This is a genomic window from Desulfofustis glycolicus DSM 9705 (assembly GCF_900130015.1).
Classification (GTDB): domain Bacteria; phylum Desulfobacterota; class Desulfobulbia; order Desulfobulbales; family Desulfocapsaceae; genus Desulfofustis; species Desulfofustis glycolicus.
Genome location: NZ_FQXS01000001.1, coordinates 57,672 through 114,424 on the forward strand (window position 1 = coordinate 57,672; position 56,753 = coordinate 114,424).

Consider the following 56,753-nt stretch of genomic DNA (forward strand, 5'->3'; position numbering starts at 1 on the left):
CACCAAAACCGCTGCGGTAGCCTGCTCACACGCGGTGCGCCAGCGACGGTAGACGAAAACGGACTCGATGAAATTTTCACGCAGCACCAGATCGTGCAATCTTCCCTCCTCCTCGACCGGCAACCAGTTGAAATGATCGATAAAGGCCCGGGCGAACAGGCCGACGCCGGCCGAGCGGGGCACGCCATTGGCGTCATAGACCTTGACTCGTTCCATGCCCGACGACGGCGACTTACTCTTGAAGATAAAGCCGCAGAGTTCTTCATTGGCCAGTTCCCGCACCCGTTCAGCTGCCCAACGAGTCATCCGGTCGGTCATGTCGGCGCCACTCCTGACGGTTACCAGCCGTGGCGCCGTCGGGTCGCCGACCAGACGCATCGCTTCCCGCGGCACCGGCAGACCGCACTCCACCTCCGGACAGACCGGCACGAAGGTAAAGAACCGGCCGAGGATATCGGTAATATAGCGATCACGCTTATGCCCGCCGTCGTAGCGGACCTCGTTACCGACCAGGCAGGAACTGACGCCGATCCTGATCGTTTCATCCGTTTCGCTCTCCATGGCTCCTTCTCCTCTGTCGCTGATGGGTGATGTGAAATTTTGTCGTAGTGATTATCATAGCACCGATATGAGATTTCGTCGCAAAAAACCATGCACGATACCGGTAGCACAGGTCCAGTGTTCCTCGGATTCAACCGAATAATTACGGAGATGCGCCGGTGAACCGCAAAAGCAGAGACATCGAACGGCGCAGTCGCCTGCTCGTCGACGGCCGTCGTGGCGCCGGGCCGGTGGTCTACTGGCTGTCACGTGACCAGCGGGTACACGACAATTGGGCCCTGCTCTGCGCCCAGCAGGAGGCCTTGATTCGGGGCCGGGGGCTGGTTGTGGTCTTCTGCCTGGTCACCGATTATCCGGGCGGTGAGCAACGCAGCTATCACTTCCTGCTGGCCGGCCTAGCCGAACTGGCCCGGCAACTGGCGGAGCTCGGCATCGGTTTCGTCCTACTGCGCGGAGATCCGGCCCTGGCCCTACCACCCTGGCTCCACCGGATCGATGCCTGCACGCTGATCGGCGATTTTGACCCTCTGCGCCTCAAACGACAGTGGCAGCGCCGATTGCTCGCCGAAATCGGAATACCATTTATCGAGGTCGACGCCCATAATGTCATACCGGCCTGGATCGCCTCGAACAAGAGGGAATACAGCGCGGCCACGTTTCGGCCGAAGTATCGGCGGCTGATTGACGATTACCTGACCGATATACCGGCGGTGATCCGTCATCCGCATCCCGGCCCGGCCGCTTCTCCGCCGCTGGAGACGGACCGGTTGCTCGGTGAGGTTACCGGCCGCCGAGCCGGCCCGGTTAATTGGCTGGTACCGGGCGAAACCGCCGGCAAGGCGGCTGTCGAAACGGCACTAAACGACCGGCTGCCGGGCTACGCGAGCCGGCGCAACGACCCGTGCGGAAACGGGCAATCGAACCTGTCGCCCTACCTCCATTTCGGCCAGATCTCCGCCCAGCGATTGGCCTGGCGCGTTTCCGGGGCACCGCTGGCAGAGGAGGATCGACAGGCCTTTCTCGAGGAATTACTCGTCCGCCGCGAGCTGGCCGACAATTTCTGCCTCCATGAATCCGACTACGACCGCTTTGCCGGCTTTCCCGCCTGGGCCCGGCAGAGCCTGGACGAACATCGCGGCGACCGTCGGCCGTATTGCTACAGCCTTGCCGAACTGGAAAACGGTGGCAGCCACGAAGCACTATGGAATGCCTGCCAGCGCGATCTGGTTGCGACCGGCAAACTGCACGGCTACCTGCGCATGTACTGGGCCAAAAAGATCCTAGAATGGACGAGTGAGCCGGAAGAAGCACTGCACATCGCCATCACCCTGAACGACCGCTATTCCCTGGACGGCCGGGATGCAAACGGCTACACCGGCATCGCCTGGTCAATCGGCGGGGTGCACGACCGGGCCTGGCCGCGTCGACTGATCTTCGGCAAAGTCCGCTTCATGAACGAAAAAGGCTGCCGGAGAAAGTTCGCGGTGGATGACTATATCACCGCAGTCAATCTCAACCATCGACGGGACAGGTTTTAACCTGTCCTCCGCTAACTAATTAAGCACAACCGGCGCCGAGCAACCACCTCCAGCGCAGTGGCCGGCTGGTCCGGCAGGTCCTCCCTCCCGGCTGAAATAGGGCGTACAGCCCCCTCGCTCCTTGTCAATTCGTCACTACTCTATAACCAATAGTAGACAAAACTATCATTTTACACTCATTTACTCCCTATTGTTTTCCAATCAATCGCTCCCTACCTTTGTTCTAACAACGCAGCAGTTCACCTGCACGATTCACGCTCTACGAGGTTATGCAATGATAAAACAATCGTCCCGGCTCCACCGGCTTATCATTACCGTCTTTCTGCTCGGCTCGCTTGCCCTTGCCGGCGGATGTAGTAAAATGGATGTGCATCACTATGACGGCCGGACCCCGCGCTTCGATATCATCGACTTTTTCAGTGGCCAGACGCGCGGCTGGGGCATCGTCCAAGACCGGTTCGGCAACCTGAAACGGCAATTCGTTGTGGATATTGCCGGCCACCTCGATGGTGACGGCAACCTGGTACTTGAGGAAGATTTTTCTTGGGACGACGGGGAACTCAGTCGCCGCGTCTGGACCATTTCCCGAATCGAAGAGGGCGCTCTGCGAGGCCGCGCGGACGATGTCGTCGGCGAGGCGTCGGGTGAGACTGCGGGCAACGTGCTGAACTGGCAATACAAACTGGAACTGGTGATCGACGGATCTACCTGGGTCGTTGCTCTTGACGACTGGATGTTCCTGCAGCCGGACAACATTCTGCTTAACCGGGCCGAGATGAGTAAATTCGGCATCCGGGTCGGTGATGTCACCATCGCCTTCCAGAAACAACCCAACCCTGGAGGAAACTGATCATGGCTCGCTTGCCGTTCTTTCTCTTAACTCTCGGTCTGATCCTGGCCCTCCAATCACCGGCCCATGCGGCAACGGAGCTGGCCCCGATCGGTTCCGGCAGCGTGCGCTATCTTGGCCTGATCAAGGTCTACGATGCGACTCTTTACGCCCCGCTGCAATCCAGCGAAACGGCCATCCTCGGAGCCGAGCAATCCATCTGTCTGCAACTCGACTACGCGGTCGACGTACCGTCCTCGGCCTTTATCGAAGCAGCAGAGACCATCCTGGCCCGGCAACACGAACCGGATGTACTGACCCGGGTACGACCGCAGATAGACGTGATCCACGGCAGTTATCGCGATGTCGGCGACGGCGACAGTTACCGGCTCTGTTACGACGACACCAGCGGACGGAGCAGGCTGGCGCTCAACGACGAGATCCTGGCAACCGTCGACTCCGCCGAATTCGCCGCCATCTATTTCGGTATCTGGCTCAGTCCCGACCAACCGCTGGACGAATCTTTGCGAGACGATCTCTTTGCCGGCCTGAAGCAGGAGATAAACAAATGAACAGACTGGACGATTTCCTGGCTGTCTACCAACAGCTCACGGCCGACAATCTCGACCTGCTCGACACAGTCTACAGCAGAGATATCGAGTTTTGCGACCCGGCCCATGTAATCCACGGTCTGGACGCACTGCGAAGCTATTTTGGTGAACTTTACCGGAACGCCGACTCGGTCGGTTTTTCCTTCATTCGCCGGCACCTCGTCGATGATGAGGCTTATCTGAGCTGGCGCATGAGTTTTCGCCACCCGAAACTGGCCCGCGGCCGAACCATCGAGGTCGACGGCATGAGCTACCTGCAGTTCGATGAAGCCGACAAAGTCCGCTATCACCGGGACTATTTCGATCTTGGCGCAATGCTCTACGAGCACCTGCCGCTGCTCGGCTCGCTCGTCAAAACTATCAAACGGAGGCTCGGCACATGAATATCCTGATCACCGGCGCCACCTCGGGTATCGGCAGGCAACTGGCCGTTGACTATCTCGCCGCCGGCCACCGGGTCTGGGCGATCGGCCGCAACGAACAGCAACTCGAGGAACTCGCCGGTCTCGGCGCAGAGACCGGAGCCGTCGATCTGCTCGACCGCGAGGCGACCCTGGCCTGGTTCGGCAGACTGGACCGCATCGATTGTGCCATCCTCTCGGCCGGCTCCTGTGAATACATCGACCTGCCCGATTTCGACAGCGCGCTGCTTGCCCGGGTCATGCGTATCAATGTGGAGACCATGGGGCACAGCATCGAAGGCGTCCTGCCTGCCCTGCGACGCAGCGAAGCGCCGCAGCTGGTCGGCATCGGTTCCGCCGCCGCCTATCTGCCGCTGCCCCGTGCCGAGGCCTATGGTGCCTCGAAAGCAGCCGTCGCCTACCTGATCGAGACCTTGCGCATTACGCTGGCCGCCGAGGGTATCGCGGTCAGCCTGGTCTGCCCCGGCTTCGTCAAGACGCCGCTGACCGACCGCAACGACTTTCCAATGCCGTTTATGGTCACCACCGAGCAGGCCAGCGCTGCAATCCGTGCCGGCATCGCCAAACGCGAGGCCGAGATCCATTTCCCGAAACGTTTCACGCTACTGATGAAAGCGGCATCGCTGCTGCCGCGCGGACTCTGGCTGCGGCTGGCACAACGGATGAAAAAATCATGAAATCGATCGCCGTCATCGGCACCGGCATCGCCGGCCTGACCAGCGCCTATTACCTGTCCCGGCAACATCGGGTAACCGTATTCGAGGCAAACGACTATATCGGCGGCCATACCCACACTGTCGATATCGACTATGACGGCGAACGGAGCGCCATCGATACCGGCTTTATCGTCTTTAACGATCGCACCTATCCGAACTTCATCCGGCTGCTCAATGAACTCGGCGTTGCCTACCAGCCGACCGAGATGAGTTTTTCGGTGCGCAACGACGCGATCGGCTTGGAATACAACGGCCACAACCTGAGCAGCCTGTTCGCCCAACGTAAAAACCTGGTCAACCCGGCTTTTCTGCGGATGCTTGCCGACGTCGTCCGCTTCAACCGCAGCGTCCGGACCGAGGCCTCGCACGAGCGACTGTACACCATCGGCGACTACCTGGACGAGCACCGTTTCGGCTCGCTCTTCGCCGACAATTATCTGCTGCCGATGATCGCCGCCATCTGGTCGATGGGGCTCGATGATGCCCGGGCCTTTCCGTTGCATTTTTTCGCCCGGTTTTTCGAGAACCATGGGCTGCTCAACCTGGTGGACCGACCGCAGTGGTATACCATTATCGGCGGCTCGCGCAGCTATATCGAGCCGCTAACCGCGCCGTTTGCAAACTCGATCCGGCTCAGCAGCCCGGTCGAGCGAATCGTCCGCAGCGCTGATTCGGTGCAGGTGACGAGCAGCGGGACAACTGAGACCTTTGACGAGGTAGTACTCGCCTGTCACGGCGACGAAGCCCTGGCCCTGATCGGCGATCCGAGCGGGCGGGAACGGGCGGTCCTGGAGAAGATCCGCTTTACCGACAACGAGGTGCTGCTGCACACCGACGAGAGCATCCTGCCGCGGCAGCGTCGGGCCTGGGCAAGCTGGAACTATCGACTCGACCCGGCCCGCAGCGGGCAGACGACGCTGACCTACAACATGAACATCCTGCAGCGCCTGAACAAAAAGCATACCTATCTGGTGACGCTCAACGAGTCGATCGACGAAACCAAGGTGCTGGCCCGTTTCAACTATCACCACCCGGCCTACGATATGCGCCTTCTCGAGGCCCAGGAAGACTGGTCGAGCATATCCGGCAGCAACCGGCTCCATTTCTGCGGTGCATATTGGTTCAACGGCTTCCATGAAGACGGGGTGCACAGTGCGCTGCGGGTCTGCGCGTCGCTGGGGGTGCCGGTATGAACCATGCACTCTACGTCGGCCGTGTCAGCCACCAGCGCTTTCTGCCCCGCGCCCATCGCTTCAGCTACCCGTTTTTCATGTGGCATCTCAACCTCGACCGGCTGGACCAATTGCCGCAACTGAAGCCGTGGTTTGCCGAGAAGGGATTCGCCCTGAGCCGCCTGCGCCGCAGCGACTATCTCGGCCCGGCCGACGAGCCGCTGGCGACCAGCGTCAAACGAAAGATGGCCGAGTTGACCGAACAGACGGTGGCCGGCGAGGTGACCGGGCTACTCAACCTGCGCACGCTCGGCCTTTATTTCAGCCCGGTCAATTTCTATTTCGGCCATGATCAAGACGGTCGCTGCAGCCACCTGCTCGCCGAGGTATCGAACACCCCGTGGAACGAGCGCCACTACTACGGCTTTCACCTGGCGCACGGCGAGCAGCAGCCGACCCATCCGAAGGCCTTCAAGGTCTCGCCCTTCAACCCGGTCGATCAACAGTATCGCTGGCAGATCGAGGCACCCGGCGAAACGGCCCGCATCGTCATCGAGGTCAGCGACTCGCGCGGTCGAGTCTTTTCCGCCCAGCTGAACCTGGAACGGAGACCGCTCGATCGGTCCATCCTGCGCCGGCAGCTGCTGCGCCGTCCGGTGATGACCGCCGCGGTAATCAGTGCCATCTATTGGCAGGCCTTGAAATTGTACATCAAAGGAGTCCCTTACATACCGTATCGCAAGGAGATGACATGACCACCATCGCTCCCTCTCGCTCGTTTACCGCCCCCCTGACGGTCCCGACCTTTCTGCAGAACCGGGCCAGAGCACTGCTGCACAGGGTCCTGAAAACGCTGCGCCACGGCCAGATCACGCTGGTCGACGACACCGGCCGCCACAGCTTCGGCAACGATCCATCTCTGCACTGCACGATCACCATCAAGGATCCCCGGGCCTACGTCAGCATCCTTACCGGAGGTACGGTGGGCGCCGGTGAGTCGTATATCGACAGTTCCTGGGAAACCGACCGGCTCACCGACCTGGTGCGCATCATCGCCCGCAATCAGGCAGTGCTGCAGAACATGGAACGGCAGTCTTCCACCCTGGTCAGGCTGCTGCGGCGGGTTGGCCACCTCTGGCGGCGCAACAACCGAAGCGGGGCAAAAAACAACATCATCGCCCACTACGATCTGGGCAACGAGCTCTACTCCTCCTTCCTTGACCAGACGATGATGTATTCGTCGGCCATTTACCCGGCCCCGGACAGCACGTTGGAGGAGGCTGCCCGCTATAAATTGGACCACATCTGCCGGCGACTCCAACTCGGCCCGCAGGACCACGTGCTGGAGATCGGCTCCGGCTGGGGCGGCTTCGCCATTCACGCAGCCACTCACTACGGCTGCCGGGTTACCACCACCACCATCTCCGAGGCCCAGTACCGGGAGGCTTCCAAGCGCATCGAAGAGGCGGGCCTTGGCGAGCGGATCACCTTGCTGCGGCAGGATTATCGCGACCTGGAAGGCACCTACGATAAACTGGTCAGCATCGAAATGATCGAGGCGGTCGGTGATCGCTATCTGCCGGAATTTTTCAAAAAGTGCATGTCGCTGCTGCGACCGGACGGCGTCATGATAATACAGGCGATCACCATCAGGGACGAGAAGTACGAAGAGTATCTCGGCGATGTCGACTTCATCCAGAAACACATCTTCCCCGGTGGTTGTCTGGCCGCCAACAGCCGCCTGCTGGACGTGCTGAGCCGTTCCACCGACCTGGTGGTACGCGGTATCGAGGATTTCGGGTTCGACTATGCCCGCACCCTGCAGGACTGGCGGGCTCGTTTTCTCGCGGCCTTCAGCGGCCTTAGGGAATACGGCTACGACGAACGCTTCCGGCGACTCTGGGAATTCTATCTCTGCTATTGCGAAGGGGGCTTTCTCGAACGGACCATCAGTGTCGTACAACTGGTCGCCGACCGTCCCGGCAACCGGCTGCCGGCAAGGCGGGCGCCATGAACTGGTTGGTCAACCTGGCTATCTACAACGTGGTCTGGCTGATCTGCGTGCTGGGCGGCAACTCGCTGGCCTGGCTCGGCCTGGTCCTGGTGGCCGGTCATTTCCTGATCAGTCCCAACCGGCGGAGGGATGCGCTGTTGGCGACGGCGGTACTGACCGTTGGCGTGATGACCGACGGCATCCTCCACACCATCGGTTTCTTCACCTTCATCCCGGACCAGTTTCCGATCCCGTTCTGGCTGGCCGTCATCTGGCTCGCCCTGGCCACCCTCCCCAACCACAGCCTCAGCTGGATGAAGCGGCGTCCCGTGCTGTCGGCCCTGTTCGGCGCACTCGGCGGACCGCTCGCCTACTGGGGCGGCGCCCGCCTCGGCGCGGCGACCCTGAACTGGCCGCTGCTCGAATCACTGCTGCTGCTGGCCGTTGTCTGGGGCCTGCTCTGGCCACTGATCATGCTGCTCAGCAGTCTGAACGACAAAAAGAAAATTAGAGTTTTCCCCGCTGCCTAGAAACGGAGTCTGTCCCAAAACGGGAACATCCCTTTTTCTTTCGGTCAATTCGTTCGGGAGACGTAACGGCCATGACCGGCAGCTCCGGTAATCGCACCTCCCTCGGCAACACTCACCCCACGTACCATGGTCATGATCGGCCAGCCGCGGAAGGTTTTACCAAGATAGGGGGAATATGGGCATTTGGTCTGCAGATCCTGAAGATCCAGGGTTTTCACCAGACTCGGATCGACCACCACGAGATCGGCATCGGCGCCGGGGCTCAAATGGCCCTTGCGCGGATAAAGCCCATAGATCTTGGCCGGGTTCAAGCTGGTAACTTCGACCAACCGCTCCATCGACAATTGCCCTCTTGATACCCCGTCCAGGAGAACCGGGAGCAAGACCTCAAGGCCGGGCACACCGTTTGGCGCATCCCAGATGTTGGTCAATCCCGGAGTCTTTTCCTCGGGGGCATATGGGCAATGATCCGAGCCGATGGTTTGGACAGCGCCCCCGGCCAGCAATTCCCAGAGCCTCCGCAGGTTCGGCTCATCACGCATGACCGGTGAAAACTTCAGGTACGGGCCGTGCTCAACAATATCTTCATCTATAAAGGTAAAAAAATGGGGGCACGATTCGGCGAACACCGATACCCCCCTGCCTCGCGCCTCACCGATCATTTCCAGCGAATCGGCACACGACACATGGGCTAAGATCACCCGGCATCCGGTCTGTTCAGCCAGGATAAGAGCCCGCCTGACGGCCTCGGTTTCAACCCAGGATGGCCGTGAAGCGAGATAGGAAAGCGGATCGGTTCGTCCCTCGGCACGCAGCTGCTTTTCAAGCGTCTCGACAATCGCCTGATTCTCCGCATGAATGTAGGCCAAGCCGTCGTGTTTCTGCAATATCTGCATTATCCGGTACAATTGCCCGTCGTCTACCATCCCGTAACTTTTCGGGGAATAGCACATCATCATTTTCAGGGCCGGGGCACCGGTTTCGGTCCACAACAACTCGATTTGGTCGAGATTGCCCGACGAGGCGCCGCCATGCAGTCCGTAATCGACATAGGAACGTCCTTCATAGCCGGCAAGCGTTTCCCGGTACGTGGCAACATCAAAGACCGGCGGGTTATTGACCGGTTGCGAGATCGCCGTGGTAATGCCGCCGACCGCGCAGGCCCGGGTGCCGTGTTCCAGGTCCTCGCGCTCGGGAGAGCCGGGATCCTGGAAATGGACATGGGCGTCAATCGCCCCCGGGATAATGTACTTCCCGGAAACATCTATTACCTGCTGCGCGTCGACACCGGCCGCGCTATCGAGCAAGCAGGCGACCCGGCCATCCCTGATGCCAAGCGCACCGACAAACCGATCTTGAGCGGTTACGATCATGCCGCCGGTCAGTAACGTATCAACTTTCATTGTGCACCTCCTTGCCCCAGCCCCTTGGTCGATCCGGCTGGCATGCTAGAAGCCAAGCATCCGATCAGGCAGCCAGAGCACCAGTTCGGGAACGTAGATCATCACGCCGACCATCAGGAGCATGGTCAGCAGAAACGGTAAAACGCCGATAATGACGTCCTTGAGCGGACCGTTATCGGTCCTGATTCCCTGGACGACATAGAGATTCATGCCGATCGGCGGCGTGATCAGCGATGCCTCGCAGAGGATCATCAAAAACACGCCGAACCAGACCGGATCGTAGCCGACGGCGACAACAAGCGGTACCACCAGCGGAATAGTGGTCACCATCATGGCAATCGTTTCGATAAAGGTGCCGAGCACGATGTAGAAAACAACGATCAGCCACATGGTCAATTGCGGCGACAGGTTGAACTGAACAAACCACTGCGACAAGGCCTGCGGAATACCAAGCATCGAAATAATGAAATTCATGTAGAAGGCACAGGCCATGATCAGCAGGATCATCGCCGTCGTCTTAATCGTCGAGGCAAACGACTCGTGCAGCATGGCGATCGACAAGCGCCCCTGAACCAGCGCGATCACCACTACCGCCAGTACGCCGAGTGCAGCCGCCTCGGTCGGCGTCGCCCAACCGAGATAGATACTGCCCATAACCGCGAAAATGATAATCAGCGAGGGTAGAAACGACCCGAGCGTCTTGATCTTGTAGACAAAAGATCGCGGCTCTTCCGGTTCCCCGGTCACCGATGGTCTGATGACCGCTATAATCATGATGGTGGTCATAAAGGCCAAGGCCAACATAATTCCGGGTACCAAACCGCCAATAAACAACCTGCCGATCGAGGCGTCGGCGATCGATCCGTAGATGATCATGTTAATGCTCGGTGGAATCAGGATACCGAGCGTTCCGCCAGCCGCCAGCGAACCGAGTACGATCCGGTCGTTATAACCTCTCGTTTTGAAAGTTGGAATGGCCACGGTGCCGATCGTCGCGGCCGTCGCCACGCTTGACCCGCTGGTCGCGGCAAGCAGAGCACTGGCCCCGATATTGGTGTGGAGCAGGCCGCCGGGCAGGCGGGCCAGCCACAACGACATCGACTGATACACTTTATCGGTAATACCGCTACGCAGCAAAAGTTCGCCGAGCAGCACGAACAAGGGAATCGCCGTCATGACAAAGCTGTTCAGTACCGACCAGACCTGGTTGCCAAAATCCAACAGTACGGCACTACCGAGGGTCATCCAGGCGCCGCCGGCGCCGATAACGAACAATACCGAGGCGACATGAACGCCGATGGCAAGGAGCAGGAAAAGGATGCCGAAACCGACCAGAATCTGCATGACTTACCTCATATCTTTTTCGTTGACGTCACTCTGCTCGACGCCGTAGGTCTTGTTCAGCTCATCGCTCTGTCCTTTGGCGGCCAACGATACTGCATGGAAGAAACACACCGCGACGTGAAGGAAAAACCAGAGCAACCCGAGAACATATAACCCTTGCGGGATCCATAAGGGGGTTTCGAGCGGGGTCGGAGCCACCGCCTTGAAGGAAAAACTCTCGAGCAGCATCGCCGAGCTGCGCCAGAGCATCATAAAGGCCAGCAACAGAAGAAGTGTGTAAGCCAGTACATTGGCGGCCGCCTGGATACCCGAAGGAAACGCCGAGAGCAGCGCGTTGAGTCTGATATGACTTCGATGAGAGAGCGTATAGGAAAAACCGGCGGCACAAACAATTGCCAGAACATAGCCGCCGATTTCATCGGAACCCTGAAGAGACAGGGCAAATAGTTTTCGACCGATCACGTCAATACCGACATAGAGCGACAGGCCAAGAAGTGCCCAGCCGCCGAGAATAGCCAGAGTTCTGCTATACCGATCGAAACGGCCAACTGTACTTTTCAGTGCCATGATCAACCTCCATTAGCCGGCCGGGGGAAACCCCGGAATCCCCCGGCCGGAATGGCTCTGGAAGAAAAACTATGTTGATGAGCGACCCTACTTGCCAGAGATCGTCACCCCTGCCGCTGCACCAGCCGTCTCGTTCCAGATCGCGGCAGCCTTTTCATCCGTTTTCGTAGCGCTTTCCACCCACTCGGGCAGGACCGCCTGCTCGACAGCCTCTTTCATCCGCTGTCGATCTTCCTGACTGACAGAGATCAGGGTCATGTTGCCCGGCTTTCCGTATTTACAGTCGCCGACGCCGGTGTTGCAGTTGATACCGTCCTGCGTTGCCTCGGCGCCGATCTGCCACAATTTATCTTCCATGGCCTGAAATTCAGCGGTCAGCAGATCACGTGTCTGCTGGTCGAGTTTGTTCCAGAAATCCAGGTTGGCGACATGGACCTGAATCGAGAAACCAACCGGCATCGGGTAGAGATAGTTGGCAACCTCGTACCAGGAAGCGGTATTACCGGCCAGGGCACCGGTCACGGCACCGTCAATGACGCCGCGCTGCAGTGATGTGTAGACTTCGGGAAAAGCCATACTGACACCGGTTGCTCCGAAATGCTTGACGAATTCTGCCATTGGCCGGCTGAACACCCTGATCTTCTTGCCCTGGAAGTCATCCAGTCCGTTGATTTTTTCCTTGAACCAGAACACCTGATCACCGTACGGCCAGATTGCCAGCAGTTTGCCATTAAATTTCTTCTGCAATCTGCTGTCGAATTCCTCACGATAGGCATCGGCCACCTTGCGCGCCGTTTCGACATCGGGCGCTACACCGACCAGGTCAACTCCCTGGAAAAAAGCATCTTCGCCGCTGATATAGCCAAGCTGCATTTCCATAATATCGAATACGCCGGCCTTGAGCTGCCGCAGGGCCTGAAATCCTTTCTGGCCCAGTTCGTCCATTGTGCGGAACTGGACATCAAGCCGATCACTATGCTTGGTGGCCAATTCTTCGAAAAATGGTTGCTCAACCAGGGTGCTCTGGATCTGCTTGGTAAAGCCGCCCAGCGCGCGGATCGAAACCTTGTCGGCAGCCTGAACCGGAAGAGACAGCAGGAAAGCACACATCGGGACCATTACAACCTGCGCGAGTGTTTTTCTTTTCATTGTGTTCATCTCCTTGTTTGTTCGTTGTATGAAAACCATTGGTTCACAAGTGACTCAAGGCAATCAAAAGCCGAGGATTCTCGGCAGAAATAACGATAGCTGAGGAAAGAAAATACACAGCATCAAGACAACGTACTGCACCACTACAAACGGCCAGACATTGCGGATCATTTCCGTCATCGATATCCGGGTAATACCGCACATCACAAACAGCAAAACGCCGACCGGCGGAGTCATCATGCCGATGACCAGATTGAGCACGAAGAGAAAACCGAAATAGACCGGGTCGATGCCGTATGTCATAGCCACCGGCGCCAGCAGCGGAACGAGCATGATATAGGCGGCATTGGATTCGATGAACATGCCGACGACAAGCAGGGTAGCCATCACCAGGGCGATAAAGACCTGGGGATTTTGGGTGAGTTGCTGAAGGTAGGCAGATAACCTCATCGGTACCAGGTCGATGGTGAAGACGAAGGTGACCGTCGCGGCAAAAGCGATCAGCGCGGCAACAACCGAAGAACCAATCGCGGCGCGAAACAGGGCCGCCGGGATATCGGCAAATTTCAACTCGCCGGTGACAAAGAAACCGATAACCAGCGCGTAAGCAACCGCAATGGCAGCGCCTTCAGTCGGCGTAAAAATACCGCCGACGATACCGCCGATAACCACTACCGGCATCATCAGGATGACGGCGGCCCGGCGCCCCTGCAGCAGAACCCGGCGCAACTGGAACCGCTCACCTGTCAACGCGAATCCTTTTTTATAAGAGAGATAACTGGCGGTGGCCATCAGCGACAAGGTCATGATAATGCCCGGAATGACACCGGCCATGAAAAGAGCGCCAACCGACACACTCGAGCCGGCCATCAGCGCATAGACGATCATCGCGTTACTCGGCGGAATGATCGGACCGAGGTTTGCGGCCGAAGCGATGATGGCACTGGAATAGCCATCATCGTAATGCTTGCGTAGCGATGGTACGATAATGCTGCCAAGCGCACTGGCGCTGGCTACCGCCGCCCCACTGACGGCGGCCAGGATACCGCCGCTGATGATGGTGACATGGGCCAGACCGCCGTGTACCCGACCGATCAGACTGTTGGCAAAATCAATCAGACGATTCATGATTCCGGCCAACACCATCAGTTCTCCGGCAATCATGAACAGTGGAATCGCCATCAAAGGAAAGGAGTCAATGGCGTGCATCATGCGCTGCGGCATAATGTAAAAATCGACCCCGCTTATCGCGATTCCGGCAAATGAAGCAAATCCGAGCGCAAAGGCCAGCGGCATACCAAGTAAGGCGAGAACGGCGAACACGATAATGACGACAGCGGTCATGACGATTCCTCCAAACGCCACAAATCCGGTCCGGCACAGCTGAGCAGCAGCAGGTGGAAAAAGCTGTGCAGCATTGCGAACAGAACCGGGATATAATAAACAGAGGCGGTGATATCGACCGTCGGCATCAATTCTTCCCACTTCTGGATAACGACGATCAGCGCATAGTAGAAGACTACCAGCGACAACACCGCGCTGAGGCCGAGCATGGCCCGGGCGATCAGGTTTCTCGAACGCTCCCCGAGAAACTGGACGAGTACGTCGATACCGACGTGGACTCCGGCCCGAACGCCGTGTGGTATCGCCAGAAACATCGACCAGACGAACATCAACCGTGAGATCTCATCGGCCCAGTCGATGGAACTGGACAACACATAACGAAAAAATACCTGGGCACACACCAGTACCGCCATGATCCCCATGGCGGCAACCAGTACTTTGGCGGTGGCCCGGTCAACGTGTTCCATGGCCGTTTTGCCGCGCTGAATCCAGCGCGGCAAAACCGTTGACGATGAGGCAGGTGCCGGTTTCATTGCTTGATCTCGCTGAGTACGGCATCGACTAAGTCGGCACCGACTTTTTTGGAAACATCGTCAACGATGTGAGCGGTAGCCTGCTGAAGCTCAGCGCGCACTTCCGGACTGATCGAATCGAACTGCATGCCGCGCTTGATCAATTCGTCCCTGCTGGCCAGATCCGCCTCAATCGCTTTGGCTCGCTGCCAGGCAATGGCTTTGTCCATTGCCGAGGTCAAGATGCTCTGCTGCTCGGGCGACATCGCCTCGAAGCTGCTCTTGTTGGCTACCACGACGATGAAGTCGAAGAAGTGTCCAGTATCGGATAGATACTGCTGTACTTCATTGAAGTTGTTGGTCTTGCTCACTGCATAGGGGTTTTCCTGGCCGTCCAGCACTTTTTGTTGCAAGGCCTGATACACCTCTTTGATATCCATCGAAACCGGATTAGCCCCGAGAGCCCGGAACGTGTTGAGATGTGTTTCATTGGGCTGCAGACGGATCTTGAGCCCTTCGAAGTCGGCCAGAGACTTCAAGGGTCGCTTGCTGTTGGTCACATGCCGGGCACCGAGCTCCATATAACCAAGAGCGATGAAGCCTTTGCGCTTGAGTTTCTCATTCAGCAGATCGCCGACTTTGCCATCGATTACCCGGAAGGCCTGCTCGCGATCGGAAAATAGAAACGGCAGGCTGACAGCCTCCAGTTCCGGCACCGTCCGCGACAGGTAGGCGATACTCAACCAGGTCATCAGCAGAGCACCGGAGCGTACCTGGTCGACATTTTCGGCGGCTCCGCCAAGCTGCATCGCCGGAAAGACATCAACCGTCATATCGCCGCCGGATTGCTCCTCCAGCTCTTTTTTAAAGACCTCCATGGCCAGACTGCTCGAATGCTCCACCGGAAAATTTCCGGCAATACGCAGCTTGGTCGCGGCCTGCAGCGAGCCGGCCGACGAAATCGCCAAAAGCATTGCAGCTACGATAGCGAGTGAAAAAAGGTTCGTTTTCATGTGGTCGTCCTCCACGATACGTGTTTAGCCGAAATAAAAATCAAACTTCACCAAAGAGCCGCCCCCAGCCTTTGATCCGAGCCGGATCAGCTCCGGCGACCTTCATTCCTTTCCAGACAGCCGTGGCCACGGTGTCGTAAATCGGAATACCTGTCTCCTGTTCCATCCGCTCGACGATACCGGCACCTCGAAGGTTGGTGCAGAAGATGGTGATCGCATCGGGTTTCGGTTCAGCGGCGCGACGCACCATATCCATCAATGTCTCCTCGGTAACCTCGGAAAAGGAGAAATTGCCGCGATCCCTGAGATTCTGAGAAGCGACGCATTGATAACCGGCAGATTGATAATTGGCGATAATGCGCTCCTGAATCTCATCGAGATACGGTGTCACCAGGCCGAAACGTTTCACTTCGGTCATCTCGAAAATCTCGTTGAGCGCGAGTACCGATGTCGATGCCTCGATGTTGGTCGCTGCCTTGATCTCGTCACAGAGTTTTTCATCTGCGTCAAATCCGAGCCAGCCGGAAGATGTCCCGCTCCAGATGATCGTGCCGACACGAGCATCGGCAAGCAGACGCGCGGCTTCAAGAATCGGCTCGTTGTTGAATTGACCGAGCGCTTGGTCCCGCATTGATATTTCGGTTACTCGAAACCGACCGAAATGGGCGGTCACATCCTTGAGATCTGCAACCATCGCCTGGGTCAGCGGTTCAAGAACCGTGTTGGAAGAGGGGGTCAGCACCCCGAGCAATGTTCGTTTTTTCATCGATTTCTCCTTTTAACGACAATTCCGGAAGGAAAAGACGGGTACATGGCAGGACACAGCCAGCTTTCCAACTCCCTGCCAAATGTAGCAAGCTCAAATATCGGATCCGCGTATCCACGTGTTAATGTATCCATGTATTCATGGGTACACCTTGCGTGTCACAATGTCAAACCGTTTTTTTGTTATACTTCAATTTTCGATATGACTTATCAAATCAACATGTTAAACGGTAAGCACAAGCCAGGAAAACTCTTTGTACCGCCAAAAATGCACCTGTACGATAAAGACAACCACCCGAAAACAGAGAAATCTCTTGACGGTTTTACGACCACAGTGTTTTTATGCATCCACGAATACAAAGTACACGCGTTGCCAATTAACAGATGGTGCGGGAATAACGAGTCGGCAGGGACACGCTGGTGGCAGGACAGTGCTGCCAGCGTCAAAACGACTCTCGGCAAAATAGTTGGTACGGAAGATGATCCACAATTCACATCAGGTCAAAGGAAGACGACAATGAAAAACAAGGGATGGGACAATGGCCTCCTGCAGGTGCCCAAGACCATGTCGGAGCAGGTTTACGACCTGCTCCGTACTAAAATCCTTCACCAGGAAATTAATCCCGGAGAGGTTCTGCTCGAAGTGGCCGTCAGCGAAGCCCTCGGGGTCAGTCGTACCCCCGTTCGCGAAGCCTTCCGTCTGCTGCAGCACGACGCTCTGGTCATCAAGAATCCACGGGGCGGCGTCAAGGTAACCGAACTGACCCTGGAAGAGTTGGTCGAGGTGTCTAATCTGCGACTGGTTTTTGAAACCTATTCGATTCAGTTGACCTGCGATCGAATCAGCACCAAAGAGATCGGCATTCTCGAGGATTTGATTCGGGAGGTCGACCAGATTTTCTCTGAGAGCGGATCCGGCCGGGAACTGGATCTAATTAGGTTGGCCGAATTGAACACAAAGTTCCACGATATCCTCTATGAAGCGGCCGGCAGCCATTACCTTAAACGAATACTGGAGATCATCAGACTGCCGATTATGCGTTATCGACCGTTCTCGCTCGAGACCCCGAAGCAAAGAGAGCGTTCCTGGACGGAACACAAACAGATGATCAAACTCCTCAAAGAGAAAGACAAGAACGGTCTGAAGAAGCTGATGAGAAAGCACGTCAAAGATGCCAGCGATGCCATAGCGAAAAAGCTTGAGCATGGCTCAGATACTTGAGAGACAGGAGGTATCGACGATGGACACGGTTCGGATAACGGTCGCCGGCACTCACACCTTCGTCGCCCGCCTGGAACGGGATCGGGCGCCACAGACATGTGCGCACTTCATGGAGATGTTGCCTTATCGCCAACAACTCATTCATGTTCGCTGGAGCGGAGAAGCCTGCTGGATTCCCTTGGGCGACTTCCTTCTACCGGTAGGGGTGGAAAATGCCACCTGCTATCCGGCCCCCGGTGAAATTCTTTTTTATCCCGGAGGCTTCAGCGAAACCGAAATCCTGCTCCCTTACGGGCCAACCTGTTTTGCCAGCAAGATGGGACAACTGGCCGGAAATCACTTCCTCACCATCATTGAAGGCGCTGAAGGGCTTCAGGACCTTGGCTCCCTGGTTCTCTGGCATGGTGCACAGGAGATTGTTTTCACCGAACACAATCAATAGAAAACGGACCCGTCCCCATTTTATCGACCGGGTTTTCGTACCTCGATGAAATCGAGATAGGAGGTCGCCGCCTCACCGGTATTGTCGGAGTCGTTCATAATGGCCAGGGAGGCCATCGGAGGCGGAGATTCACCGAAGACATTCAGGTAATCTTCGTAGACATTGACGGTTTCTTCCTGCCAGGAGCCGACATTTTCCGGGCCATGCTGCAACGGGATCATCATGGCCCGGTCGGTAAAGGGGTTGGCGACGGTTTCCCATTCTTCTTCCCGGTTGGCCCAGATGTAGTTGATACTGGTGTGCGGCGGATATTCCCCGTGCAGGGTCTTGGCCATCTCGTACTATATCGAAAAATGGGGACAGTCCCCTTTTTTTAATCTGCTTTGGCCTTGTAATTCACCGCTAAACGATCCGCCTTTTTGATGGCATGAAGCACCGTTTCCTCGTTTATGGCGACGGGCATGTTGTAGATATATGATCCTGGAACACAAATCTTCTTGACGGCAACAACCAGCGAATCATCAACGTTACCTGACAGTCCAAGCTCAGCCAGGGTCATTGGCAGGTCTAGGGCACGGTAGAACCACAACAGTTCCTGCAGCTCGGCATCATTTTTCCCCTCCAGAACACACTGCGCTAGAACACCGAAGGCGACCAGTTCGCCATGCAGGGCTTTTTGCATGGCAGGAAGAGCGGTAAAGCCGCCATGTATCGAGTGCGCCGCCGCCAGGCCGCCGCTTTCGAAACCGAGTCCACTCAACAATATGGTGGCTTCGACGACAGTTTCCAGTTCATCGGTGACGGTTTGCGCAGAGACCGCAGCCAGGGCTTCCATGGCGTTCGCCTTCAGGATGTGAAAACTGAGGCGGGCCAGCTCCAATGCGGCTCGCGTCGGCCGTACCCCAAAAATGTTTTTTGCCTGAGAGGCATGACATGCTTCGGCTTCGAAGCTGGTAGAAAGGGCATCGCCGATGCCTGCCCGAAAGGTCCTGATCGGTGCCCGGGCGATGATTGCCGTGTCCACCAGGACCAGATCGGGCCCGCGGCTCATGAAGAAGACACCGGCTTTGACATGCTGTTCGTCGTAGACGACGGCGAGCTGGCTGGTGGGAGCATCGGTGGAGGCCACGGTCGGGATGATAACGACGGGCAGGGTCGTGGCTATGTTGACCATTTTTGCGGTATCGGCTGCTTTGCCTCCACCCATGCCGATGATCACATCGGCCTGTTCCCGCCGAACCAGAGAGGTGATTCTTTGGATCTCCGTTTGACAGCACTCACCTTGGAAGGGCGTGGGGAAGAGCAAGTGCAGGTTTTCGGCCTCGAGTGATTTATTCAACCGCTCTCCGGCTATGCCGTAAACGACAGGATCAGCGATCAAGAAAAATTTTTTGCCAAGGTGTTTCAAAAAACGGCCCGCTTGATCCGTTATATCAGCGCCTTGAAAATATCTGCCGGGGGAACCAAAACCTCTGATCATATGTGCCGCCTTGTTGAGCTGAGAAAAGGAGGAGATCGGTGCTCTCGTATACGTCTAACGTGCTTTTTTACCGTTCATGACGCGACTGCCCGGGCCACCAGATCGATGAGATGAATCAGTTGAGGCGGTGCCAGCTGGTCGTCCTTCCGGCAGCCGTGAGTCAGCATCTGATGACATCCCATGCAGGCGGTTACCAGATAGTCAGCCTTTGTTTCCGCCGCTTCACGGCAGCGCATTGCTGCTGCTTCACGGGCAACTTCCGGCCGGTGCACAGGCAATAATCCGCCGCCGCCGCAGCAATAAGCAAGCTTGCCGGCAGGGTCCATCTCGATCAATTCAGCGTCGAGCAACGACAGGATTTTTCTCGGGTCTTCCGTGTTGCCACAGTATCTGGCGAGGTTGCAGGGGTCTTGAAAGGTGACGGTGGTTGCCTCGGCCAGGTGTTTGATCGGCAGTTTATTTTCCTCCGCCAGTCTCCTGATGGTCGTGGTAAAATGTTCGACCTGCAGGCCGGAGGTGTCACCTCCGAACCGTTTGGTCCTCGTGGTCAGCATGCGGAAACAGTCGGCCTCGAGTACCATTACGTGGGTGGAGCCAGTGTTTTTAATGGCTGTAGCCAGGGTCTTCGAGCACGCTGCAGCGCTGTCGAAATCCCCTGCCTGGTAGAATTCATAACCGCTGAGGGGTTCCTGCGGCAATATGTTGAACCGTACCCCGGCTGTTTTTAAAAATTGTGCGAAGGTGGTCAGCGTTCCCATCCATTCCGGAGTGACGTCCCGGCCGATGTACAGCAAGGTATTGGCAGATGCATCCGGTGACAGTTGTGCAGATTTTAAATGGTTGATGAGTCGTTCATGGTTAGTGAAGCGGTTTCTCAGCTGCAGCAGGAATTGTCTGATATCTTCAGGAACGAGGTTTTTGGCAAACAGTTTTGCCCGCGTATCGATGATCAACTCTTCGTGGTCGTAATTGCCAACACACCATTCCTGGAGCCGGCCATCGTTCAACGTCGTGTACATGATGTCGGCAATATCCTCGTTCCATACCAGCAAACCCTTTTCCAGGCTATGGATGATCGCTCCGCGTCCTCTGGGGGTATAAGACTCGTTGCAGATAATCTCACCGACCCGGTCCGCCGTTTGACACATCATGCAAAACCGGCAGGCCCATATGGTCTCGTCCCTTTCTTTCTCATTTAAGAACATGGTATTCCTCTGTATATATGGTTTTGAAAGGAAGTGTTAAAAACGTTTGATAAAGCCGAATTTCCCAGGATTCATGATTCCCGCAGGGTCCAGAGCATCTTTGATCGACTGCATGATAGGCCAGGCTGTACCGTATTGCTCCGGCATCAACCACCCGAGTTTAAACCCTATACCATGATGGTCGTTGAGAATCCCCCCATGCGCCAGAGATGTCCGGGCAGCCTTTGCCCATATGGCGTTGTGCAGTTGCAAGGCCTCTTCCGGATCTTCCGGAGGTACGGGTATGATGAACCGGTCATAGGTCATGACTCCCCAAGGAAACCAATGACTGAAGTGAGCAATGTATTTCGCGTTCCAATCCTTGAAGCCGACTTCTATGGCCTCTTTTTTCTTCAGATGAATGGAGTAGATCTTATCGTAGGTGGTGGTGGTCTCCACGGTTCCGGTCAATTCAGGCAACATCAGGTTGAACGGCGGGAAGTAAAAGTCATAGCGGTGGTTCCACCAATGTTCGCCCGACTCTGGACCCAACTCCCTTCCCTGCAGGGCGACACACACCTCCTCAATCTGCTTCATCTCGAGGAGCACCTGCGCCTCGGCGCCTTCGGCGCCCACAACCATGTAGCACCCCTTCAGATCCAAACCGAGCACTTTTTTGACGATACGATCACTTGAACTTTCGTCATACAGGCGGATGGTGTTCGGTCTGAGGCGTTTCTCCGTCATCATGCGGCGACCTGCTTCCAGACCATCTCTGACGTCTTTGAAGAGGAAGGCATTGAATTTTCTGATTTGCGGCAGCGGCTCGATTTTTATCGATATTTCGGTGATAATACCCAAGGTCCCTTCAGACCCGACATAGAGCTGGAGCAAGCTGGGACCACAGGCGTGATTGGGTACCGGGAGGGTTCGGAAAATCTCACCCTGCGCCGAGACAGCCTCCAGGCTGATGATCATATCCTCAGCTTTCCCGTATTTGGTCGATAAGGTTCCCGCGCCACGGGCGGCGATATATCCGCCAAGGGTAGCTCCATAGACGGAGGCTGGATAATGGCCCAACGTAAATCCTTTTTTGTTGAGTTCTTTTTCCAGTCGATAGCCGTTGATTCCTGGTTGTGCAGTTAGAATAAATGATTCTTCATCGATCGAAATGATCCGATCCATTTTTTTCATGTCCACGATTATACCGCCGTACAAGGGAGTTATGCCTCCCTGACTACCGGTTCCTCCACTGTAGGGGATGACCGGTATTCTGTGGCGTGTAGCGACTTTCAACAAGGAAGCCACTTGGTGGGAGTTCTCTGGATGCACGATGAAACTCGGTTTTTGCAACGGCAAGCCTCTGTCAAGCCATATTTGAGGAGCAGCGAAGTAATCGAGACTGTAAGCAAGCAGATCCGGTTCGCGAGTGCTTACATTATCCCACCCTACCGCGTCTATTAACTCTGTTTTTATTTGATGCAAAAGAAACGTTGACATATCGTACACCCAATAAATGATTATCTTTTTATTGCCACTTGAGCAGCTTACGTGATAAAGTGGATGAAAAGTTTGAAAAAATCCGGCCAATATTACACGACTAATAATTCATTTAATCTCACAATCACGCACATCTTGTCAAGGACAAATCAATGTATCCATTCGAGCGGCTGAATAAGGTAATAAAATTATTAAAGGAAAAAGGGCAAATCAAGATCGGCGAGGCGGCCACCCACCTGGGCGTATCTTTCTCCACGCTCCACCGGGATCTTGATCGCTTGGAAGCAGATGGAATTATAGAAAAAGTCAGAGGAGGGGCAGTCTACAAAGAGAAAGTTGAAACATTTTCGCATTTCAGGATGAGGCTCGAAAGAAACGTACCGGAGAAAACGGCAATTGCCGAAAAGGCGGCAAAACTCATCGAAGATGACTCCTGCGTTTTTATCGATCATTCAACCACGTCTGTGTATTTGGCGAAAGAACTCGCCAAACATGATTACAAAAACCTCATCATTCTGACAAATTCTTTGGTAGCTCCTGAGATTCTTGCTGAAGCGGCAGGAGTGAAGGTCCTTTTAACCGGTGGAGAAGCCAATCATGAACTGGAGGCTTTAGGAGGTCGTTGGGTCCTGAAATCGTTTGAGAACATAAACGTTCACAAGATATTCCTCTCGGTTGGAGCCGTGTCGCCTGAAAAAGGGTTCATGACCCAACTACCGTTTATCCATGAAATATTCCCGGAAGTCTTTCTGTTGCCACAGGTGAAGGTCGCCTTGGTCGACAACTCGAAATTCTACAAAGTGGCGACCTTCCATGTCGGCGATATCGAACAAGCCGATCTGATCGTGACCGATAAGCCCCTCGCCAAGGAGATCTTAACGTCTGTGGAGAAAAAAGGTCCCCGGGTCATCTACTGAGCATATCAAGCCACACGCTCCTACACTCAGATTTTCCCGGACAATATCCACCTTCGGTCAGAATCGGTGCAGCCGAGATGCATCCGGCCCTGCCCCCTAGCAAAATCACCATATCTGGTTACGACCTCACTGCACAAACGAGATTGACCAGGATGCATGAAAGTGCGATAATTTAAGCCAAGATGCAATAATGTGCGATGTTTCGCTTGACTTGACCCGTTTTCTTGTATAGGCTTTTTAAAAGAGCCGCTCGCAAGTTCCGGTGTGAATATTGCTTCGTAATCGCTCCATGACATCGCTAAACCACTTCGAATACCAATGATGACTCGCCTACCCGGATCATTTTGTCACGTCTAGAGCCCTACCATATAAGTAGGTGTGGGCACTATATACCATAACACCACTACCAGGAGGTGACCGACGCCCAATTCATGCATGACCTGATAATCGAGCCTTAACTCTTTCCTGCTGAACCCCTTTGGTGATGGAGGTAATCCTATGCGCCGTTTAATGTTTTGTTTTGCAATGTTCTCTGTGATGGCATTTTGTGTAGTTTCAGCCGTACAGGCCAAAACTCTTGTACGTGTAGGCAGCATACAATCAGAATCTTTTTATATGAACAAGTATATGGAAAAATTTTTTGAGATTGTTAATGCGAAAACCAATGACGCTTACGATTTCAAAATGTTTTATTCAAGTGTGTTGGGCAGTGAAGAATCGATGCTGGAACAATTGCAGATGGGGACTCTTGACATGCAGTTTGGCTATTCAGCCATACGACCGAATTATGTGAAAGAGTTCGAGGCCATTGGCCTGCCGGGAGTGCTGGCTAGCTTTGACGAGGTTCACACCGTAATGAATGGGCCTATCGGCCAAGAACTCGCCGATATGTTCCTGGAGAAAACGGGGGTGAGAATCCTCTGGTTTGTCGACCAAGCCTATCGGAATATCTGGCTTAAGGATAAAGAGGTTAATTCACTAGCTGATTTGAAAGGGATAAAGATCCGTTCCCCCAATTCGCCTTTGTACATCAAGATCCTGCAGACATTGGGCATGAATCCCACCCCTCTGCCTTTTGGGGAGATTTACACAGCCGTTCAGACCGGCGTCGTCAGCGGTCATGAGCAGGAGGATCCGGGTGTTATCTCGATGAAGTTTTATGAGATCGAAAACCGTGGGGTCGTCAGCCATCATGTCTACCAGACTGCCATCTGGGAGATAAGCGATATTTTTTACAAAAAATTGCCGAAAGAGCACCAGCCGATCTTTTACGAGGCAGCAGAGGAAGCCGGTATTTGGTTCCGGCCATTTACCGGTGAAGGCGCGGAAAAAAAAGCGCAACAGGAACTGATCGAAAAGCATGGGTTCAAAATCACTGCCCTCGACCAGGGTGAGTTGAACGCGCTGTTTACCCCGATGGTCGATGAATATGCGAAAGAGAGGGGTATTTACGAATTCGTGCAAAAAATTCGTAAAGAATTGGGCAAATAAGGGTATGTAACCCGTATTCTGAGATACACGATTCAGGTTGGTTCATATGCGTAAGTGGCACATCAAGCTCAGTGAATGGATCGTCATAGTTTCATTTTCTGCTGTAGTGCTCATCACGTTTGTCCAGATTATTTTTCGATATGTTATCAACCACTCGCTGCCTTGGGCCGATGAACTGGCGCGCTATTGTTTCGTCTGGCTGGTTTACAGCGGGATACTGATCAGCCTGAATCGTGGTGAGCATGCTTCTGTCTCAATATTAACCGAGCGCCTTACCGGAGTACCCAAAAAGGTAATTTTGACACTGGCTGATGTCTTTGTAATCTTGCTGTTTGTCTGTATCACAATCGGTGGGATAAAGTTTGTTTTACTATCGGTAGGCCAATACACTTCAGGTCTAAGAATTCCGAAGTTACTGGTTTATTTAGCTCTTCCGCTCTGCGGTTTCACCGTGATTATAGAGTCTTTTATAAGAATCTATGATGTACTCTTTGTAGAGAAAGGAGATGGAAATTGATCTTTCTTCTTTTTGGTACATTTGCCGTTTTTCTGCTGATAGGAATTCCCATTGCCTTTGCCATCGGGTTAGCTGTCTTGATTGTCATGACGGTAAGCGGCATGCCGTTTATGGTCTTGGCCCAAAAGATTCTTCATGCGGCCGACAGTTTTTCTCTGCTGGCGATTCCCCTTTTCATTCTCTCCGGCGAGCTGATGAATCGCGGCGGGTTGACAATTCGTCTGGTCAATTTCGCTCATTCTATCGTTGGGCATATTCGCGGCGGATTGGGACAGACGTCGGTTATGTCCAGTATGATCTTCGCCGGCATATCGGGGTCGGCAGTCGCCGATACAACCGCCATAGGATCGATCCTAATCCCCGCGATGAGGAAGAAAAAGTACCATCCCGCGTTCAGTGCCACGCTTAACGCCGCATCTTCCTGTATCGGGCCTATTATCCCGCCGAGTATCATCATGATCCTGTACGGTTCGATCACCGAGGTGTCCATCGGAGGGCTGTTTTTAGCCGGCGTGTTACCGGGTTTTTTGATCGGCACTTGTATGATGTTTGTCGTTTATTACTATTCCGGACCGAAGTATCACCCGGCCCTGGACAGGGAAAAGCGTGTCCCGCTCAAGCAATTGCTGAAAGACTTTATCTATGCGCTCCCTGCCTTGATTATGCCACTCATCATCATTGTCGGGATCATTTCCGGAGTATTCACGGCGACCGAAGCAGGTGCGGTGGCGGTTGTCTATGCTTTCTTCGTAGGGAAATTCTATTACAAAGGTTTCGAGATCAAAGATATCCCTGCCATGTTAATATCTTCTGCCTCGACCACTGCAATGGTCATGTCGATCATTGTTTTCGCCTATGCTTTTGGCTGGCTCTTGGCGTGGCAAATGTTCCCTGCCGCGGCAACCGAGTTTTTCAGTCATTTAACGCAAAACAAATACGTATTTTTGGCGATTATCATCGTTTTCCTGCTGATCCTCGGAACCGTGATGGAAGTACTTGCGATAGCGACCATTTTCGGTCCACTGTTAAACTTGATGGGTCAGCAATATGGGTTTGATCCGATCCACTTCGGTATCATTTTAATTATCGTCATGCAGATCGGTGGAACGACGCCACCCGTCGGCATTTTATTGAACATCAGTTGCGGCCTGGCTCAGGTGAAGACCGGAGCGACGCTCCGGTTTCTGTGGGCGTTTATTCTAAGTATGATGGTCGTTGTTGTGCTGATTAGTGTTTTCCCTTCTCTGGCGATGCTGCTACCCAATATTTTCATGGACTTATAACTTCTTTCTGCCGTCTGAACCATCGCTGTTGCCATGATTCAGACGGAACTACCTGCAAGACATCACATCTCTCGGTTAATCTGCAATCCCGCGGCGTTACAGCCTTGTTCGTCGACCGCGCTATTGGTTGAATCTGTGCAGAGCGTGGTTTATCTCCACGAGGAGCTGTTGTGATCTCGTAAAGATATCGAAAAGCTCCTGGTATCTGGCGTGATTTTCATAGTTCGGACGGATAACCGTTTTTACCCGTGTACATTTGTCGATGGCATCCCTCTCATTGCTGAACAAGCCACACCCTACCCCCCCGATCAACGCCGCTCCGAACGAGGCGTCATCGATTTCCGGAATCAAGGTTTCCTTGCCCAGAACATCGCTTAGAGTCTGCCGCCATAACTCGCTCTTGGCGCCGCCGCCGATAAGGCGGGCCTGCTCCATCTTGAGGCCGCGTTTTTCCAGGGACAGGTAACATTCAAGAAGGGAAAACGAGATCCCCTCGTACAGTGCCTTGATAAAGTGTTCCCGCTTGTGTCTGATGGATATGCCGAGATAGTCTCCTTTGAGCAGTGGGTCCCAGTGTGGGGTCCGCTCGCCCATCAGATAGGGGTGAAAAATCAGCCCATTGGAACCGGCCGGAATTGATTTGGCAAGGTTGTCCATGTACGCAAAAACCGTGCTGCCACTGTTTTCAAACTTGTCGGATTCCACCCGGAAGAATTCGTCCCGCAGCCATTTATGCACCGCAGCGCAAGAACTGGTCGCGGCTACCGTATACCACATGCCAGGAATGACGTGGTAATAATTGAATAGAAGGGGATCGACCGAGGGCTCACTGGCCATGATGTTGGTGTTGCCGGCTGTCGCCAGCTTTATGATACCGTCACCGGGGTTGATCGCGCCAACGCCATAATCCTCGGCCGCGGTGTCAGATGCTCCGGCCACAACGGGTATGCCAACGGGGATTTTGGTGTGCCGGGCGGCCTCTTCCAGAACGGAGCCGACCACCGTGGTCGGCGAACAAATGGGCGGCAGAGTTGAAAGCGGCCACCCGATATAATCGCACAGTTCCGATGACCATTCTTTCGTGCGCGCATCCATCATCATGGAGCCGAGGGCATCGATCCAATCGGTCTCCCAGGTACCGGTGAGTTTAAAGCGGAGATAATCCTTGGCGAACATGACCTTTCTGGTTTTTTCGACGACGTCGCGCTCATGACGCATCAGCCAGTAAAACTGTGGTAACGTCCAGGTCGGGTTGGCCTTTTGGTAGGCGATATCCAGTATCGACTGGCCGTATTTGTCATTCAGGATTTTAGATTCTTCTATGCTCCTTTGATCGGTCCACATGATTGCCGGTCGGAGCGGCTTATCATTTTCATCCAAAAGAACTGCGGTATGAGTGGCGGCGGTGATGCAGACCGATTCTATGGAGCCTATACCGGATGTGGTGAAGATCTTATGGCAACAGTCAGCCAAGGCAGTGTACCAATCGTCCGGGTCTTGCTCTGACCAACCAGGGTATTGATACAGCGTCTTCAGCTCTCTCGATTCGCTCGCGATCAATTCCCCATCATTTCTGACAATCAAGCATTTTAAATTGCTGGAACCAATATCAACGCCGAGCATGTAGCGATTGTTAGGGCTCATCTCATCGTCCTTTTTTGCTGAGGATAAGGGGAAGTGCAACGGTCATGGTTGTCGGGATGTCTCAACTCAACACCATCCCTCCGGTGGCAAGGATATTCTGTCCGGTTATGCTCTGTGCCAATGGGGACGAGAGGAACAGGGAAAGAAAGACGATCTCCTCCGGTTGCAAGACCCTCTTTTGTGGCACTGGTTCGATAAACGTTTTATATGCGTCATCGAATGAGATATCGTGCTCGTCGGCAAATTTTTGTATCGCGTTCTTCAGCATTGGAGTGTCCACAAAACTGGGACATATGCCGTTTACGGTGACGCCGAATTCGGCCAACTCTTTGGCCCATACTCGCGTCAGCCCACTCAGCGCCGATTTTGTGGCGGTATAGGCGCCATAGGTCGGTGTTCCCAAAAAAGACTGCATGGAACACAGGTTGATGATCCGGCTGCTTTGCTGCTTTTTGAGGTGGGGGATGACCGCCTTGGCACAGTTCATTGGTCCGGTCAGGTTCACCTTCAGAACATGGTCCCATTGGGCCATATCCATCTGTTCGGCAAGCGCCTTGTAAATGACTCCGGCATTGTTGATGAGAACATTGATTGGATGTTTGATGGCTGCCTTCTCGACCATCTTCTGAACATCGCCAAAGTTGGTAATGTCGGTTTCAATGTATTCAATATTCTGTAGCAGCACTTCGTCATGAGGTGGCTCCGGTGGCCCGAGGTCGGCATTGATCACACGGGCCCCGCACTCACTGAACCCATGCGCCAACGCCTGGCCTATACCTTTGCTTGCCCCGGTAATAATGACGCCCACCCCACTCACGTCAATCTGGTATTTCATCACACTCCTCCTTTTCGACAGATTGCACATAATTTCAGAATATCGCATTATAACGCAATTTATCTCTTTGTTGAAAGCAAAAGAAGGGGGATTGCCTAGAAAAGGGGCCTGCCCCCATTTTCTCGACCGGGTTTTCGTACTTCGATAAAATCGAGATAGGAGGTTGCCGACTCGCCGGTATTGTCCGAGTCGTTCATAATGGCCAGGGAGGCCATCGGAGGCGGCGGCTCGCCGAAAACCTTCAGGTAATCTTCGTAAACGTTTACGGTTTCTTCCTGCCAGGAACCGACATTTTCCGAGCCATGCTGCAACGGGATCATCATGGCCCGGTCGGTAAAGGGGTTGGCGACGGTTTCCCGTTCTTCTTCCCGGTTGGCCCAGATGTAGTTGATACTGCTGTGCGGCGGGTATTCCCCGTACAGGGTCTTGGCCAGCTCGTACTTTATTTTCGCTCCGAAATCTGCATTTTGTGGATCATATTCGAAGATTACGTAGATACGAAGAGGATAATCGTCACCAGATTTCTGGCGGTAGTTCCCGTCCTTGAAGACCCGCTCCACCTGCCAGCGCCAGGTGATGATCGGGTACTGCTCGACGGAGAAGCGGGCGTTGCTGATCAACGCCGAAGCACTGGCGTCGCTGACGGCAACGAGAACCGAGTCGTCTCCCTGCACCGCAGTTTCATACGTTGTCTGTCGGTCTATATTGCGAAAAGAATATGAGGACCAATTCTCGAGATGATTGAATTCTTCACGAAGCAAGACATCATCGTCGGCAGAAACGGTGCTGGCTGCAGTCAGTACGAATAGACAGCAAATTATTGCTGCGCGCCGGTGCTGCTTCATCATCCATGCCCTCGTTTTTTACGGATCCGCCGGACCCCGCTCGGCCATTTTTCCAGGAGCCGGGGATGGAGCAGGGTTGCTCGTCCCTGTTCTCTTTTATCTATTCCGGCCGGTGAACCGGTCAGACTACTCTTTGCCTAACTTGTTAATTAAGCTGATAGCCGAGGCCGGTTCGGGGCGGACGGTATGATCGAGATTCACATCAACGGCCCGAATTATCCTCTGCTGATCGACGATGAATCGCGACGGCATCGGCAGCGTCCAACTGTTGTCTCCGTTGTAGGCGGGAATATCAATATTGAACACTTTGGCATAAACTCGCGCAAGTCTCTGCGGCAGAGTGATGACAACCCCGAATGATTCAGCGACCACATTACCCTGATCGCTGAGCACGTGAAACGGCAACTTGCTTTCGGTTGCAAGTACCCGGGAATGCTCGGGCAACTGTGGGGAAATGGCCACCAAAGAACCTCCCGCCGCAGTGAGATCTGGATAGCTGTCACGCAGAGCCGCCAGCTCTGCATTGCAGTAAGGTCACCATTTGCCGCGGTAAAACAGGATCACCAGCGGCCCTTCGGCCAGCAGGGCGTCCGAGACGATGCATTTGCCCCGTGTATCGGGCAGGGAAAAGGGTGGAGCCGTATCACCGACACCCAGTACTTTCTCTCGAACGACACTCTCCTGTAGTTCGGCAAATCCTTGTTGTATCGCCGCTCTCACGTCCGGTGTGAGTTTCTCGGCGGACTTTTCTCTGATCGTCTGGAGCTGTTGTTGCAGGCTTGTCATGGTATTCCCTCCTTCCTCTTGCCAACGCTCGACGAAACCTGGCTGAAGCCACGTTCGTGAAAGTCCGAGCCAAAACGACAGGGACATTTGGAGATAGTATTCATTTTCAGAGTCAATGCCAACAGACGGCGGTTTACAGCAGTTCCACCAGTTCCTTGCCGCTCGAGAGGGCAACATTGTTACAACGGCGATACGGCACCCTCGGATCGTCAGTTTCCCGGGGTGACACATTGTTCTTGTCAAATGATGATTATGCAATATAGTTGCATCAATGATATCACGAATTGTAACTCAACCCTGGAGTAACCAATGCGTATCTCAATGTCGATAATTTTCCTTTGTTTCCTATCTATTATTCTACGCTCTCCGGCATCGGCAGATACCCAACCCGTCGTTTTTGTCAGCATCGCTCCCCAGGAACAGTTTGTGCAACAGATTAGCGGCGACCTGTTGTCCGTTGAAGTCCTTGTTCCGGCAGGCGCCAGTCCGCATACCTATGAGCCAAAACCGTCGCAGATGAAGTCCTTGGCGGAAGCAAAAGCCTATTTCGCCATTGGCGTCGACTTTGAAACGGTGTGGCTAAAACGCATTGGTGGGGTCAATCCGGCTATGAAAATAATTCACACCGATGCCGGCATCGACAAGCTGGCCATGACCGACCACCACCACGCCAAGGGTCACCAGGAGCAGAACGACAGACATCATGATGACGGTCATCAGGGGCACGACCATGCCCAGCACCATAACGGCGAGGGCCTCGACCCGCATATCTGGCTGGCTCCGTCCCTGGTCAAGCAGCAGGCGGTCAACATCGCCGACGCGCTTGCCGATCTGTTCCCCGAACACGCCTCGACCTTTCAACGCAACCGAGACGCTTTCATCGGACAGATCGAGACGCTCGATCGAGATTTACGTACCACACTGGCCGACAGACAGGGCATGCAATTCCTGGTCTTTCATCCTTCCTGGGGCTATTTCGCCCGCGAATACGGTCTGCAGCAGGTGGCCGTCGAGGTCGACGGCAAAAACCCTAAACCGGCACAACTGGCGGCGCTGATCGAGCACGCCCGGGAACACGAGATTCGCGTCGTTTTCACGCAGCCCCAGTTGTCGACCAAAGGAGCAGAACTGATCGCCCGGGAAATCGACGGTGAGGTTATCCTGATCGACCCGCTTGCCGAGGACTGGCTCAGCAATCTCAGGGAAGTTGCCAGGCGCCTGAAAGGCGCACTGCAGGGGCCGTGATGACAGCTGTGCCACCCATCGTCACCATCGCCGATCTCTGCTATTCCACAGGCGGGCAGGATATCCTGCACAATATCAACCTCGATGTCTTTCGAGGCGACTTTATCTCAATCATCGGCCCCAACGGCGGTGGCAAGACGACCCTGCTGAAATTGATTCTCGGCCTGCTCAAACCGAGCAAAGGCACGATCAGAATCAACGGCAGGCCGCCCGGTACGCACGGCACGTGCATCGGCTATGTCCCGCAACACGTCAATCACAATCTCAGGTTCCCGGCCACCGCGCTCGACGTGGTACTGATGGGCGCCCACGATCCGCGAGCCAGCCGGTGGGCCCGCACTTCGGGCCAGACGAAGGACACAGCCCGCGAGACTCTCGCCAAACTCGGCGTCGCCGACTGCGCCGGCCGGAAAATCGCCGCCCTGTCCGGCGGCCAGCGGCAACGGATCCTGATCGCCCGAGCCCTCGTCTCCCGCCCGGAAATGCTGGTTTTGGACGAACCGACGGCATCCATCGACACCAAGGGGCAGACCGAATTTTACGAGCTGCTCAAGGAATTGAACAAGGAGCTGACTATTCTGATGGTCAGTCACGACCTGCTCATCGTCTCCTCCTATGCCAAGTCGATCGCCTGTCTCAACCGGTGCATGCACTACCATCAGTCCTTCGGTTCGTCCCGCGAAGTCCTGGACGCCTTTTATTCCTGTTCGGTCGACGAAATCTGTCCGGTCGGCGTTATCGCCCAGCAACCCTGGACCATCCGCAAAATGGAGTGACCCTTGATTGACGCCCTGCACTTCGAGTTTATGCGCAACGCCCTGCTGGCCGGCCTGCTGGCCAGCGTCATCTGCGGCGTCATCGGCACGCTGGTTGTGGTCAACCGGCTCGTTTTCCTGTCCGGCGGCATCGCCCACAGCGCCTACGGTGGCATCGGGCTCGCGTTTTTCTTCGGCTGGCCCTACATGGTCTGCACCACGATCTTCGCGCTGGCTGCGGCCCTGATCATGGCCGCGGTCTCCCGGTCCATGAGACAGCGGGCGGACACGATCATCGGGGTAATGTGGGCGATCGGCATGGCTACCGGCATTCTGCTGCTTGACTTTACACCGGGCTACAACGTCGATCTGATGAGCTATCTGTTCGGCAGCATCATGTCCGTGCCCCGCTCCGAGCTCATCTCCATGGCGCTGCTCGGCGGCGGCGTGCTCGCCCTGGTCTTCTTCTTTTTCAAGGACCTGCTGGTCATGTCCTACGACGAGGAATTCGCCCAAGTCCAGGGCGTCCCGGTGCAGGCCCTCTACTATCTGCTGATCGGCAGTGTCGCGGTAACCGTCGTCGTTGTAGTCCAGGTCGTCGGTCTAATCCTGGTCATCGCGCTGATGACCATTCCGCCTTCGATCGCCGAAAAATACACATCGTCGATGCTGCAGATGATGGCGGTTTCCTGCGGTCTCGGCATGCTCTTCATTACCGGGGGGTTGTGGGGGGCATATCACTACGATCTGACCTCCGGAGCGGCTATTATCCTGGTCGCAGCGACGGGGTTTCTGCTTTCGATGCTGGTCGATCAGGTGATCTTAAGACAACGGCGACAGCGCTGGCTCAGGGCTCACGCTATCGACGGCAACGACAGGTAATCCTGCTGATGTGTGCGCACTGCAATTACCAGAATCTGCTCGAGAAGGCCGGGGTTGAACCGACTGCCAACCGGCTTCAAGTTCTGGCGGTGATCGGTGGCAACGATGCACCGCTTACCGCCGCCGAGGTTTTTGCAACCATCGGGCGGTTCCACCCCATCAATCGGGTAACCGTTTACCGGATTCTCGACCTACTCGTGCGACACCGGGTGCTCGAGCGGATCAGCAGCGGCGGCAGGGCCGCCCATTTCGGCCTGGCACCGAACAAGTACCATGCTCCGCACCCCCATTTCTGCTGCAGCCGGTGTGGCGCTGTCATCTGTCTCAATCCCGACAGTCTCTCTATCGACGCGGATAACCTGCATAAAACGTTTGCCGGAGAGGTAGATCGGATTGAAGTTCTCGTGGAAGGCATTTGCAGAAATTGCCTGAAGCAAAGATCAAACCACTGATTAAGGAGTTCCATTATGACCAATTGTTGTGAAATGAAAGAAGGAGACGTGTTTGTCTGTGAAAAATGCGGATTGGAATTACGAGTCGCCAAACCCTGTACGTGCAAGCCGGGAGCAGAGGAGAGCTGTTCCGTGCCGTTGCAATGCTGTGGGCAGGACATGACGAACCGTTAGCCGAACCACCGCACAGACGGGGACTCCGGCACCGAAACGACCAAGAACCGAGGTCCCCGTTTTTTACCAGAAACGGACCGGCCGCTTCTCGGAAAGAATGCTTCGCCACTTCAACGCTCTTCCAGTGTCCCGACGGCGCTACCCAAAGCCTTATTCGGCAAGACTGTTGAACATGAGCTGTCCAATGAAGCTCCTGGTACACGGAAATAAGAATGATTTCCACTTGCATGGTTTATTCTTTTGCTTACAGTCTTGGAACAGTTGAGCCCTACTCTCATCAACAGAAACCACAGGATGACCCGACACCATGACCACCGAGAAGAATGTTTTGGGAATGCCGCTGCAGGTATGCGGCATTGAGCCGCTGACCGGATTCCACCGTGACGGATCGTGCCGCACTGGACCGGAAGACGTTGGAGTACACGGTGTCTGCGTGGTTGCTACCGAAGAATTTTTGAGCTTTTCCAAAGAGAGCGGCAACGATCTATCCACCCCCCGGCCGGAATTCAACTTCCCCGGCCTGCTGCCGGGCGATCGCTGGTGTCTCTGCGCAGCCCGCTGGCAAGAGGCGCTCGAGCATGACACCGCACCGCCGGTGGTTCTGGCCGCCACCAGTTCGTCCGTATTGGAAATCATTGCCGGCGCCGACCTGTTCGCCCATGCGGTCGAGGACGGGCATGGTTGAGATCACTCCGTAAACGGGATCTTTCCCAAACCGTTCAATCGACAATAACCGCAAGGGAGCGGGATTATCATGGAATTGCAGGACTATTTCGAGAATACCGGCGGCACCGGCATCCTGGCCACGTCGGACAGCGACGGTCGGGTCGACGCGGCCATCTACTCACGGCCACATTTCCTCGATGACGGGACACTGGCGTTCGTCATGCGCGACCGTTTGACCCACGCCAATCTGCAATCGAACCCCTACGCCACCTATTTATTCATTGAACAGGGGCCCGGCTATCACGGCAAACGGCTCTTCCTCGAAAAAACCGGGGAGAGCAGCGACCCGGCTCTGATCAACCGCTACAAGCGTCGAACCCCAACGCAGACCGACGGGGAAGCCCTGTTTCTCGTCTATTTCAAGATCGACCGGCAATTGCCCCTGCTCGGTGGCCAACGGTCCTGATGGTTGCCGGAAAGACCCGACAATCGAGTGGTTCTCTTGACAGCCACGCGAATCTGCCGCCCGTCTGAGTAGCCCTCAGCCGGGCCCTGTCTGCCGCAGAGAACTTGACCGGGGGGTGAAAACGGGGCATTATACCGCTCGTCGCACGATGGTTCGGCCGTCGTGCACCGCGAGCCGCGGCGGGTGCGGCAGATCGTCAACCAGTCGGGAAGCAGCCATGATCTCCATCGTCATTCCGGTGTTCAACGAACAGGCGTCCCTGGAGCCGCTCCACCGTGAAATAGGAACGGTCATGGGACCGCTCGATGTCGACTACGAGATCATCTTCGTCGATGATGGCAGCAGCGACGGCAGTTCCGACGTGATCCGGGCTCTGGCAACTGGTGATGATCGGACTCACTACGTGACACTGCGCCGCAATTTCGGCAAATCCGCGGCCCTGCAGGTCGGCTTCAACAAGACTCGCGGCGATATCATCATCACCCTGGACGGCGACCTGCAGGACGACCCGGCCGAGATCCCCCGCTTTCTCGACGAGTTGACCAGCGACTGCGACCTCGTCTCCGGCTGGAAGATCGACCGCCAAGATCCGCGTGAGAAGACCGTGCCCTCGGCAATCTTCAACCGTGTCGTGTCACTGCTCAGCGGCCTCAAACTCAATGACTACAATTGCGGCTTCAAATGCTACCGGAGGCAGGTGGTAGATGAGATCAGGCTCTACGGGGAGTTGCACCGCTTCGTTCCGTTGCTCGCCCACAAGAAAGGCTTTCGCATCAAAGAGTTGGCCATCCATCACCGCAAGCGCCGTTTCGGCGTCTCCAAATTCGGCCTGGAGCGCTACGCCCGCGGCTTTTTCGATTTACTGACGGTGATTTTCATCACCACCTATCTGAACCGGCCGATGCACCTGTTCGGCTGGGTCGCCGCCTTTTTCTCCGGGCTCGGGGCCGCCCTGTTCGGCTACCTGTTCTTCGGCCGCTGGCTGGGCGGCGAATCGATCGGCACGAGCCCGCTGTTCAGTATTTCGATCTTTCTGATCAGCACCGGCATCCAGGTTTTCGTCATCGGCACGGTGGCCGAGTTAATCGTCTACAACCGCGAGCGGGAGCGACTCGACAGCTACTCGATTAAGGACGAGGACCGGTGAAACTCGTCAAGTTCTTCGGCAGTTCGGTCATCGCCACCAGTGTCGACTTCCTGCTCTACCTGGCACTGATCACCGTCATCTCGCCGACGCCGGCACACGCGATCAGTGCGGCGACCGGCATGGTGATCAATTTCACGCTGCAGTACACCTTCGTCTTTACGCCGACCAATACATTGAGAAAGGCGATCGGCCTGTCGCTCTGTTTCGCCGGACTCGGCGTGCTGCTCGGCACGGCGATCATCTACCTGCTCACGCACCATACCCCGCTGGCCGGCTTCCCGGTTGCGGCCAAGGTGGTGACCATCGGCCTGATCTTCTTCTACAACTACATCACCCGGAAATTCTCGTTCGGCGATACCTCCGCCGGTCGTTGCGACCAGGAGAAACCATGCTGACCAGAGCCGGTCGACTGCTGCTGGAGCACGTTGTACTGTTTATCATCGGCTATTTTGTGCTGCAGGTGGTGGTGCGCCTGATCACCACCCCCGGTGCGGTGATCGACGAGAGCGAGCAACTGTTGCTCACCCAGCACTTCTCCCTCGGCTACAACGCCCAGCCACCGCTCTACACCTGGACCCAGATGGCGTTCTTCGCCCTGTTCGGTCCGGGCATCCTGGCGCTGACCGTGCTGAAAAATCTGCTGCTCGCGCTGGTCTACCTGCTGACCTACCGGATCGGCCGGCTCCTTACCGGCAACCGGCAGACCGCCGCTCTCGGCACGCTCTCGCTGCTGCTGCTGCCGCAGATTGTCGGCGAGGCTCAGGTCGACCAGATCCACTCCGTGTTGGTAACCACCGCCGCGGCGGCGACGCTCTACCTGCTCATTCTCCTGCTTCGGGGCGGCGGCGCATGGGTTTTCATTCTTCTCGGAGTGACGGTCGGTTGCGGCATCCTGGCCAAATACAATTTCGTGCTCGTACCGCTCGCCCTGCTTTTTTCCGCCGTCTCCATCCCCAAGTACCGGGAAAAACTGCTGCGACCGCAGCTGCTGCTCGCCATCCTGACAGCCGCGCTGCTGGTCGCTCCGCACGGGGTTTGGTTCCTGAACCATCCGGAGCTGGCAACGGCGGAGACGTTGCAGCGCATGCAACTCGACCAGGACGGGACATATCTCTCAAATATCCTCAGAGGAATGGCCGATCTGGCCGTGGCCATTCTCGCCTTTATCGGACCGTTTCTGCTCTGCGCCCTGATATTGCTGAAACCGCGCCGTCCGGTGCATGTGGGCCCACAGCACCGCCTGCTGGCCCGCTTTATCGGGGCGGCACTGCTGTTGATCGTGGCGGTTATCCTGGTTACCGAGACCACCCAGATCAAGCAGCGTTGGCTGCAACCCTTCCTTTTTATCTTTCCCCTGCTACTGCTGATGTGCACCCCAACGGCCGAGCCTCCGACACGGAGAACCGCGATCTTCGCGCTGATCACGGTTCTGACCGCGGCTATTGTTACCGCCGTGATCCCCCTGCGGATCTTCCTGGTCGATCTGTCCGACGGTCCGCGCCGGGATAATTACCCGTTCCCGGCCCTGGCTCGAACTATCGCGGACAGCGGCTTTACCGGCGGCACCATCGTCGCCGAGGACAAGTTCATCGGTGGCAATATGCGCCTGTTTTTTCCGGAGTCCACGGTCATTACACCGTCGCTGCCGCTTCAACCTTATCGGCTGACACCGCAACTGCTCGTCGTTTGGCAGGTCCATGATCCGGCCGGGATGATCGGCGACACGGCACTGGAGCAGTACCGCTGCCGGCCGTTCCGGGCGGAATTGCCGTTTCGCCATTCCCGCAATTTCACCTTCCGGGCCGCTTACCGTATCTGCGAACGAATCGATGAACCATCAGGTGGTACCGATCGGCACGATGGCGCTGAATCAGGCGCCGCCAAGTAACGGCGATCTGCCTAACTGAATGCGTCCCTGGTGGTGCTAAGTAAAGGGCTTGGGATATGCCGGCCTCCTTTGTGAGGAAAACGGTTCCAACAGCCGCTCTCGTAGATTCTCGTCAATACGGGTCCGTTAGCCTGATAAGTAGTGCTGTGCATCACCCATGCTCATAATCGGAACCTTCTGTCAAAAACGGCACCTCTTGATAAACGGGAGCGAGACGGACTCGGCTTTGACAACCAGCCATTTTCTGTCGTTTCCTTCCCATGCTCGGGCAAATCGTGTACAACAAAGCTATTGTCACGCTGTTGCCATTATGCGGCCTGACGACGCTCAAATCAAGAATCTTTCCCAGGAACCGATGACTGAGTCTGCACACATCGCAGCGCTGGAAGCGCAGGTTGCCAAGCTGCTCAAGAAAAATGCCATCCTGGAAGCCGAACTGCTTTCCTACCGGCGCTTCTGCCAGGATGACCGGAAGCACCTGTCACCCGGTCCCGGTCAACGGACAATCGGCTCGCTGCTGCTGTCAATCATCGACAACACGTCAATCATCATCTACGTCAAGGATGCCGATGGGCGCTACCTCCTGGCAAACAAATGTTTCAGCGACCTGGTCAACAAACGCGAGCACGACATCATCGGCCTGACTCCGGCAGAGCTCTTCCCGGATGAGGTCGCCCGGCAACACCTGCAGCACGATGCCCAGGTCGTCGCCTCGGGACGCCCGGGCACGTTCCGGGAACAGGCCGTCTTCGCCGATACCACTCGCGAATTTCTTTCAGACAAGTTCCCTCTCTTCGACGAGAATGGCTCGTTGATCGCTATCGGCGGCGTTTCAACCGACATCACCGACCATGTGGCGGCCCAGCGGCGGCTCCGGCAGAGCGAGAAAAAATTCCGCCTGGCCTTTCACACCAGCCCCGACTCGATCAATCTCAACCGCGTCTCCGATGGTCTCTATCTTGACGTCAACCAAGGGTTCTGCCGCCTGATGGGCTATCGCCGGGACGAGGTGATCGGCCGAACATCGCTGGCACTGAACGTCTGGCATCGCACCGAAGATCGGCAGCGCCTCGTGGACGGCCTCAGAGTAAAGGGTTTTGTCGATAATCTGGAAGCCGACTTCGTCGACAAATCCGGTAACATCAGGCGCGGCTTGATGTCCGCCCGGCTGATCCGGATCGACGGAGATGACGTCATCTTGTCGATTGCTCGCGACATCACCGATATCCGCCGAACAGAGCGGGAAAAAGAGCACATCGAGGAGCAATATCGGCTGGCCCAGAAGGTCGAGGCGATCGGTCGGCTGGCCGGCGGCGTGGCCCATGACCTGAACAACCTGCTATCACCGGTTATCGGCTATAGCGAACTCCTGCTGCAGAGAAGCACCCCGGCAGACCCGAACTACCGTCCCGTCGAGCAGATTCTGCAGGCCGGCACTCGGGCCAAGGACCTGGTTCACCAATTGCTCGCCTTCAGCCGGAAACAGACCCTGGAGTACAAACCGGTCAACCTGAACAACACCGTTCAGGAAATCGGTCGGTTGCTGCGCAGTTCCATTCCCGAGGACATCCAACTCATCTTTTCGCTGGCACCTGACCTGCAGACCATCATGGCCGATGTCGGCCAGATCGAGCAGGTCATCATGAACCTGGCCCTCAACGCTCGCGACGCGATGCCCCACGGCGGGCGACTACTGTTCGAAACGGCCATGAGTGAACTTGACGAAGACTATGCCGCCGCCCATCCGGGCGTCGAATCGGGCCGATATGTGCTGCTCTGCGTCAGTGATAACGGCTCGGGCATGGACGAGTCCATCCAAGAACATATCTTCGAACCGTTCTTCTCGACCAAGAAGGGAAAAGGCACCGGGCTCGGCCTGTCCACCGTCTACGGGATTGTCAAGCAGCATGGCGGCAGCGTCCTCGTCTACAGCGAGCCGGGGGAAGGAACAACGTTTAAGGTCTTTCTGCCGGTTCCCGTGGAGCCGCCGGTGATAACGCCGGAGACAAAAGAACCGGCGATCCGGCAACATGGCTCGGGAACCATCCTCCTGGTCGAAGACGACCTCGGCGTCAGGACCCTGGCCACCGCCATTCTGGAAAGCAACGGGTATACCGTCCTGGTCGCAGCCAATGGCGAACAAGCCCTGCAGACGGCCAGGGACAGTGCCGCACCGATCGATCTACTGCTCACCGATGTCGTAATGCCCGGGATCAACGGCCGTCAGCTCTACGACCAATTGCTGGCAACGATACCGTCACTGCGGGTGATCTACATGTCCGGCTATACCGACAACGTCATCGCCCATAAAGGGATAATCACCCCGGGCCTGGCATTTATCCAGAAACCGTTTTCCGTCAAGACCCTGACCGGCAAGGTCCAGCAGGTTTTGGGCGACTGACGGCTCGACGGTGCCTGCCGGAGAAGGGTCTGGAGCAGTTTCGCGGCCTGCACCGATGAATCTCGGCAAAAACGTTATCACGTACCTTCTCTAGGAAATTACCGCCTGCACCAGAAGACCCGCCGCAATAGCTGTGGCCAGCACCGATCCGAGAAAGGCCAGGAGCAGCGGTAAGCGAAAAATCCCCTTGAGCATGGCCACCTCCGGCAGACTCGCCCCAGCGCCACCGATGATCAATGCGACGACCGCGCCGACGCTCATACCCTTGCCAATCAGAATTACCGCGATCGGCACCACCATACTGACCCTGAGGTAGAGCGGAATAACGGCCACCGCCGCAATCGGCACGGCCAGCGGATTGTCGGCACCGGCCAGTCGCGTTACCAACTCCGTCGGCAGGAAGCCGTGGAGCACGGCACCGATCGCTACCCCCAACAGGATAAAAGGCAGCAGTCTTTTGAACTGCCCAACCGCGCCGATCAAGATGCGGCGCCACCGGCCGTCACTGGCAGGCTTGTTGACCGCGCCGCTGGTTCAGCACCGTTTCTGAACCTGAACCTGAAACTGCGGAGCAGCAAGGCGCGGCGGGTAGCGTGCTGATCACCTGCAACGGCCGTAGCGCCGGTAGGCCGGAACCAACACCTGCCGACGAAGATGTCGCAGTGCAACCAGCAACCGGCGGATCGCTACCGTAAACTATCTCCCGGTTGAGATAGACGGCAAATCCTGCCTGCTGCAGCATAAAACCGATGGTGATGGTCATCGTCACCGCTACAGCTACATAGACCGCTGTCATCTGCGGACCGAGCAGAGCGAGAAACAGTGGCACGATAATCGGGTTGACCAGCGGCGAGGTGAAAAGAAAGGTCATCGTCGGACCGAACCCGGCCTGAGCCTTGAGCAACCCGATGGTCACTGGAATGGTCGAACAGCTGCAAAACGGCGTCAGGCCAACGAGAATTGAGCCGATCACATAGCCGCGCCCCCGGCGTCCCGACAACCAGCGCCGGACCTTTTCCTGGGGAAGAAATTCGTTGATCACACCAACGAGAAAACTGATACCAACAAAGAGCACTGACAACTCCACCATAGTTACCAGGAAAAACCGCACCGTTCCTTCGATTAACGGCAGCAACTGTTCACTTTCCATATTATATCTCCCATTATTCTAGTATTATCGAAATGTTAAAGCGCACAAACAGCTTGTTTTATGGGGGAGCTTGAGAAATACGGAATTTCGTTCAAGATCGAGGCGTGCAAAAAAATTTTACCACAGGCATGTACATGATATTCCGAGGATGACATTTGATTGCGCAACGATGAATTGGGAGAAATGAAAATTTTTCAAGGTTCCCTTAGGTCGAGCCAGCACGCTATCACCCGTCCTGACGGTTCTCCAGCGAACAGCACTCGGCCAGCAGAAATTCGGCAAGCTCCCTGATTTCCTGGTATTGCGGCTCGCAATACAGCATCCGGCTGGCCCGCCGCTGACTGATCAGGGCGACCTGAACGAGGCGCTGGAGATGGTGGGACAACGTCGATCCGGGAATACCCAGGTGTCGCTGGATTTCCCCGACCGAAAGGCCGTTCCGGCCCGCTTTGACGAGCAGCCGCAGGATGGAGAGCCTGGTGACATTACCGATCTCCGCACATCGAGCCGCAGCGATTTCCAGATCCATAGGTCCTCTCCTTTTTCCAGGTTCTCAACTTCCGGTGCGATGATACACCTGTACCTGCTCGCAGTCAACTATATTTCTAGTAATACAGAAACGTCAAAGTTTTCCTGCTACTACCTTCTCCACCCACCTATCTGCGAGAAAAATCGAAGCATCAAGATCCATAATATTTTCCGATTTGTCAAAAAGGAGAAAACGGGATAGATAGTCGTTGCTCATCACCAACGAAACGCAGTCCATACCTAGCGGTCCAATCCGCGCTTTTCAGGGTACTGTATTCTGCGAACATGACCCAAAAACCTGACCTATAAAGACTCTCCAAACGAAGACGAACAAGATGAAACGAAAAAAACGCATTCTGCTGGTCTGTCATTGCCTGCTCAACAGCAATGCCAAGATCTATCCGCTGGCTGATGTTGCCGGTGCTTATATCGACGCCGTCTCACCGTCTCTGGCCGAGGGTGTCGGGATCATACAACTCCCCTGCCCGGAAACCTGCTATCTCGGAGTCAATCGCTGGGGGATGAGCAAAGAACAATACGATCACCCGGCATTCCATTCCTTTTGTCGAAATCTCCTCGAGCCAACGATGCTCCAAATCCAGGCTTTCCACCGCGCCGGGTACTCGTTTGTCGGCGTCGCCGGCATGGATGGCAGTCCCAATTGCGGGATCGAAAAGACTTGCGTCGGTCTGGCAGGCGGAGACGTCTGCAGTCATCTTTTTCGACATGACCCGTGTCGTAACCTGGCAACGATCGACGGTCGGGGAGTCTTTATGGATTTACTGGCCGAACTGCTGCAATCAGTCCGAATCGATATCCCTTTTCTTGCGCTGCACACCGAAACGACATTCGAGACCAACGAAAACATGAGGAACACACTGCCATGAACATGAAAACTCCGTTTATCGTAATGATTATCGCCTTCTCGCTTCTGTTCGGTACCATCGAGACAAGTCTCGCCGATGCATCCCTCGAGGCGGTCAAGACCACCGGCAAAATGAAGGTCGGCTTTTGTGCGCAATATCCGCCATTCGAGTCAAAAAACGAGACCACCGGCCAATTCGAGGGATTCGACGTCGATCTCGGCAAAGCGCTGGCTCGGGAACTCGGGGTCGAAGCCGTATTTGTCGATGCTGAGTGGCAGGGACTGTTGGCGGGTTTGAAAAAAGGCGATTTCGATATGCTGATCACCTGCATGTCAAAATCAGAGACGCGCGGCGAAAACGTTAATTTCAGCGATGTTTACTATGAGCTACCCGACGTCATCGTGGTGCGCAAAGATGAACAGGCAATCAGCAGTCGCGACGATCTGCGGGGAAAAACAGTTGGCGTACAAGTCGGCTCAGGCAGCGAACAGCTCGCCGACTCAATGCAGGAGCACTTCGGTGAAATCAAACGCTACAATTACAATCCTGAAGCTTTCACCGATCTCAAATTCAACCGTCTTGACGCGGTGCTGGTCGGGTACGCTTACGCGGTTCAGCAAATGAAGACCGATCCGTCGTTCAAGGTGGTTGGTGAGCCGCTGGCCAAAGCGGAAATCGTCATCGTGCTGCCACTGGGGGCCGACACGTTGACCGACCAGGTAAACCAGGCACTGGTACGAATAAAAGAGAACGGGACCTACGAGCAGATCCACGACACCTGGCTCAAGGTGCAATAACTCTATCCTGTCCTTTTGCACGTGCCCGATTTCCGATTCGACATCGTCGCCAGGGCGTTACCTTCCATCTGGGAAGGTGCCCTGGTGACCCTGAACATAGCAATCCTGTCTTTCTGCTTGGCCGCCATCCTTGGATTCGTGGTCGGTATTCTTCGCTCCCGGCCCGGGCGATGGTACTGCCTGCTGGCTCCCTATGTCGAACTTTTTCGAGGGACACCGCTGCTCATCCAGCTCTTTTTCATCTACTACGGTTTGCCAACCCTCGGTCTGACCCTGACCAGCTTCCAGGCAGCGATACTCGGACTTGGGCTGAATGGCGGTGCCTATATCTCCGAAGTGATTCGCGGTGCTCTGCTGGCGGTGAATATCGGCCAGCGAGACGCCGCCGCCGCGCTGGGACTCAACTGGCTGCAAACGCTCGCCTATATTATCCTTCCCCAGGCGCTCACCGTTGCCATTCCACCCCTGATGAATATCTTTGCCAGTCTGCTCAAGGAGACATCACTGGTGTCGGTTCTCGCCATTACCGAGCTGACCCGCGTTGGACAACTTGTCTACACTCGGAGTTTCCGTGCTTTTGAAATTTATCTGGTGATCGGCCTGATCTACCTGATAATGACCTATAGCGTGGTACGCTTGTCCCACTATCTGGAACGACGGTTTCACATCGCCGGCAGGCTTTAGGGGAAAAAACAATAGCCTCCTTCCCTCAGGCATCTTCAGGTAATCGTTGTTGCAACACGACTAATCGGCTAGATTAGGCTTATACAGAGGCATAACGGTATCAGACCAGGCTGGTGGTATCTGCCGGCCTCCGCACCACCAACGCTATCTATCAGACAGTCGTGCTATCATCCATGCCACCAATATACCGCCGCACCCGGGCCGTTTTGTTCGTTCTGGCATTGACCACCGTGCCAGCAACCGCTGCCGCCTTGGCGGCCCCCCCCTCACCCCTGATCCATTGCCACCAGATAGCCGATTCTCTCGAACGACTGGCCTGCTACGACCGGGCCAGCGGCCGCGACACAGATGAACCGGTAGCCGGCAGCACCGCCGACCGTCTGAACCTCCCGGATCAGGCGACAACGCCTGACGAGACGGCTGATAAGAGCGGCGCTCCCGCCTACGAAGAGGCTCGCACGCCGTCGATGATCGATACCGTCTGGGCTTTCGACGCCGACAGCAGCCGCACCCTGATCACCACCCATCAGCGCAACTACGCGCTGCTCGGCCGTTATACCTCGAGCAGCAATGAAACACCTTATTCATCACTATTCGATGACTTCGGGGACAGCTCCGGCCTGGATGCGGTCGAGGCCAAGCTGCAGATCAGTTTCAAAACCCGGCTCTGGGCAAGCAATGACCGGCAGCTTGGCCTGTGGCTGGCCTACACCCAACAGAGTCACTGGCAGGTTTACAACGATGAGCAGTCGCGGCCGTTTCGCGAAACCAACTACATGCCGGAGTTGTTCTTCAGCTATCGACCGGGGCTGTCGTTTGCCGGTTTCGATTGGAACCTGCTCAACGCCGGCTACAACCACCAGTCCAACGGCCGATCCGGTATTTTGTCGCGCAGCTGGGATCGGCTCTTTGTCGAAGGCGGTGTTGAACGGGGGAATCTCGGCCTGTTTGGCCGGCTCTGGTATCGCATCCCGGAGAATAACGAAGACGAAAACCCAGATATCACCGATTATTACGGCTACGGCGACCTCACCGCACTGTATCGTATCAACGGGCACAGCCTGTCCCTGAAGGTTGGCGGAAGCCTGGCCAGCGGAAAGGGGGCCGCCGAGATCTCCTGGGTGACCCCGCCGATCATCGGGCCGCTGCGCGGCTATGTCCAACTTTTCAGCGGCTACGGTGAGAGTTTGATCGATTACAACTGGTACCAGAACACCGTCGGCATCGGCGTCGCCCTCAACGACCTCTACTAGCCGCTGATCGCAGCTCTGTCCCGCCGCCTGACTCGACCGATATACTCCCTGCTCTTATTGAGCTACGAGCTGATCAGCTTTTGACTTTTCGCAGAATGTGCTGAATAACCTCGCTGTGTTCCTTCTGCGGGCTGAACATTACAATATCGGTATCCTCTTCCGCCCTGACGCTGTGGCCGGGGGGCCAATAGAACAGATCGCCCGTATGAGAAGTCTCCTGCTCCCCACCATCATACAAAGCGGTGATCGCTCCTTTTATGACATACCCCCAATGCGGACACTGGCACCTATCTCCTTCGAGTCCATGAAGCAACTCTGTGATGTCGGTGCCAGATCCAAAGGAGAAATACTCGGCTCCCATCTTTCCGTATGCGGAAACGTCGCCGAAATCAGTCTGCTGTCGGGCTTTAGCACCTGGCACATCAATCATAACCGGTACGTCTTCTTTTGCTATACGCATGATTCATACCTCTATGTCGTTGCGGCTTCCCACCGGCATGTTATGACTTCAAGCAGGTGGGATATTTTGATTTAGTCTGAAGAGGTTATTCTGGTCATACTTGTTTTTCAACTTTACCAGTCTCTCCCAAGTTTGTTCGGTCCAGGCATCTCTCACATGCGCATCACCCTCATTACTGAGAAAATTCACGGATACTCCTTGAGCATATGGAACAGTGGTGTCACGGAAATCACGAGCCCAAGCTATACATCGATCATCGCCGGAGCTGTCTCGCCATCGGGTATGAATAGTTAGCACAAACGGCGCCTTTCTCAGGACAAACGCCACGTTAGCCGCCTGAACCCGGCTATCTCAGGAAGATCTGTTGTTTTCCGTCCCTGTTTTGCATCAGGTTTGGTTTTCTGCATCAACACCCAATCGATGCTATTAAGGTCAATTTATGCCACAATGTGGTAGTCGTCAAGAAGAGATTGGACAGGCACCGGCAACTGTCCCAACGATCAGTCCGCTCGAAGGCTGCCAGGCAGATCCCGTCGTTTCAGCCAGGACCGACTGCACCTAACGCACTAAAGAGCCATTTAATAGACGGGTCGTTCCCCGCTGTTAATCTTGCGATGGCAATGTTGCGATTGCAGTTGTATCTATTAGTTTGATAGAATAAATGAGAGATACGCGATTGCAAACACTGCCCGCAATATCGTCGGCAGCGGGCTTTTCTCTATCAATCAGTGGGCAAGGAGGAAGCGTCATGAACAGGGTACGGAGATGGTTCACTTGTTGTGCGGCGGTTGTTCTGGCCGTCGGAATGGTATGGACAGATGGAGCAGCGGCCGCCGATGACACGGTCGCCTTTTACGCCAACATCACCGCCGTTGAACCGATCATGGAGGCCTTCACCGCGGCAACCGGGATCAAAGGCGAATACACCCGGATTTCCACGGCCAAGTTTCTCTCCACCGTTTTTACCGAGTTTGAAGCGGGCAAACTAATGGCCGATGTTATTCAGGCACCGCTGCCGGTCCTGGAGATGCTCAAAGACAAAGGCGTCATTTCCGATTACGTCTCGCCCGAGGCGGCCGCCTATCCGGATTGGGCCAACAAGAACGGCATCCAGCTCTTCGGTATCGAGTATGTCGGCCTCATCTACAATACGGAACTGGTCAACCCCGAAGACGTGCCCAAACGCTACCAGGATCTGGCCGACCCAAAATGGAAGGATAAGATCGTTATGGCCAATCCGGCCAGCCACGCCACCACCATCGGCTGGCTGATCGGACTGAAAGAGCACGTCTTCGCCTCCGAGGCTGAGTGGCGTGATTTTCTCAAGGGCCTGGCGGCCAACAACCCGATGCTCGTTGCATCCTTTGGCCCGACCCCGGCACCGATCGAAAGCGGCGAGAAACAGATCGGCATCTCCATGCCCAAATACATCGTTACCAAAGCCCCGGCCCCGCTGGATTGGGCCCGGGTCGAGAACCAGCCCCTGATGGGCACCCCCCGGGCGATGGGCATTTCCAGCAAGGCCCCCCATCCCGAAGCGGCGAAAAAATTCATGGATTACTGGCTGTCCAAGGACGCCATGAGCCTGCTGGCCACCAAAGTCGGTGAGTATGTGCTGACGCCCGGTGTCTTCCCGCCAATTGACGGCATGGACCAGGCCCAGGTAATCCCGATCCGCGAACTCTCCGATGACGAAATCGCGACCTGGGGAGAGGAATTCAAGAAGATTTTTGCCCTTCGATAACCCCCCAAACGCATGGAAATTCAGATAACAGGCCTTCGGAAGCACTACGCTTCCGAAGGCAGGATCATCAAGGCCCTGGACGATGTTGACCTGACCATCCCGGCCAACCTGATCTTCACGCTGCTCGGCCCTTCCGGATGCGGCAAAACGACGCTGCTGCGCGCCATAGTCGGCCTCGAAAACCCAGACGCCGGGGAGATCAGGATCGGCGACACAATCGTCTACTCTTCCCGGCAGGGCATCAACCTGCCCACTGAGAAACGGGGGCTGGGGATGGTCTTTCAGACCTATGCGATCTGGCCGCACATGAACGTTTTTGACAATGTTGCCTACCCGCTGCAGAACCGGAAGGTGCCCAAAGAGGAGATTCGCCACCGGGTCGCCGAAACCCTGGCCTTCGTCCAGCTCGAAGGTTACGAGAAACGCCCCGCCACCAGACTTTCAGGCGGCCAGCAGCAGCGCGTCGCACTGGCCCGGGCACTGGTGGCCCAACCGAAAGTCATCCTGTTCGATGAGCCGCTGAGCAACCTGGACGCCAAACTCCGCGAGGAGACCCGCAAGGAGCTGAAGAGCTTTCTCAACGACCTGCAGATCACCGCCGTCTACGTGACCCACGACCGCGTCGAAGCGCTCGCCTTGTCCGACACCATCGCGGTAATGCGGGCCGGCTCGATCATCGAAATCGGCTCGCCGAAGAAGATCTATTTCGATGCGGAAAGCGAGTTCGTCGCCGACTTTATCGGCCGGGCCAACCTGGTCAAAGCGGTGGTCAGGCAACAGACCACCGATGCGACGATCGTCGATTCCGACATCGGCCGGCTGGCCTGCAGAAAGGGCGATTTTCCGATCGACGCCGCCGTCACCCTCTGCCTGCGCCCCGAATTCATCTCACTGGCCAAGGGGGAACATGAAGGGACCAACGTCGTCAACGGAACCATCGTCTCGTTGGTCTTCGTCGGCGACGCTTTCGAGGGAGAGTTCCGTGTTGGCGAGCAGCTCCTGCTGGCCCGAATCGAGCCGGAAACATCATTGGCCGCCGGCGATGAAGTCGGTTTTCAGGTTCGCCCCGAGCATTGCCTGCTCGTCGCCAAATAGCGGGTCGCAATGTCTGGAAAACACACCAATCTGACGTATCTGCTCATCGCCCTGGTCGGATTCCTCACTGTCTGCCCGGTGGTCATGCTCGGGTTCGGCAGTCTCTCCGAGGGTCTAACGGCCACCGGCACCTTCACGTTGGCCAAATACGCCTCCGCCTATTCGGATCCGGCACTGCTGGAAGTCATCTGGAATACTGTAATTTTCGTGGTCGGTGCGGCGATCACCGCCACCACCCTGGCGCTCTTTCTCGCCTATCTCAATATCCGCACCGATATTCCCTGCAAATTCATCTTCGGTATCATCTCGATCATCCCGATGATGATCCCGCATATCCTGTTCTCGGTGAGTTGGGCCCTACTGCTCAACCCGTCCAACGGCATTCTCAACCTGGTGCTCAAGGAGCTGTTCTTCCTGGACAGTGCCCCGTTCAACATCTACTCCCTGCCCGGCATGATCATGGTCGAGGGTCTGCTCGACCTGCCCATCGCCTATCTGATCATCGCTCCGGCCATGGCCGCCTTTGACGCCTCCCTGGAAGAATCATCACGGGTCTGTGGCGCCTCGACGGCCAAAACTATCTTCCGCATCACCCTGCCGGTTCTGCGGCCGGCCATTCTCGCCGCCTTCATCCTCTGCGTAATCCGCGGCCTGGCGTCCTTTGCCGTACCGTCGGTGATCGGCATGCCCGGCCGCATCTACGTCCTGGCCACCCATCTCTACCAGATGGTCTCTACCGGTTTCGCGGCCGATTACGGCAAGGCCGCCGCGGTGGGTATGAGCGTGCTGCTCACCTCGATCGTACTGATCTACCTCTACCGCCATCTCACCTCGGCCGGTGAACGGTTCGTGACCATCGCCGGACGCGGCTACAAGCCGACGATCATCAAGCTCTACCGCTCCAAGATCCCGCTCTTTATCATCCTCGGCATCCTGTCGTTCATCCTGATCGTATTGCCGGTGGTGGTCCTTGTCTACACCTCGCTGGTACCCTACTCGATGGTGCCGAGCGCCCGAGCGTTTTCGATGATGAGCCTGAAACACTGGGTCGACGTGCTCAACGATCCGATCTCGCTCCTCTCCCTGAAAAACAGCCTGTTTCTCGGAGTCTTCGGGGCGACCATCGGCATCGTCCTGTCGATCTTCGTCGCCTATGTGATCGTCAAGGTACGTACTAGGGCCGCCGGCGTGCTGGAGTCGCTCAGTTTCCTGTCGTTTTCCTTCCCCGGCATCGTTATCGGCGTCGGGTTCATGTGGTTCTTCGTCCGCACGCCGCTTTACGCGACCATCTGGGCCCTGCTGATCGGCTATATCGCCACCTATCTGCCCTACGGCATCCGTCCGCTGTCCAGCGCCTTCGTGCAGATTCACAACCATCTCGAAGAATCATCCCTGGTCTCCGGCGCCTCCTACCTGACCACTCTGCGCCGCATCGTCATCCCGCTCCTGATCCCCGGCATCGTCTCCGGTTGGGTCTTGATGGCCACCATGTTCGTCCGTGAACTCTCACTGTCGGTGGTATTGTCCCGCCCGGGAACCGAGGTGCTGGCCGTGCAGATCCTGCGCTTTTCCGAGGACGGCCTGTGGGGCAGGCTATCGGCGCTGGGAATTATGATGATCGGTATTTCCACCCTGCTGGTCATCACCGTGACGATGATCGGCAACCTATTCCGCCCGGCGGATACCTGATTTGTTGATGGCCGGATTGCAGCAGAGGAACGGAATCAGCGAGGCGAATTACGACCGAGTCGTTGATTATCAGGCAAGAATCCGAACCGGTCGGCGCTTTTACGAGAGGCTCCCGGCCATGTGATTACTGGTTACCATGGTCGAACACGCCAAATTTTCTTGAGCCGATTGCAAGCCAAACGCACTATTACGACATTCCAGAAAGATTTTTGCGGTGCAGGTTTTGCAGATTGAGTGATCCAAATTGCTGAAAATAGTAGCTATCGCCTCCTTCTTGGAAACGAAGACATTGTCGAGACCGATGTCGAGCAGGTAATCGAGGAACTTGAAATGGCTACAGATATCTTCTTTCATGTCGTAGAAGTACAGGGCGCCGCCGGCAGCCTTGCGCTCATGGGCCAAATGGGAAAGCAATTCAGCCCCGGCCATATCGATGAAATTGACGCCGCTCCCGATAATGAGTAGGTGTTTCTGCCCCGGACACCGAGCCAGCATCTCGTGCACGGTGGCCCGGACATGGGTGACAGCTCCAAAATAGAGCGACCCGTCGATACGGACAATCTTCAATTGGGGGCATTCGAGCAAGAGAGGGTCGCTAACGAAAGAACGTGATTCCTGACGGGGATCGGGTACACGGACCCTGATATGGGGATGCGAGGTACGGTTCAGATAGATGGCCAGCGAGACCAGGATACCAAGCAGAATGGCAAATTGCAGTTCGAGCAATAAAGTAGCGAGAAAGGTGGTTACCAGAATCACCGTTTCAGTCAAGCTGGTCTTGACGATCTTGATGATGTGGGCGAGATCGATCAGACGCCAGGCAACCAGGAATAGAATCCCCGCCAGAACGGCTTTCGGCAGATAGGCAGTAAGCGGGGCAAGCAGTAACACGGCAGGTACCAACAACACTCCGGAAAAAACGGCGGCAAGCGGGGTTTTGGCACCCGCCTCGTAATTCATGCCGCTGCGATTGAAGGACCCCGTAGCCACGTAACCGCTGAAGAAGCTGCCGACAATATTGGACAATCCCTGCCCGATGAACTCCTGATTGCCATCGAGCTCACGGTCCGTCTTGTCGGCCAAAGATCGAGCGATGGAAATCGCCTCGGTCAAAGCGAAAAGAGCCAGGGCAAAGGCAGTCGGTGTCAAGCGCCGAATATTCTCCAGTGTAATGTCGGGCAGCGACAGCGGCGGCAGGATGGCAGGCAGCGCCCCAACCATGGCAATGCCGCTGCGCTCCAGACCGATCAGCGTATTGATCAACAGCGCCGTCAGGCTGCCGGCAAGCATGGAAATCAACATGTACGGGAGTGACGGCCGTATTTTCCTGCAGGTAATCCCTGTCACCAAAGTCACCAAACCGACGGCCACGACCGGCAACTGTATTTCCTTGACATGGAATAAAAAATATTTGACGATCGTCCCGAAATCACCGGAATTCTGGTAGGAAATCCCGAAGAAATGCTTGGCCTGGCTGGCCATGATCAGAATAGCCGCACCGGCAGTGAAGCCGACAATCACCGAGTGAGAGATGAAATTGACCAACGAACCGAAACGGACCAGCCCCATGCTCAACTGGATCAGGCCAACCATCAGGGTAACGGCCAGGGCCAGTTGCACATATTCCGGCGTGCCCGGTTCGGCGTAGAGACTCAGGGAGGAAAACAGCACCAGCGATGCCGCGGTCGTCGGCCCGGAAACCAGCAGCCACGAAGAACCAAACAGGGCCGCAACAATCGCCGGCACCATGCTGGCATACAACCCGTATTCCGGCGGCATGCCTGCGATGACAGCAAAAGCCACGCCCTGTGGCAGGGCGACGACGGCGCAGGTAAAACCGGCGATCAGATCGGCCTTCAGTGTCCGACGATCTACAAATGGCACCCAGAGCAGAAACGGAAAAAACCGATGCTTGAGCGCATTCTGATTGAAATGGAACAATCCTGCCGTGCCACGCATTGCGTCCTCACGTCCCGCTTAAGCCGAAGGATCGAACGGCGCATTTCCTGATCGCTCAAGCGATTGATGGCAAGTGCCGCATTCCCGCCGTTGCATCCTCCAGCCGTGTGCTGCCCGCTCTCCCTGACAGGCAGAGGGTATTGTAACATGGCCTGGGTACTGCTACAATTATGGCTCAGATGGCCACTGAAGTCTAGCAAAGAGCGGAGATGTTTTCGATTCAGCAGACATACTTATATGATAGGCAATCCGGCTCCAGCCTTGCTCGCCGGCCCATCACCAACGGAGAAAAACGTTCATTCGCCGTCTTCGAGATTTCCATTTATCTCGCCTCGAATGACCGTTTTTTTCCGTTGACCATCGATAAAATCAGATTTTCCCCGTGCCGTATGCTTGATGCAATTGCTCCTGCCACATGGAGGAAAACCAGAAATAGCATTGAATACGCTGCCCCTTCATGAATATCCTCCCAGATTGTATCACGATCATCGGCATCGTTTTCCGAGTTGGCATGATTTCTCTTGTGTCCTCCATGCCGCTTATCCCTATCGGCAAAATCGTCATCATCGGCATAAGCGTTTGCAACCAGAGAAAAATTCGTTTCTATCGCCGCCAATGGTTTGTGTTGCTTTGCGGAAAAAGCGGCATACCCGGTAATGCCGAGAACCACAATGTGAATTATGAAGAGATAGACCATCCACGAGCTAGCAGGGTTGTGCCCTCTATAATATTTTGGTTTTCCGGTAATTAGGTCTTTCAGATAGAGGAGGGCAGCCCGGGGAGAGTAGGCGAAATCGCTAAATCGGGCATGCGTGGAGCCGATAAATCCCCAGAGTATGCGAAGCGAAATCAGAATCAAGAGCAGGTAGCCGACATAGCGGTGGGCAGAACTATCGTCATCGCCTGTCGCATAGGCTGCTATGAAGAGCAGCACCAGGCTCCAATGGAAGACGCGGATAAACGGGTCCCAGACGACAAGAGTATCATTTCCTTTCATTACGTCCATCTCCTTAGCGAAAATTAAAGGCTTTCTTTACTCGGGTATGGCCCCGGCTTGTCGCACGATCACCATAGTTTCGATCATGTTTTAAAAGACGGTTCTTCTCGAAAAAAGTCGCCCCAAAATCGCTCTTGCACTCCCAGCACTACCCCGCGACCTTGCCGCACAGGACCGCAGTGACGCCTCATACCCCCATAAATCGGTTCGCTGCCATGACGGCATTGATCGAAGTTTTGAATAAAACAATCTGGCGGGGCCAGTATCAATTATATCATGCTTCGGCTTGAGAAGAAGAATACCGGAATCAATCGCAGCTGAGCCTCTCGCCGCTTTTCCCGATCCATCGATGGTGGTCCAGCTGATGCCTCCGTATGGATCGACACAAATTTCATATCGATCGAGGCGATACAGGCCCGGCTCTTCATACGCGGGCGGGCGGTGATCATAGTTCAGGGCAAGATCCTCTATGCAAGCTTCCGTGGAGTTATTTCGCTTCCCGGTCGAATTGAGGTCAAGAGACAGGCAGTAATACCTGGAAAAATCCCAGACCGGAAGTTTCATTTGATTTCGCTGGAACTCCAATCTCAAATACCCGAGTGCCTTTTCTTCACAGGACAGGAGAATGAGAATGTTGCCGACAACAGAGCAGCTCCCGCTCCTCGTTCTGCCAAAAGTGGCATTTGTCGTCCAGGCTAATGCGCCATATTCAGAGACCGTGATGATATATTTGCCAAGGCTGAAATTCGATTGGCACCCCATCATGCACCCTCCGGTGGCCGGTTCGTCTAATAGCGGTTGGAAGTCAAAGACGTGAAGAGTTGTGCTTAATACTACATTGTAAACATTAAGGTTTGATTAAGAAGCAGCGGTTTATCTCAAAATACCAGAAAATATCATTACATTAGCCTGATCATTCAATTTCTGTAATAACATTTCTCTCCTCTCATTCATCAAAAATTCGTTATCTTTCACATTTCATCACAACAAGATAAAGGTTGTCATTAAAAACTGCAGCATCTGAGGTAGGCTGAGATTGCCTGATGATATAATCTCAAGCAATTTTGGGCTGCAAGCTGTAAATGCCTCGTGCTCAGGTGGAGCATACCAGGGAATTATCTCTCAACCAATGCCCCCCTTTGAATAAAAGGCCTGACCGGAAGAACTGAGGTATCAGCCCATCATCATCTTGCCAATCTTAGGCAATTACGCTAGCCTCATAACGATATCGGTTTGGTATACCAACCGTCGCTCTTCAAATGAACCCGTGGTGCCATGAAACGACAGATCGGTTTTTCCACACAGATTCTTCTCCTGCTCATCTCCCTGTGTGTGCTCTGCATCTGTCTTGTCGGTGTTATCAGCTACCGAATCACCAAAAGGCTTAATACCGACCTGGTCATGGTCAACCTCCAGACCTTGACCGATTCGACCTACAACCTGATCGAATCCGCGGTCAACTCGTCAATCAGAAACCATCTGCGGGCAATCGCCGAACAAAACAAAAACGTGATGGAGATGTTTTTCTCCCGCGTCGAATCAGGAGACATCTCTCGGGACGCGGCCTGGACGGAAATTGAAAAAATTTTCCTCAGTCAGGTCGTCGGGACGACCGGTTACACGTATGTCATCGACTCAAACGGCATCCTCAAGATTCATCCGCTTCTGAAAGGCTCTGATATCTCGGAATATGCCTTTATCAAGGAGCAAATAAAACGAAAAGACGGATACATGGAGTACTCGTGGAAAAATCCCACCGATTCCGAGCCCCGAGAGAAAGCGCTCTATATGACATATTTCGACAAGTGGGATGCGATTATCTCCGTCACCTCATACAAGTCGGAATTTACCTCACTGATCAATATCGATGATTTCAAAAGCAAGATTCTGGCTATTGAGCTCGGTGAGACCGGATATATGTACATGTTGAATTCTCAGGGAGAACTCATCGTCCATCCGAAACTCGAAGGAACGAGCATTTACGATTCAGTCGACTCCCAGGGGAATCATTTCATCCAAGAGATTATTAAACGAAAGAACGGGACCATCATCTATCCGTGGAAGAACCCCGGAGAACCAGCTGCGCGGGAAAAAATCGTTATCTATAAATATTTCGAACCGTTGGATTACTACCTTTGCAGTGGCGTATACATCGATGAATTGGTAGCACCTATCGAACGCATGAAGCTTCGGTTAGCATTCACCGCCCTCTGCATCCTCATCTTTGCGGTGTGCATATCCATGTGGTACAGCAAGATACTGCTCAGACCGATAAACAACCTGATCAACGCCACCGAAAAGGTGATCGATGGACAGTATGATGTCCAGATTACCACCGAACGAGGCGACGAGATTGGCCGCCTCACTCTCATTTTCAGCAAAATGCTGGCCCAGATCCGAAGATATCTGGCTGATCTTCACTCCACCAATGCCGAACTGGAGACCGTCAATATCACCCTCGAAAACAAGGTCGAAGAACGAACCCGACAACTGGAAGCGCTGTCCAATCAGGATGGCTTAACCGGCATAGCCAACCGCCGCAAACTCGATGAATATCTCAAACATGAATTCGACTTGGCTGCCCGCAACAACTTTGCCCTGTCATTGATCATTTTAGATATTGATTGCTTCAAAAATTATAATGATACCTATGGGCATCCGGCTGGTGACGACTGTCTGAAAAAAGTTGCCCGGACGCTCTCCGACTCACTGCACAGATCTTCCGACTTTGTTGCCCGCTATGGCGGCGAAGAGTTTATGGCCATCCTCAGCAACGCCTCGCACGAGGCCGCCTGTGAAATCGCTGAACGCATTCGCATCAACGTCGAGCGTCTGGCAAT

58 protein-coding genes, 1 pseudogene and 1 riboswitch (2 of these 60 cut by a window edge) are annotated in these 56,753 nt (G+C 55.2%); of the genes and pseudogenes, 33 read left to right on the forward strand and 26 right to left on the reverse strand.

Features of this window, described 5'->3' with window-relative positions:
• Window positions 1-561 carry the 5' portion of a YbgA family protein gene (locus BUC26_RS00270; protein WP_073372833.1) on the reverse strand. 399 nt of this gene lie to the left of the window's left edge, so the window shows 561 of its 960 coding nt (coding positions 1-561); it begins with the start codon at window positions 559-561; the stop codon falls past the left edge of the window.
• A 158-nt stretch (window positions 562-719) separates the two neighbouring features.
• On the opposite strand from BUC26_RS00270, the gene BUC26_RS00275 reads away from it, so the two are divergent.
• The 9 genes from BUC26_RS00275 (at window position 720) to BUC26_RS00315 (ending at window position 8,372) form a co-directional block, all read left to right on the forward strand.
• Window positions 720-2,099: a deoxyribodipyrimidine photo-lyase gene (locus BUC26_RS00275; protein WP_208609666.1), complete on the forward strand. Its 1,380-nt coding sequence runs from the start codon at window positions 720-722 to the stop codon at window positions 2,097-2,099.
• 274 nt (window positions 2,100-2,373) lie between these two features.
• A complete protein-coding gene (locus BUC26_RS00280) occupies window positions 2,374-2,949 on the forward strand; it encodes a DUF3833 domain-containing protein (RefSeq protein WP_073372834.1) in 576 nt (191 codons plus the stop codon).
• Between the two features lie 2 nt (window positions 2,950-2,951).
• Window positions 2,952-3,500: a chalcone isomerase family protein gene (locus tag BUC26_RS00285; RefSeq protein ID WP_073372835.1), complete on the forward strand. Its 549-nt coding sequence runs from the start codon at window positions 2,952-2,954 to the stop codon at window positions 3,498-3,500.
• Window positions 3,497-3,922 (forward strand): nuclear transport factor 2 family protein, encoded by a 426-nt coding sequence (locus tag BUC26_RS00290; protein WP_073372836.1) that lies wholly within the window; start codon window positions 3,497-3,499, stop codon window positions 3,920-3,922. The genes BUC26_RS00285 and BUC26_RS00290 overlap by 4 nt, the downstream gene beginning before the upstream one ends.
• A complete protein-coding gene (locus BUC26_RS00295; RefSeq protein WP_073372837.1) occupies window positions 3,919-4,638 on the forward strand; it encodes an SDR family NAD(P)-dependent oxidoreductase in 720 nt (239 codons plus the stop codon). The genes BUC26_RS00290 and BUC26_RS00295 overlap by 4 nt, the downstream gene beginning before the upstream one ends.
• Window positions 4,635-5,870: an NAD(P)/FAD-dependent oxidoreductase gene (locus BUC26_RS00300; RefSeq protein WP_073372838.1), complete on the forward strand. Its 1,236-nt coding sequence runs from the start codon at window positions 4,635-4,637 to the stop codon at window positions 5,868-5,870. The genes BUC26_RS00295 and BUC26_RS00300 overlap by 4 nt, the downstream gene beginning before the upstream one ends.
• A complete protein-coding gene (locus BUC26_RS00305; protein ID WP_073372839.1) occupies window positions 5,867-6,604 on the forward strand; it encodes a DUF1365 domain-containing protein in 738 nt (245 codons plus the stop codon). The genes BUC26_RS00300 and BUC26_RS00305 overlap by 4 nt, the downstream gene beginning before the upstream one ends.
• Window positions 6,601-7,863 (forward strand): SAM-dependent methyltransferase, encoded by a 1,263-nt coding sequence (locus BUC26_RS00310; RefSeq protein WP_073372840.1) that lies wholly within the window; start codon window positions 6,601-6,603, stop codon window positions 7,861-7,863. The genes BUC26_RS00305 and BUC26_RS00310 overlap by 4 nt, the downstream gene beginning before the upstream one ends.
• Window positions 7,860-8,372: a DUF2878 domain-containing protein gene (locus BUC26_RS00315; RefSeq protein ID WP_073372841.1), complete on the forward strand. Its 513-nt coding sequence runs from the start codon at window positions 7,860-7,862 to the stop codon at window positions 8,370-8,372. Before BUC26_RS00310 ends, BUC26_RS00315 begins: the two co-directional genes overlap by 4 nt.
• Before the next feature lie 44 nt (window positions 8,373-8,416).
• On the opposite strand, the gene BUC26_RS00320 is transcribed toward BUC26_RS00315, so the two are convergent.
• From BUC26_RS00320 to BUC26_RS00355, 8 genes are all read right to left on the reverse strand, one after another.
• The gene (locus BUC26_RS00320) at window positions 8,417-9,775 is read right to left on the reverse strand and encodes a dihydroorotase (protein ID WP_073372842.1); all 1,359 of its coding nucleotides are present in this window, start codon (window positions 9,773-9,775) and stop codon (window positions 8,417-8,419) included.
• Between the two features lie 45 nt (window positions 9,776-9,820).
• Window positions 9,821-11,119 (reverse strand): TRAP transporter large permease, encoded by a 1,299-nt coding sequence (locus tag BUC26_RS00325; RefSeq protein WP_084540343.1) that lies wholly within the window; start codon window positions 11,117-11,119, stop codon window positions 9,821-9,823.
• 3 nt (window positions 11,120-11,122) lie between these two features.
• A complete protein-coding gene (locus BUC26_RS00330) occupies window positions 11,123-11,686 on the reverse strand; it encodes a TRAP transporter small permease subunit (protein WP_073372843.1) in 564 nt (187 codons plus the stop codon).
• A gap of 87 nt (window positions 11,687-11,773) precedes the next feature.
• Window positions 11,774-12,835 carry a TRAP transporter substrate-binding protein gene (locus BUC26_RS00335; protein WP_073372844.1) on the reverse strand — a complete coding sequence of 354 codons (1,062 nt, stop codon included), beginning with the start codon at window positions 12,833-12,835 and terminating at the stop codon, window positions 11,774-11,776.
• Window positions 12,836-12,898: 63 nt separating this feature from the next.
• Window positions 12,899-14,179, reverse strand: a complete 1,281-nt coding sequence (locus BUC26_RS00340; protein ID WP_073372845.1) for a TRAP transporter large permease — start codon at window positions 14,177-14,179, stop codon at window positions 12,899-12,901.
• Window positions 14,176-14,712: a TRAP transporter small permease gene (locus BUC26_RS00345; RefSeq protein ID WP_073372846.1), complete on the reverse strand. Its 537-nt coding sequence runs from the start codon at window positions 14,710-14,712 to the stop codon at window positions 14,176-14,178. The genes BUC26_RS00340 and BUC26_RS00345 overlap by 4 nt, the downstream gene beginning before the upstream one ends.
• Window positions 14,709-15,704 carry a TRAP transporter substrate-binding protein gene (locus BUC26_RS00350; RefSeq protein ID WP_073372847.1) on the reverse strand — a complete coding sequence of 332 codons (996 nt, stop codon included), beginning with the start codon at window positions 15,702-15,704 and terminating at the stop codon, window positions 14,709-14,711. The genes BUC26_RS00345 and BUC26_RS00350 overlap by 4 nt, the downstream gene beginning before the upstream one ends.
• 40 nt (window positions 15,705-15,744) lie before the next feature.
• Window positions 15,745-16,470, reverse strand: a complete 726-nt coding sequence (locus BUC26_RS00355; RefSeq protein WP_073372848.1) for a maleate cis-trans isomerase family protein — start codon at window positions 16,468-16,470, stop codon at window positions 15,745-15,747.
• A 45-nt stretch (window positions 16,471-16,515) separates the two neighbouring features.
• Here BUC26_RS00355 and BUC26_RS22585 point away from each other — a divergent pair, with 45 nt between their 5' ends.
• Both BUC26_RS22585 and BUC26_RS00365 read left to right on the forward strand, forming a co-directional pair.
• Entirely contained in the window at window positions 16,516-17,691 is a 1,176-nt protein-coding gene (locus BUC26_RS22585) for a GntR family transcriptional regulator (protein ID WP_161949780.1), read from the forward strand.
• Between the two features lie 19 nt (window positions 17,692-17,710).
• Window positions 17,711-18,133, forward strand: coding sequence for a DUF3830 family protein (locus BUC26_RS00365; protein ID WP_073372850.1), 423 nt, complete (start codon window positions 17,711-17,713; stop codon window positions 18,131-18,133).
• Window positions 18,134-18,153: 20 nt separating this feature from the next.
• On the opposite strand, the gene BUC26_RS00370 is transcribed toward BUC26_RS00365, so the two are convergent.
• The 4 genes from BUC26_RS00370 to BUC26_RS00385 form a co-directional block, all read right to left on the reverse strand.
• Window positions 18,154-18,468 (reverse strand): DUF3047 domain-containing protein, encoded by a 315-nt coding sequence (locus BUC26_RS00370; protein WP_073372851.1) that lies wholly within the window; start codon window positions 18,466-18,468, stop codon window positions 18,154-18,156.
• A gap of 38 nt (window positions 18,469-18,506) precedes the next feature.
• Window positions 18,507-19,613 carry a glycerol dehydrogenase gene (locus BUC26_RS00375; protein ID WP_073372852.1) on the reverse strand — a complete coding sequence of 369 codons (1,107 nt, stop codon included), beginning with the start codon at window positions 19,611-19,613 and terminating at the stop codon, window positions 18,507-18,509.
• 74 nt (window positions 19,614-19,687) lie between these two features.
• Window positions 19,688-20,764 (reverse strand): (Fe-S)-binding protein, encoded by a 1,077-nt coding sequence (locus tag BUC26_RS00380; RefSeq protein ID WP_161949781.1) that lies wholly within the window; start codon window positions 20,762-20,764, stop codon window positions 19,688-19,690.
• A 90-nt stretch (window positions 20,765-20,854) separates the two neighbouring features.
• Window positions 20,855-22,297 (reverse strand): FAD-binding oxidoreductase, encoded by a 1,443-nt coding sequence (locus tag BUC26_RS00385; RefSeq protein WP_073372854.1) that lies wholly within the window; start codon window positions 22,295-22,297, stop codon window positions 20,855-20,857.
• Between the two features lie 152 nt (window positions 22,298-22,449).
• On the opposite strand from BUC26_RS00385, the gene BUC26_RS00390 reads away from it, so the two are divergent.
• The 4 genes from BUC26_RS00390 to BUC26_RS00405 all read left to right on the forward strand — a co-directional run bounded on the left by BUC26_RS00390 (window position 22,450) and on the right by BUC26_RS00405 (window position 26,505).
• On the forward strand, window positions 22,450-23,214 hold the full coding sequence (locus BUC26_RS00390; RefSeq protein WP_073372855.1) for a DeoR/GlpR family DNA-binding transcription regulator: 765 nt from the start codon (window positions 22,450-22,452) through the stop codon (window positions 23,212-23,214).
• 498 nt (window positions 23,215-23,712) lie between these two features.
• Window positions 23,713-24,705, forward strand: coding sequence for a TRAP transporter substrate-binding protein (locus BUC26_RS00395; RefSeq protein WP_084540346.1), 993 nt, complete (start codon window positions 23,713-23,715; stop codon window positions 24,703-24,705).
• 46 nt (window positions 24,706-24,751) lie between these two features.
• Complete coding sequence (locus BUC26_RS00400; RefSeq protein WP_073372857.1) at window positions 24,752-25,222, forward strand: TRAP transporter small permease; 471 nt, start codon at window positions 24,752-24,754, stop codon at window positions 25,220-25,222.
• On the forward strand, window positions 25,219-26,505 hold the full coding sequence (locus BUC26_RS00405; RefSeq protein WP_073372858.1) for a TRAP transporter large permease: 1,287 nt from the start codon (window positions 25,219-25,221) through the stop codon (window positions 26,503-26,505). Before BUC26_RS00400 ends, BUC26_RS00405 begins: the two co-directional genes overlap by 4 nt.
• 120 nt (window positions 26,506-26,625) lie before the next feature.
• On the opposite strand, the gene BUC26_RS00410 is transcribed toward BUC26_RS00405, so the two are convergent.
• The 5 genes and pseudogenes from BUC26_RS00410 to BUC26_RS22595 form a co-directional block, all read right to left on the reverse strand.
• A complete protein-coding gene (locus BUC26_RS00410) occupies window positions 26,626-28,128 on the reverse strand; it encodes a xylulokinase (protein WP_161949782.1) in 1,503 nt (500 codons plus the stop codon).
• 82 nt (window positions 28,129-28,210) lie between these two features.
• Entirely contained in the window at window positions 28,211-28,984 is a 774-nt protein-coding gene (locus BUC26_RS00415) for an SDR family NAD(P)-dependent oxidoreductase (protein ID WP_073372860.1), read from the reverse strand.
• Window positions 28,985-29,079: 95 nt separating this feature from the next.
• Window positions 29,080-29,832 carry a DUF3047 domain-containing protein gene (locus BUC26_RS00420; protein WP_073372861.1) on the reverse strand — a complete coding sequence of 251 codons (753 nt, stop codon included), beginning with the start codon at window positions 29,830-29,832 and terminating at the stop codon, window positions 29,080-29,082.
• Window positions 29,833-29,955: 123 nt separating this feature from the next.
• A pseudogene (locus BUC26_RS22590) lies at window positions 29,956-30,351 on the reverse strand (redoxin domain-containing protein); the annotation flags it as partial.
• Between the two features lie 12 nt (window positions 30,352-30,363).
• Window positions 30,364-30,615 carry a thioredoxin domain-containing protein gene (locus tag BUC26_RS22595; protein WP_084540349.1) on the reverse strand — a complete coding sequence of 84 codons (252 nt, stop codon included), beginning with the start codon at window positions 30,613-30,615 and terminating at the stop codon, window positions 30,364-30,366.
• Between the two features lie 321 nt (window positions 30,616-30,936).
• Between BUC26_RS22595 and BUC26_RS00430 the strand changes: the two genes are divergently transcribed.
• The 10 genes from BUC26_RS00430 (at window position 30,937) to BUC26_RS00475 (ending at window position 40,691) form a co-directional block, all read left to right on the forward strand.
• Window positions 30,937-31,860: a metal ABC transporter solute-binding protein, Zn/Mn family gene (locus tag BUC26_RS00430; protein WP_073373188.1), complete on the forward strand. Its 924-nt coding sequence runs from the start codon at window positions 30,937-30,939 to the stop codon at window positions 31,858-31,860.
• On the forward strand, window positions 31,860-32,636 hold the full coding sequence (locus tag BUC26_RS00435) for a metal ABC transporter ATP-binding protein (RefSeq protein ID WP_073372862.1): 777 nt from the start codon (window positions 31,860-31,862) through the stop codon (window positions 32,634-32,636). The genes BUC26_RS00430 and BUC26_RS00435 overlap by 1 nt, the downstream gene beginning before the upstream one ends.
• Before the next feature lie 3 nt (window positions 32,637-32,639).
• A complete protein-coding gene (locus tag BUC26_RS00440; protein ID WP_073372863.1) occupies window positions 32,640-33,497 on the forward strand; it encodes a metal ABC transporter permease in 858 nt (285 codons plus the stop codon).
• Between the two features lie 8 nt (window positions 33,498-33,505).
• The gene (locus BUC26_RS00445) at window positions 33,506-33,949 is read left to right on the forward strand and encodes a Fur family transcriptional regulator (RefSeq protein ID WP_073372864.1); all 444 of its coding nucleotides are present in this window, start codon (window positions 33,506-33,508) and stop codon (window positions 33,947-33,949) included.
• Between the two features lie 481 nt (window positions 33,950-34,430).
• The gene (locus tag BUC26_RS00450) at window positions 34,431-34,808 is read left to right on the forward strand and encodes a DUF2237 family protein (RefSeq protein ID WP_073372865.1); all 378 of its coding nucleotides are present in this window, start codon (window positions 34,431-34,433) and stop codon (window positions 34,806-34,808) included.
• Window positions 34,809-34,877: 69 nt separating this feature from the next.
• Entirely contained in the window at window positions 34,878-35,255 is a 378-nt protein-coding gene (locus tag BUC26_RS00455) for a pyridoxamine 5'-phosphate oxidase family protein (RefSeq protein WP_073372866.1), read from the forward strand.
• A gap of 217 nt (window positions 35,256-35,472) precedes the next feature.
• A complete protein-coding gene (locus BUC26_RS00460) occupies window positions 35,473-36,402 on the forward strand; it encodes a glycosyltransferase family 2 protein (protein ID WP_073372867.1) in 930 nt (309 codons plus the stop codon).
• Window positions 36,399-36,797 (forward strand): GtrA family protein, encoded by a 399-nt coding sequence (locus tag BUC26_RS00465; protein WP_073372868.1) that lies wholly within the window; start codon window positions 36,399-36,401, stop codon window positions 36,795-36,797. Before BUC26_RS00460 ends, BUC26_RS00465 begins: the two co-directional genes overlap by 4 nt.
• The gene (locus BUC26_RS00470) at window positions 36,791-38,290 is read left to right on the forward strand and encodes a glycosyltransferase family 39 protein (RefSeq protein WP_073372869.1); all 1,500 of its coding nucleotides are present in this window, start codon (window positions 36,791-36,793) and stop codon (window positions 38,288-38,290) included. Before BUC26_RS00465 ends, BUC26_RS00470 begins: the two co-directional genes overlap by 7 nt.
• A gap of 355 nt (window positions 38,291-38,645) precedes the next feature.
• A complete protein-coding gene (locus tag BUC26_RS00475) occupies window positions 38,646-40,691 on the forward strand; it encodes a PAS domain S-box protein (RefSeq protein WP_073372870.1) in 2,046 nt (681 codons plus the stop codon).
• A 90-nt stretch (window positions 40,692-40,781) separates the two neighbouring features.
• Here BUC26_RS00475 and BUC26_RS22600 read toward each other — a convergent pair whose 3' ends face one another.
• From BUC26_RS22600 to BUC26_RS00485, 3 genes are all read right to left on the reverse strand, one after another.
• Window positions 40,782-41,174 carry a permease gene (locus tag BUC26_RS22600; RefSeq protein WP_208609669.1) on the reverse strand — a complete coding sequence of 131 codons (393 nt, stop codon included), beginning with the start codon at window positions 41,172-41,174 and terminating at the stop codon, window positions 40,782-40,784.
• A 19-nt stretch (window positions 41,175-41,193) separates the two neighbouring features.
• Window positions 41,194-41,841 (reverse strand): permease, encoded by a 648-nt coding sequence (locus BUC26_RS22605; protein WP_084540352.1) that lies wholly within the window; start codon window positions 41,839-41,841, stop codon window positions 41,194-41,196.
• A 226-nt stretch (window positions 41,842-42,067) separates the two neighbouring features.
• Window positions 42,068-42,370, reverse strand: coding sequence for an ArsR/SmtB family transcription factor (locus BUC26_RS00485; protein ID WP_073372871.1), 303 nt, complete (start codon window positions 42,368-42,370; stop codon window positions 42,068-42,070).
• A 334-nt stretch (window positions 42,371-42,704) separates the two neighbouring features.
• Between BUC26_RS00485 and BUC26_RS00490 the strand changes: the two genes are divergently transcribed.
• From BUC26_RS00490 to BUC26_RS00505, 4 genes are all read left to right on the forward strand, one after another.
• Window positions 42,705-43,256: a CD3072 family TudS-related putative desulfidase gene (locus tag BUC26_RS00490; protein WP_073372872.1), complete on the forward strand. Its 552-nt coding sequence runs from the start codon at window positions 42,705-42,707 to the stop codon at window positions 43,254-43,256.
• A complete protein-coding gene (locus BUC26_RS00495) occupies window positions 43,253-44,032 on the forward strand; it encodes an ABC transporter substrate-binding protein (protein ID WP_073372873.1) in 780 nt (259 codons plus the stop codon). The genes BUC26_RS00490 and BUC26_RS00495 overlap by 4 nt, the downstream gene beginning before the upstream one ends.
• A gap of 21 nt (window positions 44,033-44,053) precedes the next feature.
• Entirely contained in the window at window positions 44,054-44,716 is a 663-nt protein-coding gene (locus BUC26_RS00500) for an amino acid ABC transporter permease (protein ID WP_073372874.1), read from the forward strand.
• Between the two features lie 173 nt (window positions 44,717-44,889).
• Window positions 44,890-45,969 carry a phospholipase A gene (locus BUC26_RS00505; protein ID WP_073373189.1) on the forward strand — a complete coding sequence of 360 codons (1,080 nt, stop codon included), beginning with the start codon at window positions 44,890-44,892 and terminating at the stop codon, window positions 45,967-45,969.
• 73 nt (window positions 45,970-46,042) lie between these two features.
• Here BUC26_RS00505 and BUC26_RS00510 read toward each other — a convergent pair whose 3' ends face one another.
• Window positions 46,043-46,429, reverse strand: a complete 387-nt coding sequence (locus tag BUC26_RS00510) for a cupin domain-containing protein (RefSeq protein ID WP_073372875.1) — start codon at window positions 46,427-46,429, stop codon at window positions 46,043-46,045.
• A gap of 48 nt (window positions 46,430-46,477) precedes the next feature.
• Window positions 46,478-46,756: a BBE domain-containing protein gene (locus tag BUC26_RS24475; RefSeq protein ID WP_084540353.1), complete on the reverse strand. Its 279-nt coding sequence runs from the start codon at window positions 46,754-46,756 to the stop codon at window positions 46,478-46,480.
• A gap of 6 nt (window positions 46,757-46,762) precedes the next feature.
• Window positions 46,763-46,837, reverse strand: a riboswitch (cyclic di-GMP riboswitch).
• Between the two features lie 340 nt (window positions 46,838-47,177).
• Here BUC26_RS24475 and BUC26_RS00520 point away from each other — a divergent pair.
• The 3 genes from BUC26_RS00520 to BUC26_RS00530 are packed head-to-tail and all read left to right on the forward strand — an operon-like array spanning window position 47,178 to window position 50,957.
• Complete coding sequence (locus BUC26_RS00520; protein WP_084540354.1) at window positions 47,178-48,173, forward strand: ABC transporter substrate-binding protein; 996 nt, start codon at window positions 47,178-47,180, stop codon at window positions 48,171-48,173.
• A gap of 12 nt (window positions 48,174-48,185) precedes the next feature.
• Window positions 48,186-49,268, forward strand: coding sequence for an ABC transporter ATP-binding protein (locus BUC26_RS00525; RefSeq protein ID WP_073372876.1), 1,083 nt, complete (start codon window positions 48,186-48,188; stop codon window positions 49,266-49,268).
• Between the two features lie 9 nt (window positions 49,269-49,277).
• The gene (locus BUC26_RS00530; RefSeq protein WP_073372877.1) at window positions 49,278-50,957 is read left to right on the forward strand and encodes an ABC transporter permease; all 1,680 of its coding nucleotides are present in this window, start codon (window positions 49,278-49,280) and stop codon (window positions 50,955-50,957) included.
• Window positions 50,958-51,056: 99 nt separating this feature from the next.
• On the opposite strand, the gene BUC26_RS00535 is transcribed toward BUC26_RS00530, so the two are convergent.
• The 3 genes from BUC26_RS00535 to BUC26_RS22855 form a co-directional block, all read right to left on the reverse strand.
• The gene (locus BUC26_RS00535) at window positions 51,057-52,916 is read right to left on the reverse strand and encodes a SulP family inorganic anion transporter (protein ID WP_073372878.1); all 1,860 of its coding nucleotides are present in this window, start codon (window positions 52,914-52,916) and stop codon (window positions 51,057-51,059) included.
• Window positions 52,917-53,238: 322 nt separating this feature from the next.
• A complete protein-coding gene (locus BUC26_RS00540) occupies window positions 53,239-53,913 on the reverse strand; it encodes a cytochrome b/b6 domain-containing protein (RefSeq protein ID WP_073373192.1) in 675 nt (224 codons plus the stop codon).
• Window positions 53,914-54,003: 90 nt separating this feature from the next.
• On the reverse strand, window positions 54,004-54,678 hold the full coding sequence (locus tag BUC26_RS22855) for a hypothetical protein (protein ID WP_143165865.1): 675 nt from the start codon (window positions 54,676-54,678) through the stop codon (window positions 54,004-54,006).
• 510 nt (window positions 54,679-55,188) lie between these two features.
• Between BUC26_RS22855 and BUC26_RS00555 the strand changes: the two genes are divergently transcribed.
• Window positions 55,189-56,753 carry the 5' portion of a diguanylate cyclase gene (locus BUC26_RS00555; protein ID WP_073372881.1) on the forward strand. It continues 169 nt past the right edge of the window, so the window shows 1,565 of its 1,734 coding nt (coding positions 1-1,565); its start codon is at window positions 55,189-55,191; its stop codon lies off the right edge, out of view.

Excerpts from the sequence above, each read along its gene's own strand:
- BUC26_RS00285 (WP_073372835.1), top strand. The coding sequence starts at position 2,952 with ATGGCTCGCTTGCCGTTCTTTCTCTTAACTCTCGGTCTGATCCTGGCC.
- BUC26_RS00540 (WP_073373192.1), bottom strand. The coding sequence starts at position 53,913 with ATGAAAGGAAATGATACTCTTGTCGTCTGGGACCCGTTTATCCGCGTC.
- BUC26_RS00340 (WP_073372845.1), bottom strand. The coding sequence starts at position 14,179 with ATGACCGCTGTCGTCATTATCGTGTTCGCCGTTCTCGCCTTACTTGGT.
- BUC26_RS00490 (WP_073372872.1), top strand. The coding sequence starts at position 42,705 with ATGAAACGAAAAAAACGCATTCTGCTGGTCTGTCATTGCCTGCTCAAC.
- BUC26_RS00330 (WP_073372843.1), bottom strand. The coding sequence starts at position 11,686 with ATGGCACTGAAAAGTACAGTTGGCCGTTTCGATCGGTATAGCAGAACT.
- BUC26_RS00415 (WP_073372860.1), bottom strand. The coding sequence starts at position 28,984 with ATGAAATACCAGATTGACGTGAGTGGGGTGGGCGTCATTATTACCGGG.
- BUC26_RS00535 (WP_073372878.1), bottom strand. The coding sequence starts at position 52,916 with ATGCGTGGCACGGCAGGATTGTTCCATTTCAATCAGAATGCGCTCAAG.
- BUC26_RS00410 (WP_161949782.1), bottom strand. The coding sequence starts at position 28,128 with ATGCTCGGCGTTGATATTGGTTCCAGCAATTTAAAATGCTTGATTGTC.
- BUC26_RS00520 (WP_084540354.1), top strand. The coding sequence starts at position 47,178 with ATGAACAGGGTACGGAGATGGTTCACTTGTTGTGCGGCGGTTGTTCTG.
- BUC26_RS00295 (WP_073372837.1), top strand. The coding sequence starts at position 3,919 with ATGAATATCCTGATCACCGGCGCCACCTCGGGTATCGGCAGGCAACTG.
- BUC26_RS22595 (WP_084540349.1), bottom strand. The coding sequence starts at position 30,615 with ATGACAAGCCTGCAACAACAGCTCCAGACGATCAGAGAAAAGTCCGCC.
- BUC26_RS22855 (WP_143165865.1), bottom strand. The coding sequence starts at position 54,678 with ATGATGGGGTGCCAATCGAATTTCAGCCTTGGCAAATATATCATCACG.
- BUC26_RS00375 (WP_073372852.1), bottom strand. The coding sequence starts at position 19,613 with ATGATCAGAGGTTTTGGTTCCCCCGGCAGATATTTTCAAGGCGCTGAT.
- BUC26_RS00335 (WP_073372844.1), bottom strand. The coding sequence starts at position 12,835 with ATGAAAAGAAAAACACTCGCGCAGGTTGTAATGGTCCCGATGTGTGCT.
- BUC26_RS00455 (WP_073372866.1), top strand. The coding sequence starts at position 34,878 with ATGGAATTGCAGGACTATTTCGAGAATACCGGCGGCACCGGCATCCTG.
- BUC26_RS00325 (WP_084540343.1), bottom strand. The coding sequence starts at position 11,119 with ATGCAGATTCTGGTCGGTTTCGGCATCCTTTTCCTGCTCCTTGCCATC.
- BUC26_RS00370 (WP_073372851.1), bottom strand. The coding sequence starts at position 18,468 with ATGGCCAAGACCCTGCACGGGGAATATCCGCCGCACACCAGTATCAAC.
- BUC26_RS00420 (WP_073372861.1), bottom strand. The coding sequence starts at position 29,832 with ATGATGAAGCAGCACCGGCGCGCAGCAATAATTTGCTGTCTATTCGTA.
- BUC26_RS00380 (WP_161949781.1), bottom strand. The coding sequence starts at position 20,764 with ATGATGTGTCAAACGGCGGACCGGGTCGGTGAGATTATCTGCAACGAG.
- BUC26_RS00305 (WP_073372839.1), top strand. The coding sequence starts at position 5,867 with ATGAACCATGCACTCTACGTCGGCCGTGTCAGCCACCAGCGCTTTCTG.
- BUC26_RS00350 (WP_073372847.1), bottom strand. The coding sequence starts at position 15,704 with ATGAAAACGAACCTTTTTTCACTCGCTATCGTAGCTGCAATGCTTTTG.
- BUC26_RS00525 (WP_073372876.1), top strand. The coding sequence starts at position 48,186 with ATGGAAATTCAGATAACAGGCCTTCGGAAGCACTACGCTTCCGAAGGC.
- BUC26_RS00475 (WP_073372870.1), top strand. The coding sequence starts at position 38,646 with ATGACTGAGTCTGCACACATCGCAGCGCTGGAAGCGCAGGTTGCCAAG.
- BUC26_RS22585 (WP_161949780.1), top strand. The coding sequence starts at position 16,516 with ATGGCAGGACACAGCCAGCTTTCCAACTCCCTGCCAAATGTAGCAAGC.
- BUC26_RS00310 (WP_073372840.1), top strand. The coding sequence starts at position 6,601 with ATGACCACCATCGCTCCCTCTCGCTCGTTTACCGCCCCCCTGACGGTC.
- BUC26_RS00470 (WP_073372869.1), top strand. The coding sequence starts at position 36,791 with ATGCTGACCAGAGCCGGTCGACTGCTGCTGGAGCACGTTGTACTGTTT.
- BUC26_RS00510 (WP_073372875.1), bottom strand. The coding sequence starts at position 46,429 with ATGCGTATAGCAAAAGAAGACGTACCGGTTATGATTGATGTGCCAGGT.
- BUC26_RS00530 (WP_073372877.1), top strand. The coding sequence starts at position 49,278 with ATGTCTGGAAAACACACCAATCTGACGTATCTGCTCATCGCCCTGGTC.
- BUC26_RS00400 (WP_073372857.1), top strand. The coding sequence starts at position 24,752 with ATGCGTAAGTGGCACATCAAGCTCAGTGAATGGATCGTCATAGTTTCA.
- BUC26_RS00355 (WP_073372848.1), bottom strand. The coding sequence starts at position 16,470 with ATGAAAAAACGAACATTGCTCGGGGTGCTGACCCCCTCTTCCAACACG.
- BUC26_RS00430 (WP_073373188.1), top strand. The coding sequence starts at position 30,937 with ATGTCGATAATTTTCCTTTGTTTCCTATCTATTATTCTACGCTCTCCG.
- BUC26_RS00320 (WP_073372842.1), bottom strand. The coding sequence starts at position 9,775 with ATGAAAGTTGATACGTTACTGACCGGCGGCATGATCGTAACCGCTCAA.
- BUC26_RS00505 (WP_073373189.1), top strand. The coding sequence starts at position 44,890 with ATGCCACCAATATACCGCCGCACCCGGGCCGTTTTGTTCGTTCTGGCA.
- BUC26_RS00390 (WP_073372855.1), top strand. The coding sequence starts at position 22,450 with ATGTATCCATTCGAGCGGCTGAATAAGGTAATAAAATTATTAAAGGAA.
- BUC26_RS00495 (WP_073372873.1), top strand. The coding sequence starts at position 43,253 with ATGAACATGAAAACTCCGTTTATCGTAATGATTATCGCCTTCTCGCTT.
- BUC26_RS22605 (WP_084540352.1), bottom strand. The coding sequence starts at position 41,841 with ATGGAAAGTGAACAGTTGCTGCCGTTAATCGAAGGAACGGTGCGGTTT.
- BUC26_RS00450 (WP_073372865.1), top strand. The coding sequence starts at position 34,431 with ATGACCACCGAGAAGAATGTTTTGGGAATGCCGCTGCAGGTATGCGGC.
- BUC26_RS00365 (WP_073372850.1), top strand. The coding sequence starts at position 17,711 with ATGGACACGGTTCGGATAACGGTCGCCGGCACTCACACCTTCGTCGCC.
- BUC26_RS00345 (WP_073372846.1), bottom strand. The coding sequence starts at position 14,712 with ATGAAACCGGCACCTGCCTCATCGTCAACGGTTTTGCCGCGCTGGATT.
- BUC26_RS00290 (WP_073372836.1), top strand. The coding sequence starts at position 3,497 with ATGAACAGACTGGACGATTTCCTGGCTGTCTACCAACAGCTCACGGCC.
- BUC26_RS00395 (WP_084540346.1), top strand. The coding sequence starts at position 23,713 with ATGCGCCGTTTAATGTTTTGTTTTGCAATGTTCTCTGTGATGGCATTT.
- BUC26_RS00445 (WP_073372864.1), top strand. The coding sequence starts at position 33,506 with ATGTGTGCGCACTGCAATTACCAGAATCTGCTCGAGAAGGCCGGGGTT.
- BUC26_RS00435 (WP_073372862.1), top strand. The coding sequence starts at position 31,860 with ATGACAGCTGTGCCACCCATCGTCACCATCGCCGATCTCTGCTATTCC.
- BUC26_RS00315 (WP_073372841.1), top strand. The coding sequence starts at position 7,860 with ATGAACTGGTTGGTCAACCTGGCTATCTACAACGTGGTCTGGCTGATC.
- BUC26_RS00485 (WP_073372871.1), bottom strand. The coding sequence starts at position 42,370 with ATGGATCTGGAAATCGCTGCGGCTCGATGTGCGGAGATCGGTAATGTC.
- BUC26_RS00385 (WP_073372854.1), bottom strand. The coding sequence starts at position 22,297 with ATGTCAACGTTTCTTTTGCATCAAATAAAAACAGAGTTAATAGACGCG.
- BUC26_RS00300 (WP_073372838.1), top strand. The coding sequence starts at position 4,635 with ATGAAATCGATCGCCGTCATCGGCACCGGCATCGCCGGCCTGACCAGC.
- BUC26_RS00460 (WP_073372867.1), top strand. The coding sequence starts at position 35,473 with ATGATCTCCATCGTCATTCCGGTGTTCAACGAACAGGCGTCCCTGGAG.
- BUC26_RS00280 (WP_073372834.1), top strand. The coding sequence starts at position 2,374 with ATGATAAAACAATCGTCCCGGCTCCACCGGCTTATCATTACCGTCTTT.